This is a genomic window from Marinicella sediminis (genome assembly GCF_002000055.1).
Taxonomy (GTDB): Bacteria; Pseudomonadota; Gammaproteobacteria; order Xanthomonadales; family Marinicellaceae; genus Marinicella; species Marinicella sediminis.
Genome location: NZ_MVBD01000005.1, coordinates 1 through 57,671, shown reverse-complemented (window position 1 = coordinate 57,671; position 57,671 = coordinate 1). Strand labels below are relative to the sequence as shown.

Below are 57,671 nucleotides of genomic sequence, written 5' to 3'. Positions count from 1 at the left end.
AACGGGCATTTTCATCCATCATCCGGGCCATCAGTTTCTGGTCGAGGCTGCCCCAATTGCCGCCGATCCTCACCGGCTTATTCAGGTCTTTGGCCACCTGAATGATGGATTCAAATTGTTGATCACGCTTTTTTCCAAATCCCACATTGCCCGGGTTGATACGGTATTTGGCCAACTTTTCAGCACACTCGGGAAAGTCCTGAAGCAAACGGTGACCGTTGTAATGAAAGTCACCTATTACCGGCACATCACAACGGGCAGCGCGCAGTCGGTCAATGATTTCCGGTACAGCTGCGGCTGATTCTTCATTGTTCACTGTAATCCGCACCAGCTCTGAACCGGCTTGGTGTAATTCATAGATTTGTTGAGCCGTTGCTTTGGCATTGGCTGTGTCGGTGTTGGTCATTGATTGCACCACCACCCGGCCGCTACCTACTTCGGTGTTACCGACTTTTACCGGAATTCTGTTTGTCATGATGTCTGTTGTCCTGCTGTAATCCAATCACCAATGATGAAAATTGAGCCGCTCCCAGCTGTCTGCGTAATATGTAACGATGATGTTGCCGGCCCTGCTGGTCCGCCCATTTTAACAGCACCACATGTGGCCACAACCAATGATCAAGCAATGTCAGTTCCTGGACATCTGTACCATCGACCTGATGCCACAGTAAGGATTGACTGCGGACCACCTGAAATGATTTATTGGCCTTGATTGAACGACCATTGACCAAGCATCCGGCCAGCAGGGGGATGACAGCCAAAACCGCCAGTCCACCTGTCCACAGCACCATGGGTATGGTTGCAATCAACACCCACTGAAGCAACCAGCGGCTGTCAGTCATTTCACTGGCTTTGATGGTAACCGGCCGCACAGATTTGTTTCACCAGACCAGAAAACAGCTGATGCTCATCAGCTGGCTGCCGTTTGCCACTGAGCCAATACCACAACAACATGTCCTGTTCTTCGAGTAATTGATTAAAAATGGTTTTGTCCACCTCACTCATGCTGCCATAACAAGCATCCAGATACCTGTTAAGAATGAAATCCAGTTCTTTCATGCCACGTCTGCAACGCCACCTGAAAAAACCCTCAGTTAACACAACAGCATCGTCCTGGCTCATTTACAAAGCATGCCTCTGGGCAATCATTTTCTTGATTTCACCAATCGCTTTTCCTGGGTTTAGCCCTTTGGGGCAGGTGTTGGCACAATTCATGATGGTATGACAGCGATACACCTTAAAAGGATCTTCCAACTCTTCCAGACGCTCTCCGGTATATTCATCCCGGGAATCTGCCAGCCAACGATATGACTGTAACAACACAGCAGGTCCTAAATAGCGATCACCGTTCCACCAATAACTGGGACATGAAGTCTGACAACAGGCACACAAAATGCATTCATACAATCCATCCAGTTTTTCACGATCTTCAATCGATTGCAGGCGCTCTTTATCAGGTAACGGTACTGAGTCAGTCTGCATCCATGGTTTGATGGAAGCATATTGCGCGTAAAAGTGACTCAGGTCAGGCACCAGGTCCTTGATCACCTCCATATGAGGCAACGGATAGATGGCAATTTCCTTACCTTTGAATTGTTTGATGGATGTCGTACAGGCCAGTGTATTGGTGCCATTGATGTTCATCGCACATGATCCACAGATACCTTCCCGGCAAGATCGGCGAAAGGTCAATGTGGCATCCATTTCGTCTTTGATTTTGATCAAACCATCCAACACCATAGGACCACAATTATCCAGGTCCACCTCATAGGTGTCTGTTCTCGGATTTTCATTGTCATCCGGTGACCAGCGATAGACTTTGAAGGTGGTTGTCTTGCCAGCATTGGTGGCTTTGTGATGATTGCCTTTTTTGACTTTTGAATTTTTGGGTAATCTGAATTCTGCCATGATAATCCTCTAGTAAACTCGTTGCTTGGGTGGAATCACTTCGCACTCATCGGTCAGTGTATTCATGTGCACCGGTCGGTAATCAAATTCAACCTTACCCTGTTCATTCAAATATGCCAGGGTGTGTTTCATCCACTCGTCATCGTTTCGATCAGGGTAATCTTCGCGGGCATGTGCACCACGGGACTCTTTGCGGTTTTCTGCTGAAAACATGGTGACTTTGGCCTGATCCATCAGGTTTCTTAACTCCAGTGCTTCGACCAAATCAGTGTTCCACACCATGGATTGATCACTGACTTTGAGGTCTGCCATTTTTGCTGCGGTGGCGGTGATTTTCTCACAGCCTTCCTGCAGTACTTCACCGGTTCTGAAGACCGCTGCGTTGTTCTGCATGACCTTTTGCATTTCCAGACGCAACTCCGCCGTTGGTATGGAACCATTGGCATATCTTGCAGCGTCCAAGTCGCTCAATGAACGATCCAGAATGCCTTCGGGCAATTCCCGCTGATTAGCACCTGGCTTGATGATTTCAGCACATCGGTTGGCCACGGCCCGGCCAAACACAATCAAATCCAGCAATGAGTTTGAGCCCAATCGGTTGGCCCCGTGTACAGAGACACATGCCGCTTCACCAATGGCAAATAATCCAGGTACAACCTGATCCGGGTTATCACCCACTTTATTGACCACTTCACCGTGGTAATTGGTTGGGATACCACCCATGTTGTAATGTACCGTTGGCAACACTGGTATGGGTTCTTTGGCCACATCCACTCCCGCAAAAATCTCCGCTGATTCTGCAATACCGGGCAGGCGTTTGTTGATCACATCGGCACCCAGGTGTTCCAGATGCAAATGAATATGGTCTGCCTCATTGCCCACCCCACGACCTTCACGGATTTCGATGGTCATTGAGCGGGAAACCACATCACGAGAAGCCAGATCTTTGGCGTTGGGCGCGTAACGTTCCATGAATCGCTCACCCTTTGAATTGGTCAAAAACCCGCCTTCACCACGCACTCCTTCGGTGATCAGACAACCGGCACCATATATACCGGTCGGATGAAACTGGACAAATTCCATATCTTGCAAAGGCAAGCCAGCACGCAGAACCATGGCATTACCATCACCGGTGCAGGTGTGTGCTGAAGTACAGGAAAAATAAGCCCTGCCATAACCACCTGTCGCCAGAATCACAGCCTGACCTCTGAACAGGTGCAACGTTCCGTCAGCCAGGTTCCAGGCCAGCACCCCTTTGCATTCACCATTTTCCATCACCAGATCAATGGCAAAGTATTCAATAAAGAATGAAGCGTCATGTTTCAGTGATTGCTGATAAAGGGTGTGTAAAATGGCATGCCCGGTCCGGTCCGCAGCTGCACATGTGCGCTGAGCAGTACCTTCACCAAAATTGGTGGTCATTCCGCCAAAAGGACGCTGGTAGATTTTGCCGTCTTCGGTGCGCGAAAACGGCACGCCGTAATGCTCGAGCTCAATCACCGAAGGGACAGCTTCTCTGCACATGTATTCGATGGCATCCTGATCACCCAGCCAGTCAGACCCTTTGATGGTGTCGTACATATGCCAACGCCAATCATCTTCACCCATGTTGCCCAGTGAAGCAGACATACCACCCTGTGCCGCCACGGTATGAGACCGGGTTGGAAAAACCTTGGTGATACAGGCAGTTGACAAGCCTTTGGTGGCCAGCCCCATGGTGGCCCTGAGACCGGCACCGCCGGCGCCCACCACGATGGCGTCAAATTTATGTTCGGTAATGTTGTATGCTTTAGTCATGATTTATCCAAATAATACGGTAGAAACAGCGTAAATATTGACCATCATCAAAATGATCATACTGAGTTTAATCAGGTACTGCAGAATCAATTGCCAGCTGTGACTGCCGACATAATCCTCGACAACCACCTGCAAGCCCAGCGCTCCGTGGTAACTGGCGGTAAGGGTGAATAACAACAACACAATGGCATTGAGGGGTTGCGCCATCCAGCCGAGCATTTGAGCTGCTGTGACACCATCCATGCGCAGCAGACTGATCAGCACAAACAATCCGGTTGGAATCAGCAATACCGCTGTCATGCGCTGCATCCACCAGTGTTTAAAACCATGTTTGGCCGTACCCAGGCCTTTCACTTTACCCAAATCAGATCGGTAACTCATGATACATACCCCCAATAGATTTCACCCGCAGTCAACAACACAGCGACAATGATCACCAGTGTACCGGTTTTATAAACTGTAGGAATGTCATAACCCTTACCCGCGTCCCAGAACAGATGCCTGATGCCATTACACAAATGGTAATTGAAGGTAAACAGCCAGGCAAACAACAGCACGGCACCCAGGCCCTGGGCAAAAAACGCAGCCAACTGATCAGCAGCGGCTGCCTGCGTGGTGACCAAGTAAAGCCAAATGGTAAAAACCACCACACCTGCGGCCAGCACCATGCCAGTGAGCCGATGTGCTATCGACAACATGGATGTCAGCTGGGGTTTATAGACCTGCAAATGTGGAGACAGCGGGCGGTTCGGATTGCTCATGAGTACTCCGTTAAAAATGGTTTAAAAGTCAATGCAACGACCGTTTTTTTCCCAATCACCATAACGGGTGGGGTCCAGCCCGCCTTTTCTGCCACCGACTTCTTTAGGCCGGCTGGAAGTCGCATCAGAGGCATTCTCGCCCTGGTTCTTTGGTGGGTTGTCTGGTTGTTGCTTTGAATTGTTATCAGTCATGTTTTTGTGTGGGTTTTTATGGTTGGCTACATTGTGCTGTTAAGACCATCAAAATACCGTGATTTTCCAGTATAACAAACATCATTTCACCTGATTAAAAGCCAGTGCACAGCAGTGAGTTTCTCTGGCTTTTAACCGCCACAAATTATATCATTGAACGATCATTAGTTAAAGAATCATTAATTTCAGAATGACACAAAATTTTGACTGCGTTTCTGTGCTCTCACTCAGCGGTGAAGACTGCGCACAATTCCTCAACAACCAGCTGGTCTCAGAAGTCAGTAAAATCACTCAATTCAGTTACTCAGCCATCTGCAATCCAAAAGGCCGGATCATTTACAGCTTATGGATCCAGCCCACAGCATCAGGCTTTCTGCTGGGTGTGGATGAAGGCTTGAGTGAATCCTTGCAACAATACATCAACATGCGTAAATTTCGCATGGATGTACAGATCACCAGCACTGACCAACAATTGCAAGTGACCGATGGCCACACCGAACATTATGACTTAGGGCATTTCAGCTTTGCACAACCAAAAGACAAACCGGCCAGTGCGGATGCATTCTGGCGAATCATGTTCTCCCTGAATCTCCCCTGGATCACTCAATTGACCACAGAAATGTTCATTCCTCAACATGTGAATCTCGACCAGGCTCACGTCATCGCTTTTGACAAAGGCTGCTACCCCGGTCAGGAGATTGTGGCGCGACTGCATTTTATCGGCCAGGTCAAAAAGCGGTTGCAGATGATCACCTACCAAAACCCGCACAGCCATCCAGTTGGAACAGTCGTTGAAGTCAATGACATGCCAAATCCAGTGGAAATTTGCGCCCCTTCAATCAAAATTGGAGCAAAGTGGCAAACCCAGGCAATTGTGCCCTTATAGGTCATTTTCCGTTTTTTTGAATCCCATCAAAGAAAATTAAACAATTTTACTGTCTAAAACCTTGACAAATATAGAATGACGGCATTTATTTACGTTTAATAATCTTAAATATCATGCTAGTATAGATAAGTATTACAGTTAAACATTAATGGTGGGACATTCAATGAAAAAAACTCAAATCTGCATATTGGCCGCTCTTTTCCTGTTTGCTCAACACGCCCTGGCACAGACTGTGACCCTGGCTGTAGAAGCGGTGTACCCCAAAGATCAGGCGGAATACGTTTATGAACCGCTGAAAAACTGGCTGGAGAAAAAAACGGGTCTTGATGTACAGATTGAGAGCGCTGACAACTACTATTTTTATTGGCGGGCCGCCAAAAACAATGAGCCTGAGTTCACCCTGGATGCATCCCACATTGCAGCTTACCGCATGCAGGAAAAAAACTACATCCCACTGGCCAGGGTACAGGAGGACATCTCTTATCACCTGATATCCAACTTTGAGCCAGCCGAAGGTCAGACCGTGGCCGAATTTCTGGTGGGTAACCGAGTGGTGACTTTACCCAATCCCAACATGGGCTCAATGCTGTTCGATGAGTGGTTCACAGATTTGTTCTTACAACCCCAAAAGATTGTCACCGCCTTATCCTGGGAAGACGTGATTGAACAAGTGTTTGCTCAGTCTGCTGATGCCGCCATCATCCCCAGCTCATTGTTTGACCTGTATCCCAACTTTGCCACACTGCAGGAAAGTAAAAAAATACCGGGTCTGACGTTTCTGGCCTCTCCCAACACCAGTCCCCAATTACGTGAATCATTTAAAAATGCCATTCTGTCAATTGGAGAGGATGATGAGTCATACGACATCCTCGCCGAACTCAACAGTGACGGCTTTATCGAGGTTGATACAGAAGCCTATCAGGGATTAGCAGAATACCTGACTGATTTACTGTACTGAGTTCACATTTTTCAATCAATGATCGGTCTATAATGGAATAATATTCTGATGTTTAGGTTGCACAGATGAACAATACAGATACAATTCAAAACATGAGCACAGACAACCAAGTTGATCGAAGAAGATTCACCCGCATTCCCGTCAGAAAGGAAGTGACTTTGTATACGGGCATGCAGTGCTGGACTTCGCACATTCATGATTTATCTTTGAAAGGCGCTTTGCTGAGTTGCCCCAAAGAACACGTGCTTAAATCAGGCGACTTATTACGCCTCAGTATACCTGTGGACAATTCTCCAGCCATCATCATGAACATTGAGGTGATTCACTCCAATGGCGAGACATTTGGTGCAGAATGGACTCAAATCGATATGGACAGCTTTGCCATATTAAAGCGCACCATTGAATTGAACATCAAAGAGAAAGAAAACCTCAGAAAAGACATCAAAACCTTATCCGAATAAGACCACAAACAATCCGCCACCTATTTTTCAGCAACCAAATAGCATACCCAGGCTGCATCAGCCGTGCCTTCACGTGAAGAGGTATAAACCCCATCTCCCTCGCCGGTCTCATCATCGGTTCCTTCCCAGTAAACTTCCGCAGTGGTAAAACCAGCCTCAAGCAGCATACCCGTGATTTCAGGCAAGGTCCACAACCGCCAGTAATATGAAAATGCCCGGTCCATCTTTATCCCTTCATCAGTGACAAAATGAATGTAACATTGCATCTGCGAATTGATTGGGTTGAAACTGGCTTGCTCCCAAATATAGGTGAAACCATCACACTCACGCTCTTCCCTCACTTCTTTGGCCGCTTCATACCCGCCAAAAGCATCCAGAAAGAACACCCCGTCATCTTTGAGTGATTCCCTGACACTGGCGAAATAACGAATCATTGTTGGCCTGTCCATAAAAATAAAGTAGCTGAAATTCATGGCCAGAACTGCATCCACGGCTGGTGCAGAAACCGCCATGACATTCTCATTGAGCAACACAATTCGCTGTTGTTGGCTTTCATCCAGCGATGAAACATTATGATCCATACCCCACTGTAAAACCAGCGGGTCCAGATCAACCGCCCAAGCCTGGTTGGCCTTATTGCGGCCAATCCACTCACAAGCGGTTTGTGCGGTACCACAAAAATCTTCACGCAAAGTCCGGGCTGGTCTGCCTTTCAACTCCTGAAAGGTTGCTTCAACAAAATCAATTTCTGCCTCAACACACTGTACCGCATGCTGATAAAAATAATGTTTATCCAAGCTCACCTCAGGGACTCATTCAACGAATCCAGCACCCCAGAACCAGGACACAATGTTTGCTGTGACAATTCATTCAGTGGCTGCCTGACTGTATTGATCAGCCCATGTGTGTCAGCTGCCGACTCATTGTGATAAATCAATCCAGTGAGGATGTGTTGTTGTTCCCTGACTGCTTCGATGCGGTTCATCGCAGCTTTGCGGCTGCTCAGATCGTAATCTTCAGCATTCTTTTGCAGCACCAATTCACTGCCATCATGCAATTCGACCTGACGGCTGGTGCCTGGCGGGTAATCGATGGTAATTTCTGATTTTGCCGGAATAAAATCAATGGTACCGGTGGCCTCCAAATGATCCCTGACCCATTCATAGCCTTTGGTAGATGCCGGCGTATTGTTGAAGGTCACACATGGGGAAACCACATCAATGAAGGCAAATCCAGGATGTCTGATGGCCGCCTTGATCAATGGAATCAACTGATGTTTGTCGCCGGAAAAACTTCTGGCCACCATGCCAGCTCCCAGCTGCAATGCCAACTGGCACAAATCAATGGAATCAAACACACTGGGAACGCCTTTTTTACTGGCAGAACCCTTGTCCGCAGTGGCTGAGTCCTGACCCTTGGTCAAGCCATAACAACCATTGTTCATGACGATATAGACCATATTGAGGTTTCTTCTGACCACATGCGCAAACTGGCCCATACCAATTGATGCGGTGTCCCCATCCCCCGAAACCCCTATATAGAGCAAATCACGGTTAGCCATATTGGCTCCGGTGGTCACCGATGGCATGCGCCCGTGAACCGAGTTGAAACCATGGGCTTTGCCCAGAAAGTATGTTGGGGTTTTCGAAGAACAGCCGATGCCTGAAATTTTGGCGATTTTATGCGGTTGCAAATTGAGGTCAAAACAAGATTTAATGATTGCTGCACTGATGGAATCATGGCCACAGCCGGCACACAAAGTAGACAATGCGCCTTCATAGCTTTTGATGGATTGACCGATGGCATTGGTGCTCAGTTCCGGATGTCTGAAATTGGGTCGGATAAAAGTCATGTCAGGCCTCCCTGGGCACGGTGGATTGAACGTCTGCCAATTGCCGGTTGATGGATTCAACCAGGTAGCTGGCAGTGATGGGCATTCCATCTATATTGAGCACTTCAACAAACTGATTGGGGTCAACAGAAAGTTCGTTGACCAACAAAGTTTTCATTTGCGCGTCACGGTTTTGCTCAATCACAAACAAGGTATCATGTGCTTCAATGAACTCCCTGACTTCTACACCAAACGGGAAGGCTTTGATGCGCATGGCATCAATGTCATGGGTTGTTCTGAGTGTTTCCAATGCTTCATCAGCAGACCAGGCACTGGTGCCATAATAAATCACTCCAACAGAAGCCGATTGACCTGAGACATCTGCCTTTGGAACCAGGGTCTTGGCAGTGTCCCATTTGACCAGCAGACGCTCCATACCGCGGGCATAAACGGTGCCATCTTCTGTGTATGCAGCGTATTCATCATGGGATGATCCACGGGTGAAAAAGGCGCCCTTTTCAGGGTGTGTTCCAGGAATTGTACGATATGGAATACCGTCCCCATCCACATCCAGATAACGACCCCAGCGCTCGCCGAGATGCTCCAGTTGCTCTTCAGTAAGCACCTTGCCCCGATCATAGGTGTAATCATCGTCCCAGTTGATGGGATCACACTGGTGAACATTCATCCCCAAATCCAGATCGCTCATCAGAATAACCGGGGTTTGTAAGCGTTCAGCCAGATCAAAGCCAATCACTGTATGGGCAAAACATTCGGTTGGATCCGCTGGAAACAACAACACATTTTTGGTATCTCCATGTGAGGCATAGGCAGCAGCCAGCAAATCAGATTGCTGAGTCCTGGTAGGCATGCCCGTACTCGGCCCGGTACGTTGAATATCCATCAACATCACCGGAATCTCAGAAAAATAAGCCAATCCCAAAAATTCGCTCATCAACGAAACCCCCGGACCTGACGTGGCAGTAAATGCCCGGGCCCCATTCCAACTGGCACCAATCACGATACCGATCGCGGCCAATTCATCTTCAGCCTGCAGGATGGCAAATTTGTTCTGCCCGCTTTGTTCGTCAACCCGGTAGGCTTTGCAATACTTTTCAAACGCCTCTACCACTGATGTGGATGGGGTGATAGGGTACCAGCCAGCCACCGTTGCTCCGGCAAAAACCGCACCCAGACCAGCTGCTGCATTGCCCTCCATCATGATTTGGTCGCCATTCAGGTCTCTGCGGTGAATGTTCAGCCCACAACAAGCCTTGTGGTGTTCTTCTGCATAATCAAAACCCAGCCTCAATGCTTTGATGTTCGGCTCTATTAATTTGGCTTTTTTGGCAAACTGTGATTTGATCGAGTCCTCGAAGACAGTGAAGTCCATTTCAAAAAGGTAGGCCAATGCGCCCACATAAATGATGTTTTTGAATATTTGCCGCAAGCGGGGTTCGGTATAATGAGCATTACAGATGTCTGTCAATGGGATTCCGATCAGGGTGATGTCTTCCCGGGTAAAAGTATCTGGCAATCGTTTTGAGGAGTCATAAAAAAAATACCCTCCTGGCAATAACTCCTGGTAATCCCTGACCATGGTTTGTCCATTGACTGCCACCACAAAATCATACCCGCCTCGTCTTCCAAGGTAGCCCTGCTCACTGATGCGAACTTCAAACCAGGTAGGCAGGCCCTGTATATTGGATGGAAATATGTTTTTCGCGGCAACCGGCACACCCAGCCTAAACACCGCTTTACTGAATAGATTGTTGGCCGATGCAGAGCCAGACCCGTTGACATTGGCAAAACGGATCACGAAATCATTGGTTGCTGTTATGTTGTTCATCATTTACCCGCTGTGGCTTCGTGTAATAAGAATTTCTGCATATCCCAGGCTCCTGTCGGGCACCGTTCGGCACACAGGCCACAATGCAGGCACACATTTTCATCTTTGACCATCACCCGTTTGGTTTTGAGCGCATCAGAAACATACAGATCCTGATCTTTGTTGGTGGCTTTGACTTTCAGTTTATCCCGCAACAAATCCTCTTCATCGTTGTCTGTGAAGTTGATACAGTCTACGGGACAAATGTCTTCACAAGCATCACATTCAATGCACCGGTCTTTATCAAACACCGTTTGTACATCACAATTCAGACAACGCATGGCCTCATCATACCCCTGTAACGGGTCAAAACCTTTTTCCACTTCGAGTTTACGGTCTGAAAGGGCTTTTTGCTTGTCAATTAATGCCACCACATGACGGTCATCATCAGAGATGTGGGCATCATACAGCCAGTCATGAAATCCCATTTTCTGACTCATCAGATTGACCTCTGGTCCCGGTCGGTCAGTCGTTGACTTGCCTTCACACAAGTGATGTATTGATATGGCCGCCTGATGACCATGCGCCACTGCGGTGATGACATTTTCCGGGCCCCAGGCTGCATCACCACCCACAAAAACTTCAGGCACTGAAGTCTGGAATGTGGTTTTATCCACTTCAGGCATGTCCCAGTCATTGAATTCAATCCCGATGTCCCGTTCGATCCAGGGGAATGAATTCAACTGACCGATGGCCATTAAGACATCATCACATGCCATGAACACCTCTTCACCCGTGGGTTCCAGGGTGCGCTTGCCGCGGTCATCAAACACCGGTTCAACCCGTTCAAAGAGCATACCAGTCAGCCGGCCATTTTCAGTGACAAAGGCTTTGGGATTATGGTTTTCATACATTGGAATGTCTTCGTGTTCGGCGTCTTCAATTTCCCATGGAGATGCCTTCATCTCAGCTTTGGGACTTCTGACCACCACCCGAACATCTTCTCCGCCCAGCCTCTTGGCTGTCCGGCAACAGTCCATCGCCGTGTTTCCACCACCCAGTACCAACACCTTCTTGCCAATCCGGCTGATGTGCTCAAACGCCACATTGGCCAACCAGTCAATACCGATGTGGATGTTGGCATCACCTTCTTCACGCCCAGGCAAGTTTGGCAAATCACGCCCCCTTGGTGCTCCGGTACCCACAAAGATGGCATCATAACCTTTGCCAAGCATGTCTTTCATGCTGGTAACAGTCTGGTTAAAATGGGTAACCACCCCCATATCGAGGATGTAATTAACTTCTTCGTCTAACACCGATTCAGGCAAGCGGAATGAAGGTATCTGACTGCGCATGAAGCCACCGCCTTTGCGCTGATCATCATATAAATCGATTGCATATCCCAACGGCATCAAATCCCGGGCCACAGTCAGTGAAGCCGGACCGGCCCCAATCAAAGCCACTTTTTTGCCATTCTTCTCAGTCGGGATATCTGGAAGGCGGTCACTGATGTCGGTTTTATTGTCAGCAGCCACCCGCTTTAAGCGACAGATGGCCACCGGCTCTTCTTCAATGCGGCCACGGCGGCAGGCCGGTTCACAAGGCCGGTCACAGGTTCTGCCCAGGACACCCGGAAAAACATTGGATTGCCAGTTGATCATATAAGCATCGTTGTACCTGCCGGCCGCAATGAGGCGGATGTATTCAGGTACTGGCGTGTGTGCCGGACAAGCATATTGGCAATCGACCACTTTATGGAAATAATCTGGATCGGAAATATCAGTTGGTTTCATGGTGAGGTTTTCCAATAATCAAGGCGTCAGATCTGGCTGCACAACCGGCGATTGCCAATTGCTTTTGCCGTGACCTTTTTCCAGTAAAAATATCAACCATTTGTTGAGAAAACAGTTTTGACTGTAGCGAAGACTGGCCTGATTGGCCGCATCAACACGACCACCGAGCGCCCGGTATTGTCGTTCAAATTCATTGGCATGAGTCAACTCAGCCAGTCCGGCATCGTGATAAACACGGATAACCAATTCATCTGACTGACTGTAGGGAAAAAGCAGCTGCATAGACACTTCCGTGGTGTACTTAAACCGCTCGGTACACAGCATCTTTAACACCGGCTTATCCGGTAGGAGCGAATGCAGGATTTGCCCCTGATACAGTGATTGCGGAAGCAATTGATCCATCAACCGGTGATTGAACTCGTGCAATTGCATCAAACTGATGTTGTGTCTGCGTACATATTGCCTGTGGGACAAGTATTGTTCGGTCAAAATCATTTAATACAGTTTCTTGTTTAAATCCAATGCAATCATTATCTTACCTGAAATTTCTTCAATTGAGGTAAGAGTTGTGTTCAAAAAAGGGATTTGGTTGCGGTGATAAATCATTTCAGCGTCACTCACTTCTGCCTGACATTTACGCAGCTCAGCATACCTGGAATTGGGGCGACGCTCACTCCTGATTTGTGACAAACGAAACGGGTCGATGGTCAGGCCAAACAGTTTATTTTTGTGAGCCATTACATCAGCTGGCAAACGCATGCGCTCAAGGTCATCATCGGTGATGGGGTAATTGGCCGCCTTTAAGCCATAATGCAGCGCCAGATACAGACAAGTGGGTGTTTTGCCCGAACGGGAAACACCCAATAAAACCAAATCAGCCTGATGCAAATTCAGATTGACACCATCATCATGAGATAAGGCGAAATTGGTGGCTTCAATGCGATCATTGTAAGAGGTACTGTCCGACATGCCGTGAGTCCGCCCCACACCGGGATCACGCTTCAACCCAAGGTTGTTTTCAATCCGCCTGAGCAGGCGGTTGAATGGATCCAGTTTAAGACCACCTGCGGAGTGAATGATTTTCCGCAATTCAAGGTCGACCACTGTATTGATCACCAGCTGCTGAAAATCGGACGGGGTGTTTCTGATGATGGCCGCTGCTGCCTGAGCGGTCTCCACATCATTAATGAATGGCAATCGCTTTTCAATAAAGTCTATGCCGGTAAACTGGGTGATTAAACTTCTGCCAACGGTTTCGGCAGTGATGGCCGTGCCGTCTGACACATAAAATATAGCGCAACGTTTGTTTTCGCTCATTGATCCCTCTGTTGATATGGGTAACCATGTTTAACGGTTTTTTTTCAATAGATTGTTTATGACAATCCCATGAACATATAGAATATAACACTTTTCTTAACCACAGGGAAATTCATGCCTGAATACATCATCAAACTTGACCAATTGAACATGTCTCACCTGGAGCAGGTCGGTGGCAAAAATGCCTCGCTTGGCGAAATGATTACCCACCTCAACGCATTGGGTGTCAAGGTACCAGGCGGCTTTGCCACCACAGCAGATGCCTTCAAAGAGTTTTTACAAACCTCTGGCCTGAATGAAAGAATCAGCCAACAACTCAAAGACCTCGACACTGACAACATAGAACAGTTGCGCCAAACCGGAGAATTGATCAGAGGGTGGATTCTTGACACTCCATTTCAGGCACCCCTGGAACAAGCGATTCGTGATGCCTATGAGACCATGAAACAGGATTTGGGCACTGACTTCACCGTGGCTGTTCGGTCATCTGCCACTGCAGAGGATTTACCCGACGCATCTTTTGCCGGCCAGCAGGAAACATTCCTCAACGTTCACGGCGCCGATGAAATCCTGCGCAAAGCCCATGAGGTGTTTGCTTCGTTATACAATGACCGCGCCATTTCTTATCGGGTTCATCATGGCTTTGAACATGATGATGTATATCTGTCAGCAGGTATCCAGCAAATGGTTCGCTCAGACATCGCTGCCAGTGGCGTGATGTTTACCATGGACACTGAATCGGGCTTCAATGATGTGGTGTTCATCACCAGTTCCTATGGTTTGGGTGAAATGGTGGTTCAGGGAGCGGTTAACCCCGATGAATTCTACGTCTACAAGCCTGGCATCAAAGCCAATCAGCCAGCGGTATTGCGCCGCAATCTGGGCTCAAAGGCCATTGAAATGGTTTATGGTGATGAGGGTGTCATGACGCAGAACATTGAACCTCAACGCAGCCAACAGTTCTCCATCACTGATGATGAAGTCACACAATTGGCCAGACAAGCTCTGATCATTGAACAACACTATGGCCGACCCATGGACATTGAATGGGCCAAAGATGGTGTGACCGGCGAGTTATACATCGTTCAGGCCAGACCGGAAACCGTGAAATCCAGAGAAGCCGTTGGCCAGAAAATTGAACGTTACTCATTGCAACAGCGCGGTCAGGTGATTTGCGAAGGTCGCAGCATCGGTCAAAAAGTTGGCCAGGGTGTGGCCAAAGTCATCAAGAGCATTCAACAAATGGACCAGATCAACGCTGGTGATGTATTGGTGACAGACATGACCGACCCTGACTGGGAACCAATCATGAAAAAAGCCGCTGCGATTGTCACCAACCGAGGTGGCAGAACCTGCCATGCGGCCATCATTGCCCGTGAATTGGGTATACCTGCCATCGTTGGCTGTGGTGATGCCACCAGCCAGATCAATCACAACAATGAAGTAACCGTGTCATGTTGTGAAGGCGATACCGGTTATGTGTATGATGGGCTGATGGGTTTTGACATCAAGACCACAGATTTGGAAAACATGCCGGATGCGCCATTAAAAATCATGATGAACGTGGGCAATCCTGACCGAGCTTTTGACTTTCAAAATCTACCTAATTTTGGCATTGGTCTGGCCCGGCTGGAATTCATCATCAACCGCATGATCGGAATTCACCCCAAAGTTCTGCTGGATTATGATCAACAACCTGAGTCAATAAGGAACATCACCGATCCGATGGTAGCAGCCTATGCCTCACCCCGGGACTACTTTGTTAAGCGGTTGGCTGAGGGCATTTCCACCCTGGCTGCTGCATTCAATCCCAGCCCGGTGATCGTTCGGTTATCAGATTTCAAATCCAATGAATACGCCAATTTGATTGGCGGACAAGCATTCGAGCCTCATGAAGAAAATCCAATGCTGGGTTTTAGGGGTGCGTCCCGTTACCTGGATGACTCTTTTGTGGATTGTTTCCAAATGGAATGTGAGGCCCTGAAGTTCATCCGAGACGAAATGGGACTGACCAATGTATGGGCCATGGTACCATTTGTTCGCACCCTTGAGGAAGGCCAGGGCGTGATTGATCTGATGGCCAGGTTTGGTTTGAAGCAAGGCGAAAACGGCCTGAAAATCATCATGATGTGCGAACTGCCATCGAACGCATTGATGGCTGATGAGTTTCTGGATATATTTGACGGCTTTTCCATTGGCTCCAATGACATGACACAATTGACCCTCGGACTTGACCGGGATTCAGGCCTGATCGCCGACCTGTTTGATGAGCGCGACCCGGCCGTGAAAAAAATGTTGGCCATGGCCATTTCAGCCTGTAAAAAACGTGGCAAATACATTGGCATTTGCGGACAAGGCCCTTCAGACCATCCAGACTTGGCCGAATGGCTCATGGATCAGGGTATCGAAAGTGTCTCGCTAAACCCGGATACGGTGGTTGAAACCTGGCTCAAACTGGCTAATCACTGAGCAATTGATCTACTCCGGCTGCCGAAGCTGACAGTCGCCTGACGACTTCGGCAGCCATCATTTTTAAACAACACTCACCAGACAGAAGCAGCAGCGCCGCCCATCAATCCAGGCAATCGCTTGACGCCTCTTCAGGGGCTGAAAATGACTTGCTGATCCCTGAACACTTCATCCAAAACATGGAAGGAACCAAACACCACCACCCGATCATCTGGCTGAGAGACTTCCACTGCCCGCTGATAAGCCTCGGGTCCAGACTTCCACTGAGAGATCAATGTCACTTGTGTGGTGAGTTGATCCTTCAGTTCCGTCAGTGACAAAGCCCTGGGTGTTGACAACTCAAAAATGAACCAATGATCTACCACCTCAGCAAAAGCCTCAATCCATTGAGCCATTTGTTTGTCATGCAGTACAGAAAACACCGCCCGGGTGTGTCCGGCAACCGGATTGTTGTTGAGCCATTCGGCCAACTTCGTTGCAGATTGCCTGTTATGAGCCACGTCTGCCAGCACCAGTGGTGCTTGCTGTATGGTTTGCAAACGACCGGGGACTGACATGCGCTTAAGAGCCTGATTCAGCTGTTCAGCGGAAAACAACCAGCCCAATGACAGCAAAGCCGTCAAAGCTGCAGCAAAATTATCTATCTGCCAGTCTCCTGAAAGCGCTGGTCTGGGTAAATTGTGGAAATTGTGTTGCTCACTGAGGTAGGAAAAACCTGATGGGTCAGATTGAATGTCAAACCCCCGGCCAGGACTGAAGAAATGAGCACCCGTCTCGGCCACTTTGGCAAGGATATTATGCGGCACATCCTGACCTCCATACACCACCTGTTGGTCAGGTCTGATGATGCCGGCTTTTTCCGCAGCAATTTGCTCTATGTCATCACCCAACCAATCCATGTGATCCAGATCAACGGTGGTTATGATGGCTGCATCGGCATCAAGCACGTTGGTGGCATCAAGTCGCCCGCCCAAACCCACCTCAAGAATAATGACTTCAAGTCCATGCCGGACAAAAACCAACAATGCAGCCAGCAAAGCATACTCAAAGTATGACAAGTGGATGTCATGACGCACCTGATCAATGCGATCGAAAGCACTGAGGATGTCTTCATCAGTGGCAGACTGGCCATTGACACTGATTCGTTCATTGAAGCGATGAATGTGTGGTGAAGTAAAGGCCCCGAATGAAGTACCAGTCGAACTGACCAGAGCGGATAAGGCCGCAACCACTGAACCTTTCCCGTTGGTACCACCTACGGTAATGATGGTTTCTGGTAAGCTCAGCGCCAGTCGCTCCAGCACTTCGTTCAAACGATCCAGACCGAGATCGATTTTTTCCTGATTCAGTGACTGAAGACGGGCTTCAAGTTTGCTCATCGGCAACGATCACTTCATCCGGTTCAATCAACTGACCACCAGCCGGATACAGCAAGTCGAGCAAGGCAAAAATCTCGTCACTGAGCTGATGACGGCTGACAATCATGTCAATCGCACCATGTTCGAGTAGAAATTCACTGCGCTGAAAACCTTCAGGCAAGGTTTCTCGCACGGTTTGCTCGATGACCCGCGGACCGGCAAAACAAATCAGTGCATTGGGTTCAGCAATGTTGATATCGCCAAGCATAGCCAGTGAAGCTGAAACACCACCTGTTGTGGGGTTAGTCAACACAGAAACATAAGGTAATCCCGCCATTTTCATGCGTTTAAGAGCGGCAGAAGTTTTGGACATTTGCATCAATGAAAACAATGATTCCTGCATCCGAGCACCGCCTGAGGCGGAAAAATTTATCAGCGGTAATTTTTCTTCCAAAGCCAAGTGTGCTGCGCGAACAAATTTTTCTCCAACCACAGAGCCCATCGAGCCACCCATGTACTTAAAATCAAAAGCAGTGACCACCACTGTCCGACCTTTGAGCTGACCTTTGACTGCCACCAGGGCATCGTTTTCACCAGTGGCTTTTTGGGTCGCCACAATGCGGTCTTTGTATTTCTTGGTGTCTTTGAACTTCAAAGGATCTTCAGGCCTGACCGCCGCACCAATTTCTTCCAACGGCGAATCGTCGAGAAAATATTCAATGCGGTCTCGTCCAGAGAGTGATTCATGATGACCACACTTGGGACATACCTTTCCTTGCTTGAGTGATTCAGGTTGATACAGAACAGCTTCGCAGGATTTACATTTGCCCCACAAACCTTCCGGAATGTTTTTCTTTTTGTTACCACCTTCGGTACGGATACGAGATGACATGATTTTCTGAAACCAGCTCATGGAAGCTCCCAATTATGATTCAACGACCGTCCATTATAGCGAATTCAAGGCTTCACGGATAGGCTTGATAAAATCTTCTGTGGCTCGTTTTGCCGATGACAAATCCGAACATTCATTCAACAAACTGACAAGCGCACTACCAATCACCACCGCATCGGCGGCACCGGCTACTGCCACAGCTGATTGTGCATCTTTTACACCAAACCCAACAGCCACCGGCAAATCGGTGTGTTGGCGGATACTGGCCACATCATTGGCCACCGCAGCGGTGTCCAGGTCTGCTGAACCGGTGACACCTTTAAGAGCCACGTAATACACAAAACCAGATGCGTGTTCACAAATCATGTGTTTGCGTTTTTCAGTGGTGGTCGGAGCTATCAGAAAAATTTGTTCCAAATCATTGGATCTCAGGTGCTGTAACAAATCATCGGACTCCTCCGGTGGACTGTCAACCAGCAGCAGTGCATCAACACCGGCAGTTTTGGCTTGGCTGACAAATACCTGATGACCCATGCATTCAACCGGATTCAGGTAACCCATCAACACCACCGGAGTGTGTTGATTGTCAGCCCTGAACGCTTTGACCATGTCAATGGTTTGTTCAATCCCCACGCCATTGGCAATGGCTTGTTCAGAAGATTGCTGGATCACAGGCCCATCTGCCATGGGATCTGAAAAAGGCATACCTAATTCAATGATATCGGCACCCTGAGCAACCAACTCATGCATCAGGGGCACTGTGAATTCGGGCTTAGGGTGACCTGCTGTGATGAATGGGACCAAAGCTTTGCGGCCATTCAATTCGGCCAATCTGTTCTTGATCAGACTCATACGTCAACCCCTTCAATGGCGGCAATGGTGTGCACGTCTTTGTCTCCACGACCTGATAAATTGACCACAATGTTTTGTTCTTTGCTCATACTGGCGGCCAGTTTAACCGCGTATGCCACGGCATGAGCGCTTTCCAGAGCAGGCAAGATGCCCTCAACCCGGGTGAGTTGATGAAAAGCAGCCAATGCTTCATCATCATTGATAGAAACATAATTGGCCCGCCCGGTTTGATTCAGGAATGCATGCTCAGGGCCGACCCCGGGATAATCCAAACCAGCCGAGATCGAATGGGTTTCGATGATTTGCCCTTGCTTATCAGACATGACATAGGTCCTGTTACCATGCAACACACCTACTTTTCCAGCAGAGATCGATGCGGCATGTTCACCGGTTGAAACACCATGACCACCGGCTTCAACTCCATAAATGGCGACTTCCTGGTCATCCAGAAATGGGTGGAACAAGCCAATGGCATTTGATCCGCCACCCACACAAGCCACCAATGCATCGGGTAACCCGCCAACTTTTTCAGCAAACTGTTTTTTGGTTTCACGACCAATGACCGAGTTAAAATCCCTGACCATCTGCGGATAAGGGTCAGGACCAGCAACCGTTCCGATGATGTAAAAGGTATCATCCACATGAGTCACCCAATCACGCATGGCCTCATTCAATGCATCCTTGAGGGTTTTAGAACCCGAATCCACACTGCGCACTTCAGCACCCATCAATTTCATCCGATAGACATTGATGGCCTGTCTGGCAATGTCAACTTCGCCCATATAAACCACACATTCCAAACCCAGTCTGGCAGCCACCGTGGCCGTGGCCACACCATGCTGACCCGCTCCGGTTTCTGCAATGATGCGTTTTTTGCCCATGGCTTTGGCCAATAATATCTGGCCGACGGTGTTGTTGATTTTATGAGCACCGGTGTGATTGAGGTCTTCTCTTTTCAGCCAGATTCTGGCCCCTCCTGCTTGGTCTGTCAGTCGTTCAGCGAAGTACAAGGGAGATGGCCTGCCGACGTAATCAGCCAGGTCATGGTTAAACTGCGTCAGGAAAGCTTCGTCATGTTTCAGGCGATGATACGCCTCTTTCAGCTCTTCAAGACAGTGCATCAGCGTTTCGCTGGCAAACACACCTCCAAAGGTACCGAAGTGTCCTCTGGAGTCGGGGAATTCAGAATATGTAATTGTCATGATTTTTTCAGGTTGGTTAATGGGTAATGGTTATTCAGGCTCCCGGCTGACAGATCTGATCTGCGTCACCATGGCCTGCATTTTTTCTTTGGATTTTACGCCAGGTGAAGACTCAATTCCACTACTGGTATCAATAAAAGTCACACCGGTCTCAGCGATTGCCTGACAAACGTTACTGGCATCAATACCACCTGCCAGAATCACTTTATTGCGGTAAATGGATGGTATTTCGAACCAGACAAATTTTGTCCCTGATCCGCCAATTTGACTGCCACCAAATGAGTCCAGTAACCAGGCATCAGCTGAGGCATACTGTTTGGCATATGCCAACCAGTCATTGGTAGACAACATGGGTATGGCTTTCCAGTAAGGCCGATCAAACTGCTCACAGAATATGACCGATTCGTCTCCATGAAACTGTAACACTTCAGGCTCAATCCGGGCGACCACTTCACAAACTTCCTCGGCTGATTGATTAGCGAACAAAGCGACAGTCAGCAGATCATGCTTTTTAGCCAAATTGACCAGCTCCACGGCTTGTTCGGTTGTGAGGTATCTGCGGCTTTGGCTGACAAACACAAACCCCACAGCATCGGCACCGCTGTCTGCAGCCGCCAGCACATCAGCGGAATTTGTGAGACCGCAGAATTTAATCCTGATTACTTGATTTGATGGTTGGTATGTCATATTTTTCCGGATAAATCACTTGTTCAAAGGCCAATCCATTAGGCGGAGCGGTCATGCCTGCCTGACGCCGGTCCAGACTGGCAAGCACCTCTGCCATCCAACTGACTGGTTTGTGGCCTTTGCCGATGGGCAACAAAGTACCCACTATGTTCCTGATCATGTGATGCAAAAAACCGTTGGCTGTAACCCTCAGACTGATCAGATCACCTGATCTGATCACAGCAGCGTGATGAATGGTTTTGACTGATACATGAGACTGACATTGTGATGACCTCAAAGCATTAAAGTCATGTGTTCCTATCAGTGTTTGTACAGCCTGATGCATGTCATTATGATTCAGCGGGTGTGCAATCCATGTCAAATGATGGCGATTGATGGCCGGCCTGACAGAACGGTTAAGTATGCGGTATTCATAACTCCGGCTGATGGCAGAAAACCTGGCATGGAAGTCATCAGGAACCTCTTTAACCCACAGGATACTGATACCCTTATGAAGGTTTTTATTGATGCCCATGGTCCATTGCCAGTCAGTTCTGTGTGAATCTGTTTCAAAATGGATGACCTGGTGACGTGCACTGACTCCCGTATCAGTGCGGCCCGAACAATGCACAATCACATCATGATTGGCCACCACCGCTATGGCTTTTTGCAGACAAGACTGAACAGTTGGCTCCTGAGCCTGAATCTGGAAACCGAAAAAAGGTTCTCCGTCGTACTCTACCCCACAGGCAATACGCATAAAAAAAGCCGAATCTAAGATCCGGCTTATTATATGTTATGCAGAAAATGATTTACATATCATCCAGCAATTTCCTGGCAGCTTCGACCTGTGAATCATTACCTTCTGAGGCCACTTCTTCAAGCAGGTTTTTCGCGCCTTCATTATCACCCATATCCAGATAGGCTTTTGCCAGATCCAGTTTGGTGTCAATGGCATCGCCTTCATCCAGCAGACCTTCAAGGCCTAAATCCAACTCATCATCCATCGTGTCATCACCTTCATCAATGTTAAAATCATCGCTGTCATCATCAGACAAATCCAGAATATCATCGAATTCCTCATCGTCCGCGGCTTCATCTACAGCGACTTCAACCGGAGTTTCTTCATCAGCAGCATCATCTGCAACCATGTCATCCAATTCATCGTCAAGATCGAAGTCGAAATCTTCGTCAAAATCAATCTCATCAGCATCTGATTCAGAGGCATCATCGACTTCAACTGCTGTTTCCGCATCATCACTGTCATCGTCATCCAAATCCAGCTCTGCAAATTCATCTTCCAAATTTAAATCGAAATCATCATCAGACTCATCCATTGTTTCATCTGAATCTTCGCTACCCAGTGCTGCTTTCTGAGACTCGCTCAGATCGCGCTCCAGGGTTTTGGTAGAATCGCCATCATCTTCCAGGTCATCCAGATCAAAATTAAAATCATCATCACTGAGATCATCAGCGACTAAAGATTCTTCGGCTTCAGGTTCAACCCCACTTTCAGTCAAATCGTCCTCAACATCACCTTCGGCTTCATCATCGTTGTCATCATCAAGGAAGCCATCAAGATCAAAACCACCATCATCTGTGGAAACCGGATCAGATTGCTCAGCTTCATCCAATAATTGACTGATGTCATCATCCTGTTCTTCCTGGTCGCCAAACATAATGGACTTATCAAGCTCTGCCAGGACATCACCATCTTCATCAGAATCAACCTCTTCAGCCTCATCTTCAGTAGCGGAATCTGCATCATCGGGCAATGGGGCATTGAGTTTGGTATCCGCCATTTCAGTCGGGTCATCCAGCTCATCTGCTTCTTTATTGCGTTGCTTGATGTCATCCAGGAAACTGGTTTCTTCCTCGTCTCCTGCTCCTCGATTGCTCAGGAATCTGGGCACAAAAATCACCAGAATCAAGCCAACCAAACCAATCAGTACCCACTGCAGGTTGTCCATCACCCAATTAATGGTTTTATCGACCATTGATTCAGTTTGTGCAGGAACAGCGGTGAATTTAGGAGGCGATTTGTCGGCACTTTCTTCTGCAGGCTGAACAGCACCATCAAGTTCTTCACTCTCTGTATCACTGCCAGTGCCTGAAATGCCGGACATGTCATCATCTGTGGCTGTTGTGTCCACATCAGTCAGTTGCAGATCAAGACCACCATCTGTGGTTGCATCATCCACAGGAGTGTCCCATACATCATCCACCAGGTTGTCATCCACAGCAACACCTTCTTCCATGCCATCATCGGTCATGGCCACAGAATCACCTTCGTTGGCTTCTGCCAGTTGATTTTCCAGGTTCGAAAGCCCGCCATCCTGAATTTCAATGACAGACTGTTGTTGTTCAACAATGTCTTCGAGTTCTGAAATCCGGTCTTGCATGTCTGCCTGCTGACTTTCCTGGTTAAAGGCTTCTTCTGCAGTTAAAGAGGTGCTGTCATCATCACCGGCATCTGCGTTGGTTTGGCCGTTGTCGGAACCATCACTGTCACCACCAGACAACTGCACACCATAATCAAGTGACGCGCTGTCATACTCATCGGTCAGGTCATCGTCAGTGGTGGTTTGAAAGCTGCTGTAATCGGTGGCTGCTGAACCAGACCAGTTCTGATTATGAGATTCAACTTCAGCCAGTGCTTCACTGTAACTGATGGCTTCTGCTTCTGCCATTGTTGGCATGGTCAGGCGGCTCCCTTTGATCAGCTTATTGATGTTATTATCAATGAATGCCGAACTGTTGTTGTTAAATATCGCGATCATCATCTGGTTGGTTGACAACCCACCCAGTTTGTTGCGATTGGCAATACCCCATAATGTATCACCGGCATTGACAAATACTTCGCTGTCATAAGAATCACGACTCAATTCTGTGGCCGCTGAATCTGCCTGCACATCTTCATTGGTGTATGTGGTCACGGTTTGTTCAGCCGGAGCCGTGCGTTCCTGCAATTGTGGCTGTTCATCATTGGTGTCTTCAACCACAGCCTCACCAACCTGGTCCACCACCACATTATTGACTTGCACGTCAGCTGAACTGACTTCGTAAGCAGGTGGATCGAGTAAAACTGTGAATTCACGCAAGATTCGACCATTGTTCCAATTCACATCCAACAGCAAACTGACAATGGGTTCGGAAACCGGTCCGTTGGAAGTGACATTGACTATCGTGGGATTGTTCTCATCCAGTGCCACAGAAATATTACCTGGCACAAATGACCTGTCCAGTCCCACCCGCTGATAATCAGCAGAGGATGCCAGGGTCACCGTCAGGTTTTGCAAATCTTCATCGGGGCTGACGATTAACTCGATGTTGGCACGCAACGGTTCATCCAGAGAAGAATAGACCTGTATATTTCCCATTCCCAGGGAGAATGTTGATTGCGAAACAATGGTTAAACTCATAACCAAGGTCAATAAAATCAATTTTTTCTTCATAATTTACCCAATGCTTTTACGTTTGTAATGGTGAGATTTTTATCATTCGATATTGATGGTAACTAATTCTACAATAAAAAGCCAAGAATTTATCTAAAAAAAATGAGCTAACTTACTCTTTATCCAGTATTTTTATCAGATTTTCAGCGATTTGCACACTGTTTAACGCCGCGCCTTTACGGATATTATCAGAGACAATCCACAAGTTTAATCCCTTCTCATGGCTGATGTCTTCACGAATCCGACCAACAAATACCGGGTCATTCCCTGCTGCATGCACTGCCGGAGAAGGATATTCCAGTTGACCTGGCTGATCCATCAATTGCACGCCTGGTGATTGACTGAGAATCTGACTGGCTTCAGCTGCTGTGATCTTGTCTCTCGTTTCGATGTGTACCGCTTCTGCATGACCATAAAACACAGGCACCCTGACACAGGTTGGGTTCACCCGTATGGAGGAATCTGCCAGAATTTTATGGGTTTCCCAAACCATTTTCATTTCTTCCCTGGTGTAGCCGTTGTCCTGGAACTGGTCAATCTGAGGAATCACGTTAAAAGCAATTTGTTGAGAAAAAGCGCTGGTTTTCAGTGGTTTGAAATTCAACAATGAACGGGTCTGTTCTGACAGTTCATCAATGCCTTTGTTACCGGCGCCTGAAACCGATTGATATGTGGCCACATTGATCCTGGTGATTCCCACCGCCCTGTGAATCGGTGCCAAAGCCACCAGCATTTGAATGGTTGAACAATTAGGATTGGCAATGATGTAACTGTTGGTGTATTCACCAATGGCCTGGGGGTTAACCTCAGGCACCACCAACGGGATGTCCTGCTCATTTCTGAAATAGGATGTGTTGTCTATCACCACACAGCGGGCCGAGGCTGCTTTGGGGGCATATTCAGCTGAAACACCACCGCCTGCGGAGAACAAGGCAATGTCAGCCTGGCTGAAATCAAAGTCTGCCAGATTGCCAACCATGACTTCCTGTTTATTGAAATCAATGGTTTCTCCTGCACTGCGCTCACTGGCCAGTGGAAAAATTTTTGCCACAGGAAATTGTCTTTCCTGCAGGATGTCCAGCATGGTTTTACCCACTGCTCCGGTGGCTCCTACCACCGCCACATTGTATTTTTGAGTCATGTTTTTATGAGATCCGAGAAATGAATGTTTTGGTTATGTTTGTTATCTTTGGTGTGATTGGGTTTGCGCCTGGTGACGCATCAAATGATCCATGATCACCAGCGCCATCATGGCTTCCACAATGGGGGTTGCCCTGATTCCGACACAAGGATCATGCCGGCCTTTGGTCACCACTTCAATGGGCTGACCATCCACATCAATGCTTTTAGCCGGCAAACGCAGTGAAGATGTCGGCTTAAACGCCACACTGAGGGTGATGTCCTGACCAGTGGAAACCCCTGCCAGAATTCCGCCTGCATGATTGCTGTCAAATTCACCGTCGATGATTTCATCGCGGTGTACTGATCCATGTTGACTCACTGAATCAAAACCAGCTCCGATTTCCACCCCTTTGGTGGCATTGATGCTCATCATGGCCAGGGCCAACTCCGCATCGAGCTTACCATACACTGGTTCACCCAGCCCGGCCGGTACGCCAACGGCTTTGGCATTGATCCTGGCGCCCACTGAATCACCAGATTTGCGCAATGCATCCATGTATTGGTCAAGTTCAGCTACCCGATCAATTTCACCAGTGAAAAAAGGGCTTTCGTCAATCCGGGTTAAGTCACCCGGAGACAGGTCGATTTCTCCCAGTTGGGACAACCAGGCAATGATTTCAATGTCATGGTGAATTTTCAACCATTTTCTGGCCAGGGCGCCGGCTGCCACCCGCATGGCGGTTTCCCTGGCGGAAGACCGACCTCCACCACGGTAATCGCGAACACCGTATTTTTTCCAGTAACTGAAATCAGCATGACCAGGCCTGATTTGTTTGGCAATATTGGTGTAATCTTTGCTTCGGGCATCGGTGTTTTCAATCAACAATGCGATTGGGTGACCTGTGGTAACACCTTCAAACACCCCGGATATGATGTTCACATCATCGGCCTCTTTTCGTTGAGAGGTATGACGTGACTGGCCGGTGGCCCGTCGCTTTAGTTCGACTTTGATTTCTTCTTCAGTGATGGGCATGCCCGGCGGAAACCCATCAAGCACGCAGCCAATGGTGGCTCCATGGGACTCACCGAATGATGTGAAACGCAAAACTTTTCCAAATGTATTATGTGACATGGGCTTTTAAAAATGCTGAAAATTGCGGCTGGTACTTTAACAAATCCCGCCGGCTAAAGACACATATTCCATGCCCTCCGGCGGTTAAATCAACCCAGGTGATGGGCACATCCGGCAAACAACGATTCAATACGTCGTCATTGTAGCCGACTTCAAGGAACAGGCAACCCGATTCACTCAGGTATCCCGCGGCTGCAGCCAGAATCCTGACCGGCAGTTGCATGCCTTGCCAGTCACTGACCAGTGCCATTTCCGGCTCGTGCCGGTATTCATCGGGTAAAGTGCGGTATTCATCTTCATCCACATAAGGAGGATTGGCAATGATCAGGTCGTACCTTTCTTCTTCCAAAGAATCGAACAGATCGGAATGAATACAACGTGTGCGATCTGTCAGTTGCAGTCTGTCCTGATTCAACCGGGCCAGGTCAAGGGCCGGCTCACTGAGGTCGACCAAATCCACCTGGGTATCTGGAAAGTAATGTGCCACAGCCAAACCAATGCAACCCGAACCGGTACACATATCAAGTACGCGGCTCACACTGGACATGTCCACCCACGGAGCAAAACCCTCGTCGATTAAACTGACGAATGGTGAGCGGGGAATCAGGACACGTTCATCTACCCGAAAAATCAATCCGGCAAACACCGACATGCCGATCAGATAAGCCATGGGTTTTCTGGAGGACACCCGTTCAGTCAATAGCCTGGCAATTTGCTGCTGCTGCTCATCAGTCACCAACGCCTGTTGCATTTGATTGAGGGATTCAAAATCCACCTGCATGACATGCATCAGCAAAAGTATGACTTCATCTTCTGCATCAGCCACTCCATGCCCATAAAACAGGTCATGTGCTTTTAGCTGCGCCACTGATTGATCAAAAATATGCTGCAACTCCATGGACACTTATTTCGCCTGTGATCAAAAAGGTATACAATGCCTGTTTTTACTGTAGAGGTCAACTCTTAAAAGAGGCTTATGAGGAATCTTTCTGTACTGAAATCAATCGCATCCATGCTGTTCATTTTTGCACTGGCCGGGTGCGGCAAACAAGACACTTCGTCCACTGATTTTCAGGCCCTGAAGTTGTTCCCTCAGGGCAAGCCTTTCTCAGGCTTTCAACTCACCAGCCACTTGTCCGAATCCTGGCAAGCCGAGCAATTTAAAGGTGAATATTCAGTGGTGTTTTTCGGATTCGCCAATTGTCCGGATATTTGTCCAACCACCTTGCTGGATCTGCAAATAGTAGAGCAAAAAATAAAAGCGACCGGGACCCAGCCACCACGCATCATTTTTGTCTCTGTTGACCCGGACCGCGACACCCCGGCTTTGCTGAAAGATTACATTGAATATTTTAATCCGGATTTTTACGCCCTGACCGGTGATGAAGCCAATATCCTGTCAATCGCCTCACAGCTGGGCGTGGCTTACCGGGTTGAAGATCATGAAATCGGCGACCAGGTCTATGATGTTGACCATGCCTCTGCCCTGTTTGTGATCAATCCACAGGGGGAACGCATTGGCTTGTTTACTGCGCCTCACCAAGCCGATGCCATTGCCGCAGACCTCATCCAACTCATCAACCAATCCTGATTACCATGGCCCTGATCTTTCAATATATTTTACCCCATCGCTTGCTGTCAAAAATCATGCACAAGCTGATGCGAATTCGTTTCAAACCGGTGAAAAACTTCACCATGAAGCGCATGATTAAAAAATTCAATATCAATCTGGATGAAGCTGCTTCCAAAGATTTTGCTGATTACCCACATTTCAATGCTTTTTTCACCAGGGCGCTCAAACCAGGCAGTCGCCCTGTTGACCAGTCATCCGACAGTGTGGTTTCACCGGTTGACGGGGTTATTTCTCAGATAGGCCAAATCAACAAAGACGAAATCCTGCAAGCCAAAGGTCACCATTACACCATCAAAGATTTGTTGGCCAGCTCGCTGGACTCAGATTACCTCAACGGACAGTTTGTCACCATTTACCTGTCACCCAAAGATTATCACCGCTTACATGCACCAGTGAAATGTGAAATCAAAGCCATGCGACATGTACCTGGCCGACTGTTCAGTGTAGCAGACTGGACCACCCAAAAAATCCCACGTCTGTTTGCCCGCAATGAACGACTGGTCAATACCCTGCATACGCCGTTCGGCAAAATGGCGTACATTTATGTCGGCGCCATTCTGGTTTCAAGCATCGAAACCATCAGTAATGGGGTGATCACCCCACCATATGCCAGCCAGGTAACCGACCTGATCCCTGAAGGCAAAACACAATACCAAAAAGGCGATGAAATGGGCCGTTTTAACATGGGTTCAACTGTGATCATGCTGTTCCCTGAAGGTCGCATTGGATTTGAACCTCATTTGAAAGCTGGCAGCCCACTGAAACTGGGTGAAAGAATTGCCACAATTCTTTGAATCTTTTGCAACCTAAATGGTCCATAGCCACATGAAAACCAAGACCTTAAACATACTCATCTGCAGCTTTCTGGCCATGTTTCTGAATGAAGTCACAGCGCAGCCAGAACCATCTAACCTGTTGCCTGAAGCCAATCGGGATTATGCCTTTGATTACACACCGCTGGAACCAGTTAAATTTGCCTCATTTGCGGAGGCTGCCGCCTGGGCCGATGTGGTGGCTATTGCTCAGGTCATTAACATCGATTACCTCCAAACCCGTGAGCTGAATGCCAGCGGCCAGGGATTTCTGACTGTCCGGGTGCCTTACAAAGGTGTCAAGAAAGACGATCTACTGATTATCAGCAGCAAAGGGTTTGAGGAGCATGTGTGCTACTACCCTGATCGGGTTGAGGAAGGCCAGCGTTATTTGGTGTTTCTCAAAGAGTCAGCTAACCAGGGAGAATATCATGGCTTTAAACCATTTTGTCAGTTACAGGTTTTACTGACAGATACCGGGGAATATGCCCTCAGGTACCCTCAGGAGTTGGGTTTTGAACTGGATCCTGAATTGGTGCGTGAGCTCAACTTCAATGACCCCCATTCAGAAATTGATGCCACCGAATGGACCCACATCGCCCGTGAACAGCATCAACAGGAATATGACACCACGCTGCGCGAAGACAGTGACATGTTTCAAAAATATTTTTATCTGCAATACACCCGGGGCATCATGATTTACGAGATCAGAAAATTGCTGCAATTAACCACCCAACCCAGGATACATTCAGACCAAATTTAACCCACCATTGCTGTATCACCTCTGTTCGCTGGTCGTTTCATCTGACCTTTCGGGCACCGGTACTGGTGGGAAAATGCAAAACAAACTGTTTTGCTGGCTGCGCGCAGCAGAACTAATTTCATTGACTTATCAATATTTTTGCGCTATTTTAAATTCAACGTCAACCCCTCAACAGTTATTGATTGTGTGCAATAACTACAAAAAAAACAGGGGAAAATCATGAACAAATTTCTTTCATTTATCATCTGCTTACTGATGATACCAACCTGGTGTGCAGCAGATAACCACGAAAAGCCACCGACTTTAATTGCTGATGGCTGGACCATGGTACCCAAAGAAGGGCATGGGGCAGAATTTGAAGCTGCCTTGAAAGCCCATCTGAAAATGCGCATGGAAAAAGGGGACCCAAGACACTGGGACACCTACGTGCCTGTCACCGGCGACAAGTTGAACAACTATGTGGTGCGAAGCTGTTGTTTTGAATGGGCCGATCAGGATAAGTATGCCAAATGGTCCAACGAGCACATGGGTGAACACTTCAACGAAACCGTTCATCCGCATGTACAAAAGTACATGCACAACTTCACCGAGATCGACACCAGAAACAGTAACTGGGGGGAAAACACCAAAGCCAATTTTGTGGGTGTAACTCATTTTGAAGTGAAGTCAGGCAAAGGCAGCGACATGTCCGCCTCAATCAAGTCGATGAGCACATTGGCCAAAGACAATGGCTGGCCCAGAAACTGGTCCTGGTCATACCCGGTTGGTGGTGACGGCGGTGTTACCCTGGCCACGCCCTATGCCAACTATGCAGATATGGCACCAATGGAAGAAAGCTTTTATGATTTTGTGGTGAAACATAAAAAATCGAAGAAAAAAGCCGAAAAAATGTTTGATCAGTTCAATGGCGCGATCAAGTCGACCCACTACACCATTTATCGTCATCGGGTTGATTTATCCATGCACGAGGACGAAGACTGAAGAACAGCGATTCACATCATAACAAAGGAGGCCAAGCCTCCTTTTTTTGTGCCCGCTCATTTTCGCCACCCTGTTCACAATCTGTTAAGCCGCATTTAGGTAACCTGTCAGCGAACCCATAAATGAGTGAGTATGATGAAGAAAACAACAATCTTAACCGTGATGGCCATGACTGTATTGGGCGGCTGTACCACCACCGATCCATATACCGGCGATGAGAAAGTCCGCAAAAGTGTTACATACGGTGCCGCAGGAGCCATCGTATGCGGCTTGATTGGTGCCACCCGGAACTCGAAAAGTGCCCGCAATGCAGCAGCAGGTTGCGCTGCCATCGGTGCCGGGGTTGGCGCCTATATGGATCACCAGGAAGCTGAATTACGCAGGGAATTACAAGGTTCTGGCGTTCAGGTTCGCCGGGATGGTGACCAGATTCAACTGATCATGCCAAGCAACATCACTTTTGCAACCGATGAATACAACATCAAAAGCAGCTTTTATTCCAGCCTGAATGCAGTGGCCAAAGTGCTTTACAAATACAAGGACACCAACCTGGACGTCATTGGTCATACCGATTCAACCGGCAAAGACGAATACAACCGAAACCTGTCCTATCAACGGGCTTACAGTGTGGCTGACTACTTACAGGCACAGGGCATCCCAGCCAATCGATTGGCCCCTTACGGACTGGGAGAATCACAACCCATTGCAGATAACAACACAGAATATGGTCGCAGTCAAAATCGTCGGGTTGAATTATTCATCACGGCCATTGAACCCTGAGTAGAAAAAACTCATCGCAAATCAAACTCCCTGAAGCCATCCCCGAGATGGCTTTTTTTTACCGGTAATTGGCTGTTACCCAATTGAACACCGAAGGCTAAAAATGCTGCATGAATCGTCTGCTGGTGCTGCTTTTTTCATAAACAACTGGGATAAACCATGATCTTTGTGCTATTTTGTCAACTCTTCAACACATCTATTAACACATGTTTGCCAAAAAAACCTGCTGGCTGTTGCTGCTTTCTACCGGAATAAGTGCCCACCCATTCACTGAATGTGAAAATGGAATGGCTGATTTTTATGCTTGCAATAACACCGATTTATTGCACCGCATTCACCTGGAAGACCTGGGCGATGGTACCGGCTCCGGCAATGACATCTGGGGTTGGACAGACCCCCTTGATGGCAAAGAATATGCTTTGATGGGTTTATCCAATGGCACCGCTTTCGTAGACATTTCAACACCCAAAACCCCAGTTTACCTGGGATACCTGCCAACCGCCAGCAGCAACAGCTTATGGCGCGACATCAAAACTTATGCCAATCACGCTTTCATCGTTTCAGAAGCCAGTGGCCATGGCATGCAAGTCTTTGATTTGACCCAATTACGCAATGTGCCTGCTCCACCTGTAACCTTCACAGCCACTGCCAATTACAATGAATTTGGGAATGCCCACAATATTGTCATCAATGAAGACAGCGGGTATGCCTATGCCGTGGGTGCCAATTGCAGCGGTGGTCTGCATATGGTTGACATCTCCATACCGACCACACCAGTCAACATGGGTTGTTTCAGCGCCGATGGATATACCCACGATGCCCAATGCGTCATATACACAGGCCCGGATGTTGAACACAACGGACAAGAACTGTGTTTTAATTCCAATGAAGACACCCTGACCATTGTTGATGTGACTGACAAGACTTCACCTGTTCAAATTTCCAGAACCCCATACAATGATTCCAGGTATACCCACCAGGGATGGCTGACAGAAGACCAGCGTTATTACCTGATGAATGATGAATTGGATGAACAAAACCTGGGGCACAACACCAAAACTTACATCTGGGACTTACAGGATCTCGACAATCCAGTCATCATAGGCACTTACCTGGGCCCACAGCCTTCGGTTGACCATAACCTCTACATCAAAGGCAATTTTGCTTACCTGTCTAATTACACCAGTGGACTGAGCGTGGTTGACATCACAGATGTGGCTGCAGGTCAGTTGGCTGAAGTGGCTGGTTTCGATACCTACCCGGACAGCAACACCAATCAGTTCGATGGCGCCTGGAGCAATTATCCTTTCTTTGACAGCGGCAATGTCATCCTCAGCGACATATCTGGTGGTCTGTTCATTCTTGACCCACTGCTGTGTCCACAAACTTCTGCCCCCAATAACTTACAGGCTGAAGCCGCAGGTGACAATGCCATTGCCCTGACCTGGAATGACAGCCTGGCTGCCGGAGAACACTACCGTGTCTTTCGTTCAGAAGGCGGCTGTGCGGTCAATAATTTCATTGAACTGACCGACCAGCTCACCGCTGAATCATTCACTGACTCCACTGCCAGCGGGCTGGTCAACGTCGGCTACCAGGTGGCCAAAGTCAATGCCGAAGGGGTGTGCGAATCAACGCGCAGTACCTGTGTGGAAGCCCAGACCACTGGTCTCTGTACCGCAGCTCCTCAGTTTTCCGGGGTCAATTCGGTGTCCACCTCATACAACAACACCTGCAGTCTTGATGTGACCTGGCCCAGTGCCTCTTCCTATTGTCAGTCAAGCACCACATACAACATTTACCGGTCCACAGATCCGGCCTTTGAACCAGGTCCAGCAAACCAGGTGGCAAGCCAGCTCAACAGCCTGAGTTTTACGGACTTTGGGGTTTTGCATGATCAGCTTTATCATTACATTGTGCGCGCTGTAGACGCTTCCAATGGCAATGAAGAAAATAATCAACTGGTCCTGTTTGCCAAACCTCTTGGCGCAAACAGCGATGGTACCTGGACGGCGGGTGCTGAAGTGGGCGATTCAGGCATTGATCAATCTTCCAGACACCTGGGATGGGAGATGGTTACTGATGTGGTTTTCGATGGTGACCGCAGCTATTGGTCACAAGATGGCAATAACACCTGCAATCGACTGACCACTCAACCTTTTGATTTAACCCCGGGAGAAGCTTCAGAATTAAGCTTTTTCACACAATACGACATTGAAGACCGCTATGATGGCGGCGTGGTTGAAATCAGCGTTGATGGTGGTCCCTGGCAATCACCGGATTTATCACCCTCTTACCCAAACACCTTCAGATCAGCTGCAGACGAATGTGGCTATGATGAGAACACCCCGGCTTTCTCAGGCGAGCAAAACAGTTGGCAGCAACACACCATGGACCTGTCTCCTTTTCAGGCGCAGCAAGTGGCGATCAGGTTCAGCTATTCCACCGATGGATCAGTCCGCGGCAATGGTTGGTTCCTGGATAATCTGGCAGTCACTCATACCCAAATCCCGGGCATATGTCAGTCAATGGTTGATGTGATTTTCGCCGATGGATTTCAACAACCAGCTGTTCGTTGATTGATTGTTAACAACAGCGAAAAAAAAGCCGGTCACATATCAATGACCGGCTTTTTTTTTGAGTACAGCGCGCTTTTATTGAAAAATTTCATCAATGGGTTTTATCACCACATCCGCATCCTTCAGGTTCAGCGGATAGTCCTGAATCACCTCGTCTTCAGCCAACAAAGTTGCTGGTTTTTCAGAGTTGTATGTCATGGCTGAAGTGGTGTCATTGACCAATCTTGACTTCATGTCTTCACCGTCTTTGGTGATGAATACAAAGTGTATATTCTCCAGTTGCAGGTGCTTACGAATCACTTGATTGACCTGCTCCAGAGTCAGTGAATCCAGCCCCTTACTGACCAGCTCAACAAATCCGGGAGTACCATAATAGTCACTGTCCATTTGATAACCCAGCACACGGTCCTGACCTTTGAGCAACAGCCCAGCATATTTACTCAGAAATGAACGCGTGGCCTCAAATTGTTCTTCGGTCAGGCCATTCTCAATCAGTTTTTCCATTTCATACATGGCCGTTCTGGTCGCAAAATGAGCATCGGCGTTGGACCGCAAAGGTCTGAGCCACACCTGAAAGATTTGTTCTGAGCGCCCCAAATTAGCTTCAGGTTGGGTGCGGAACATACCGCGTGGAAAGTACTCAATGTATGCATAATCACCATAATTCATGCCGCGGGCTTCACGGATGCGTTGGTACAGAAATGAATTGGAGTTTCGGTGCTCTCCGAGGTATGAACGCACCAGCCACAAAGCCACCCAATCCGGGTGAGATCGGTTGACTTCAATCGGGAACCCGTATGAAACAGCTGTGGGCATGGTTTGCTTTTCAACGATGGTCACCTGACGGCCTTCCAGAACAGGCGCTTCATCAATTTTGACTGGTTTTACGCCCGCTGCATTCAACTCATCAGTGATGCGTTTCAACATGGCTTGTTTCTGAGCTTCAGGCAGGTTGCCGGTGATGCCGAGATTCAGGCGATCCTGAGTCAACTGTTGCTGATAAAAAGCTTTGACATCATCCAGGGTAATGCTTTCCAGATCAGCGACCGCTCCCAGGTTCAATGACCCATAAGGGTGACCTTTGTACAATTGCTGATACAACACTTCTTTGCCCAGCTCTTCATCGTTGTTTTGTTTCAGATCAGTCTGAATGTTATTAATCTGCTGAGTTTTGAGCCGTTTAAAATCATCTTCCCTGAAACCAGGATTAAGCACACTGTCTAGCACCAGCTCCAGATATTCAGCGGCTTTTTCACGATGAACCCGGCCAGACAATGACATCATCTCTTTATCAACCTGAGAAGAAAAATAAGCGGCCATTGGCAGCATGGCTTGTTGGATTTCTTTGATTGACTTACTTGCTGAACCCCCTTCAGTGATCATCGCCGCGGTCAATGCGGCCAGGCCTTTCTTACCTTCAGGATCCTGTGCCGCCCCGGTGTTAAACAGGAAGTTCAGGTCTACGATGTCACTGGTATTACTCATGTCGGTGACCTGGTACATGGCTTTTTTAGGTTGACTTGCTTCAGCCACCATGTCACTCAACATAAAATCTTTATTGATGCTGGATACCTGCTCATCTGATGACAGAGTCACCATGATGCGGCCATCATCAACCAGGTATTTGTTGGCCGCCCATTTGACATCACTGGCAGTGATGGCTTCAAGCTGTTCATATTGTTGATTGATGAATTCCGGATCCCGGTTGAACTGTACCACCGATGCCAGCATGTCGCCAATGGCTTCTGAATTATCCAGGGAATTGGCAAAACCATATCGTGCCGCTGATTTAATGTCAGTGAGTTTTTGACTGTCAGGCTCAGCTGTTCTGGCCTCAACCAGGGTATTCAGCAAGGCCTCTTGTACCGCTGGGTAATGTTCAGCAGAAGTCATTCTGGCCAGCACATAAATCAACCCTGGGTCTTTGCGGTCTGGCGAATAAAAGAACAAAGCATCGGCCAATTGGCGGTTCACAACCAGGTCCTGGTAGACAGCAGAGTTTTGACCGAAGTAGACTTGACCAAGCATGTCGATGGCCATCTTATCTTTTTGACCCGGATCCGCAGCAGGGCCTCTGAAGACCAAGCCAAACATAGGAAGGGTTTGGGAGTCCCAGGCGATGTGGTGATATTGACTGCCCTTGGCTGGTGGTTCGACAGGAATGTCGACCACGTAATTACCACGTTCCCAGTCACCAAAGTACTTTTCAATTAATTGGTGGGTGTTTTCCACATCCACATCACCCACCACAATCAATGCGGCTTTCTCAGGGCGATACCAACGGTCAAAAAAGACCTTGGAGTATTCCATTTGGTTGGGCATGTCTTCAATGTCTTCCAGAAAGCCCATGGTGGTGTGCCGGTAAGTGTGCTCCTGATAAGCATTTTTACGAACCGTTTCAAACAATTGACTGAATGGACTGGCGCTGTTTTTCAGGTATTCTCCTTTCACCGCCAACGCCTCTGTTCTGAACTGGGCTTCTGAATATTTGAGGTTTTTAAACCGATCAGCTTCCAGCATCAACATGAGTTCCAGGTCTTCGTTGATGAAGGTTACATGGTAATTGGTGTAGTCATCAGTGGTGTAGGCATTCTGATCAGCGCCCACCTCTTTGAGCATGGCACCATACTCCTCCTGAGTGTAATTTTCAGTTCCACGAAACATCATGTGTTCAAAGAAGTGAGCAAAACCAGATTTTCCGGGCTCAACTTCATTTCTGGAGCCGGTTTGAATTGGCATCTGCAGCGATACCACGCCAGGGTAGTCTGTTTTAACCACAATGACTTTAAGACCGTTATCCAACTCCCGCATGTCATAGGGTTGGCTGAAGACCTTTGACGTCTGGTTGGCTGACAGGCTTTCGGCTTCAGGCCGGGTGTTTTGAGTCGGAGTGCAACCCAGCACCGAGATCAGAACAATGAGCAATGATAAATGTTTCATGTATGAATTCCTGTTAATAGTAAGTGAATGCAATAGTCCGGTGCATCAGGCGAAAACGCTGGAGCCCGGAAAAAATCAGCGTAGAATTTTACCCCATTCAAAGATCACTGGCTGTGAATTTATTGGGTTTCCACCACCTACAACGAATTTATCGGTTTAAAGTTACTGTTCTTCATTCTGCTTTTTCAGTGATCGGTTATAATGACCGGCTCACACAACAAGCAATGAATCCCACAATGTCAGAAATAAAACTCAGCAAAGTCGTGGTCTATGGACTGGGAGCCATGGGGCGGCCAATGGCCAGGAACCTGCACGATCACGGAATATTGATTGGCGTAAAAAACCGCACAGAAGGTAAACGCCAGGCCATGATCAATGAGCTGAACCTGGAAGAGTTTGAAGATGATGAGAGCATGTTGTCTCAGGCTGATTGTGTTCTTACCTGCGTATCAGCTGATGATGACCTGAAAGCCGTAATTGCTGACATCCTGGATCTCATGTCACCCGGATCTGTGGTGATTGATTGTTCAACAGTCAGCCCCAACACCGCACGATCAGTGGCCGATGACCTGGCTTCCAAGGGCATCAGTTTCATTGACGCACCAGTCTCAGGTGGAGTTGAAGGCGCCAAAAAGGGCTCTTTGTCCATTATGGTCGGCGCCGATCGTGAACAATACAAAAGGGCAGCCAATGTGTTTGCTGCGATTGGCAGTCAGATCACCCATATGGGCCGGGTTGGTCAGGGCCAGGCCACCAAAGCCGTTAATCAGGTCATGGTGGCGGGTGTTGCCCAGGCGGTTTGCTCTGCACTGGCGATGGCCGAAAAATGCAATCTGGACCTGAAAAAAGCCATTGAAGTATTCTCAGCCGGTGCGGCTGGCAATTGGTTTCTGGATAACCGTGGATCGACCATGGTAAATGATGAGTTCAATGTGGGTTTCAAATTAAATTTGCTGCACAAAGACCTGAAAATCTGCCAGGAAACCGTAGCAGAACTGGGCGGTCAATTACCCCTCATAGATGACAGCATCATGGAATATGCCAAGCTGATGGAAATGGATCATGGTGACGAAGACATTTCTGCTTTGATCCGCCTGAAACGTCACTTATTATCCCCCGAACTGGATGATTGATATGCAAGATAAAACCACACATTTTGGCTTCAAGGAAGTACCTGCTGCTGACAAAGAAAAGCTGGTGGGCAAGGTTTTCACTTCTGTGGCCGGTAAATACGACCTCATGAATGACCTGATGTCCGGAGGCGTACATCGATTATGGAAACGACATTTTGTCGCAGCCAGTGGCATTCGTGAAGGCCAACGGGTGCTTGATCTGGCAGGTGGCACCGGTGACATCGCTCAACTACTGATGCCCAGACTGGGTGAAAGTGGTCACGTCATCATTGGTGACATCAACCAGGCAATGCTGGAAGTAGGTCAGGACCGGATGATAGATGCAGGCTTTTTTGGTCGTTTTGAAATTCAGCAAATGAATGCCGAAGCCTTGCCACTGGAGGATAATTCCATCGATGCTGTGACCATGGCGTTCGGCTTGCGAAACGTGACTGACAAACAACAGGCGCTGAACGAAATGTACCGTGTCCTCAAGCCAGGTGGTAAAGCGCTGGTACTGGAGTTCTCTCAGGTTAACAACAGTCTGCTTAAACAGCTGTATCAGTTTTATTCCTTCAAAATCTTACCGGAAATTGGCCACTGGGTGACCAATGACCGGGACTCTTATCAATATTTGGTTGAGTCCATTGAACAGCACCCGAACCAGGAAACACTGCAACAAATGTTTGAACAGGCTGGTCTGGAGATGTGTGGCTATGAAAACCTGTCTGCCGGCATTGTCGCCATCCACACCGGATACAAGCTGTGAGTACAAAGAATGAGAACTGGCTGGAACGGATGATGAACTCAGCCATCAAAAAACTGATCAGCTATGATCCGGAAGCGACCAAAAGGCTGAAAAAACTTGCCGGCAAAAAGGTCAGGGTCGAAGTTCAGCCAACACAGCTGTCCTTTGTCATGACAATCTCAGCGGACACCCTTGAAGTCAACTCAGACAAACAAGCCGATGTAGACACAACCATCAGCGGAAAACCCTCCGCCTTGTTTGCCATGAGTACCAATCAACACATACCTGGCCTGGACGGCGTACAAATACAAGGCGACGCCACAACCGGACAATTCATTGCTGATTTCCTCAAGCAACTTAAACCTGACTGGGAAGATGCCTGGTGCGATCTGCTGGGTGAAGGACCAGGATATCAGGTATCCCAGTTGATGGAAAAACTCAAAAACACAGGTCAGTCGCTGGCTGAATCATTGCGACGCAACAGCCGTGAGTATTTACTGGAAGAAAACCGCGAACTGATCTCTGTCGAAGAGATGGAGCATTTTTTTGATGAGGTTGATGACCTGAGGGCAGACCTGATTCGCGTAGAACGAAAAATCAATCAACACAAAAAAACAACATGAAACTGTTTCGGTTACTGAAAATCGCTCACACTCTGGCGGCTTACAGGATCACTAATCTGGCTCCTGCACGCGGCATTCATTTTTTTAGCATGATTAACCTGCTGGCTCCTATCGGTAAAAAAGGCTGGCGGCAAATGACCCCTGGTCAGCGGGTTCGTGGCGCCCTGGAAGATCTCGGCCCTATTTTCATCAAATTGGGGCAGACACTTTCTACCCGTCCAGATCTGATTCCAGTAGAAGTGGCCCAGGCTTTGGAGAAACTACAGGACGACGTGGATCCGATCTCATGGGAAGAAGCCAAAAAGGTGGTCCAGTCACAACTGAGCAGGGATTTGCTTGATGATTTTGCCACGGTTGATGAACAGGCACTGGCCTCAGCCTCCATCGCCCAGGTACATGCGGCCACGCTGAACAATGGCGATGAAGTGGTCATCAAAGTATTGCGTCCCGGTATTGAAAAGAAAATCAAACGTGATGTCAAACTGATGCAGGCACTGGCCGCGCTGGCTAAAAAACACCTCAACCCAGGCGTTCAGGTAGACCCCACTGAAGTGGTATCCGAATTCGAAAAGACCATTTATGATGAACTTGATTTACAACGAGAAGCGGCCAATGCATCAGTCTTGAAAAAGAATTTTACCGATTCAACCGACTTGTATGTGCCCAACATTTACTGGGATTACACCAAAGAAAAAGTCATGGTTCAGGAACGCATCCATGGCATATCGATCAAAGACTTTGCCGGTCTCAAAGCGGCCAATATCAATTTACAGGTCCTGGCTGAAAAAGGCATTAAAATATTTTACACCCAGGTGTTCAGGGATAATTTTTTTCATGCTGACATGCACCCGGGGAATATATTCATCAACCCTGAGCAACCAGAGGACCCCAAAATCATCCTGTTGGACTTTGGTATTTGTGGCTCGTTGCCCAAAGGTCACCGGGTAGACCTGGCCAATAATTTCATGGCTTTTTTCAAACAGGACTACCGCCGGGTCGCTGAACTGCACATTGAGTCTGGCTGGGTCCCTGCGGACACCAATCTGGAAGACCTCGAATCAGCAACCCGAACCATTTGTGAGCCTTACATGTCACGACCCATTGAGGAAATTTCATTTGGCGAAGTGATGCTGAAAACTTTTCAAATGGCCAAACGTTTTAAACTCATCGTCCAGCCCGAACTGATCTTGCTGCAAAAGACCTTATTGAACATAGAAGGTCTTGGCCGACAGTTGTATCCACAGCTCGATATCTGGCAATTGTCAGAACCCATCCTCCGTGACATCATGCGGGACCATTATGGCCCACAGGAATCAATCAGCAAATTCAAAGAGAACCTTCCCAAATGGATTGAACAAGCTGCTGAAACACCCATGCTGTTGCACCAATTGCTCAGTCAACAAGTCAAACCCCTGCCAAGGCATTTGAAACTTGATCGGCAAAAACAGGAAAACGATCAACAACAGGAAATCCGCCGCAACCGTTTCGCTGTCCTGACCAGCGGCGGTCTGGTTGCCACAGCCCTGCTCTATGCCATTGATCCGCAATACAATTGGCTGACCTGGTTACCTGATTCAGCGCTTGTTTCTGCCGGACTTACCCTGGTTCTGGCCTGGAAATCATTCCGATGAATGGTTTTCCATGGCGCTTATTTTGATAAAAATCAATGTCCTGATGCCTGCCAGATGTTATGCTGATCACATGATCTTTTTACGAATCAAGCAGCTATGAGCATCTATCAAAAAACCCTGGTCGCCATTGACCCTTGTGTGGACTCCAATGATTTAATTGAGAAGGCCATTGCCATCACCCATGACAAAGCCAACATCAAATTGATTCATGTGATGGAAATCATGTGCGCCCTGCCAACTGCACCTTATGCACCGGTGGTTATTGACTCCAGTCAGATTGAGCGTCAGGTCAAAGAATCCGCAAGTAATCACCTCAGGGATTTGTCGAAAAAACACGGCCTGGATGAATCACAAGCCTGGCAAATCCTGTCTGGCAGCACGGCCGCTGAAATCAAGTTGTATGCCGAGGAACATCAGTATGATGCCATTGTCATTGGTTCCCATGGCCGTCATGGCCTGGGCTTATTGCTTGGCTCCACATCCAGCGGAGTGATTCATGGCTGTCATTGTGATGTACTGGTGATCAGGCTCAAAGAGTGAACACTGAATCAGGTTTTCATTCACTGGCCAATGCGATAAAATAATGGTTCACCGAACAGTCATTCCGAATCATTGAAAACCATCAAAGTTGTCAGCTACAACATCCACCGTGCCATTGGCATTGACCGGAAGTTCGCCCCTGAGCGGATCATTGAGATCCTCCAGACCATCAATGCTGACGTGGTCATGTTACAAGAAGTCGACGAAGGCGTGCCCAGGTCCAATGAATTGAACCTGGCTCAGGTTCTGGCAGATGCCTGTGGATATAACCACCACGCCCTCAGCCACAATGTCAGCCTCAAAAAAGGCCGCTATGGTAACGCCACGCTCAGCCGTTTTCCCATTGTCAAACAGAACAACATCGATCTGACCATTGAAGACAAAAAAAGACGTGGCTGCCAGCATACGACTTTGCAAATCAGTGATTCCATCACCGATTTTCAATTCCTTGAAGTGTTCAATCTTCACCTGGGACTGTCAGCCAAAGAACGTCAGAAACAAGCCGGCAAATTGTTTAAATCCAATGAGTTCATCGAACTGGCGATGGCTCAGCCTTGCATCATTGGCGGAGATTTCAATGATTGGCGTTCACTGCTCAGGGCTTTGTTCATCATCGGCAAGGATTTTTCCTGTGCCACCGACCGAACTTCATTCAGAGGCAATGAAGTGGCGATGAAAACGTTTCCCTCATTTGCCCCCAGAGGAGGGCTGGATCGCATTTACTATCGTGGCAATATGGTTTGCGAACAAGTTTCAACAAGTAAAATGCGTATTGCCAAAGTGGCAAGTGATCACTTGCCGGTGATTGCCAGGTTTCGCATTGATGATGACGTGTAACATCGGGCCTACGGTCATCCAACCTCGTCTACCAGCATGTTGAACCTTTGATACCATGGGATGTTGCTTCAGCGGGTCAAGTACAGCCGGTGTTGATTTTGGATCGCTGCCATGAAGCCCGGCTCCACCCCGGCCTGTGCGGCATAATCAGGCCATGAACTCACCACATCTGTCACTTCTTCAATGATTGATCCCGCTTCCCTGAAGTGATTGATCTGCTTACCCACTGCCAATAAATCAGCCCGCTCAAAACCATCTCTTTTGCCATTGATACTTAACTGATGAGACGACACCCACGGAGAGTCTGCCCGATAGCTGTAGGCGACATCAAAAGCAGGAGACAATTGCCATGAAGCGTTCAAATCCGCCTTCAAAAAGCCAAAATTTTTACTGTGGTCATCATGGTTTCTCGCCACCACATTAAAAACCATGCGACGATACAACTCAATGGCCTCAGCCCTTGATAACCGCAACTGTCTGGCCACACCAAACAACGCTTCATAACTGTATGCCCCAGGCTTTTTATAGTCAGCGTGGGCCATACCACACAAAGAAAGGTAATGAAGTTTTTGGTTACCTGCCCGGTCAAAACGCCGGGTCATGAAGTGTGCCCTGCCCCCTTCTTCAAGCAATTCACAATGAGCCATATGGATACCGGCCGCTTTGGCCATCAGATAATAAGCATATTCCATGCGGCCATACCCTTTGGGGTCGCCGAAGGTTTCCTTATGCGTCAATTGTTCTTCAACACCATCGAATTTCAGTAAATAATGCTCAAAACCTGCCGGTGCGGGCACCTGACCTGACCTGATTTCCGTTCGTGACCGATTGATGGCAATCACCGCTTTGGCTCGGGCACCACCTGCACTGGTGCCCACCTGCAATATGGCTTGCATGGCATCCAGCTCAGCACCGGCATTTACAGACTCAGACAAACCTGCCCGCTGATCCAGAATGTGTTGTGCCATGTTCACCAGTTGAGCCATTTCCAATGACTCATCGACTGGAAGTTGGCGCGCTATTCCAGGCATAAACTCCAGTGCCCCCATACCCCTTGTACCGGTGTACAGTAAACGCTCCACTGCAGTAAATGTGGTCACGTCGCGACCCTGTCTGGCCAGCCAGGCATCTATCACAGCATGACCAAAGTCATCTGGCAATGCATCTGCAAACACCCCAGGCAAGCCTCGAAAAGTATCCTTGTTCAGGTGTGGAAAACTGTATTTTGTCAGTATGCCCGCTTGTTGAGGTAATGGCAGGGTTAAGGGTGCAATAGACATTCCCAGGGTGATCCATTCAGGCGCATATTCAAAGACACAGATTCCGGTGCGCTGATCATATGCCAGTGCTCCGACCTGCTCACCCCATAACCGGACTTCTGCAACCACATGTTTCACCAGTCCAGCTCCTCTTTACCGTCCTTTTTCCGGCCTTTATCAGTCAATGACTGATGCTTTTGGCGTTTACCAGACGCCCGCTGTCTCTGATGTCCTTGTAATTTTAACTGTTCCATTGGGCTGAACGCCACCACCGGAAAAGCCTGATCCAATATGGCCAACTGTCCAAACAGCCGCAACACAGCAATGACATTCGTTAATTTAGCCTGTCCTGACTCAAGGCGGGCATAACTCACCCTGGACAAGCCCACTTCATCAGCCACTTGTTGCTGGGTCAGATTTCGCTCCAAACGCATTTGCTCAATGCGATTACCCAGTTCATTGGCAACGGCTTGATCACTCATGGTTGTAAAATTCATGAATCCCCCATTAATTAGTGCAAACATTCATTATCATTAATTAGATATATCAGGCTTATGTATACTTATATTAACACAGAATAATCAAGTACATAACTATTTAATGATTAATTATTTATACACAATGACATTCAGTGGCGCTTATGATTCCTTTTCTTAACATTAACGCGACTAATGGAAGTTAAGCCATCTGATCAAGCCATAATTTTTACTTTAATTACACCAGGCAGATCCTATAATAAAGCCATTATTAACGGCAGAGAATCTAACAATGACAATTGAACGCGCTGTACTTGCAGGAGGCTGCTTCTGGGGCATGCAAGACCTCATCCGCAAAAAAGAAGGGGTGATCAATACCCGTGTTGGATATACCGGAGGTGATGTCCCAAACGCCACCTACCGAAACCATGGAAGCCATGCTGAAGCGATTGAAATCGAGTTTGACCCCACAGTCATCAGCTACCGGGAAATCCTCTCCTATTTCTTCCAGATTCATGATCCCACAACCATAGACCGCCAGGGAAATGATTTAGGAGCCTCATACCGCTCGGAAATTTTTTATACCAGTTCTGCACAACTGGAAACGGCAAACAAAACCATCAAAGACGTAGACGCATCGGGCTTATGGCCAGGTAAGGTAGTTACCAAAATCAGCCCGGCCAGTGACTTCTGGGAAGCCGAGCCTGAACATCAGGATTACCTTGAACGCATTCCTGATGGCTACACTTGTCATTTCCCAAGACCTGACTGGGTGTTGCCAGAATCATAAAAAACCAGAAAACGCAGACTGGTCAGGAGCTTAACCACCAGTCTCATGCTGCTGTGGTGGCAAAGATCACCAGAAATAACCCAGCGCATGATGATGCAACAGACAACTGCTTCAGATCAAAAAGCAACCCGGCAATGTCATCTGTGCTGCCAGCCGGGATAATCAGCTGGCCAACTTATAGCCAACGCCACGAACTGTTTGTATCCATTTGTCCTTGCGATGTGCCTTCAGGGCTTTGCGTAACCTCAAAATATGTACATCAACGGTGCGGTCTTCAACAAAAGTATTTCGCCCCCAGATGTGATTCAAAATGTGCTCACGAGCCAGCAGTTTATTGGGGTTTTGCAAGAACAACTTCAACAATTTAAATTCAGTCAGACTGAGGTTGAGCGCCTCTCCATCGATCATCACCTCATGAGCTCCTGCATCCATTACGATGCCTTGAAATTCAAGCTTATGATTCAACTCAAACCCTTTGGAGCGACGTAAATGAGCCCTGATCCGGGCCATCAACTCAAGCATGGAAGCTGGCTTGGTCAAATAATCATCTGCGCCACGTTCCAGGCCTTTGACTTTATCATTTTCTTCAGCACGGGCAGTCAACATGATGATTGGCACTTCTTTGATCACATCATCGCGACGAATCATATCGATCAAGTCGATACCGCTCATGTCCGGCAAGCCCCAATCAACAACAATTAAATCAGGATGAACTTGATTCAATTGTTCGAGGGCTTCATGCCCTGAGGCGGCCTTGAAGGTATCGAACCCCTCCCTGCGTAATGAGAAAGCCATCATTTCTCTGATGGCCATATCGTCTTCAACAATCAAAATGTTGTTTTGCATGGCTGCTGGTTTTTCAGTTAAAGACGTCATAGTAGTAGAACATTATGACATCTTGGTGACAGTTTTGTCACAAATTACTCAGGCAAAACAACGCTGGTCATGAGATAAAAAAAAGCGTGATGGCAGAATTACCAACACGCCCGGATCCCAATCCATCAGGCAGCAGCGTCAACCCTCACAGGCATAGACCCGTTTGAGGGTATCATACAGGGTGTCTCTGAATGATTGTTTGCCAACCAGACTGGCATCCAGCTGATGAATCAGCTCCTCAACAATGGCCTTTCGACTCTGGTCTTCAGGTAAACAAAACTTGGCATAATAGGTGGCAGGCACCTGATTCCTGGTCAGTCCGACACGGGTTTTGTATGCCCTTTTAAAAAAACTGGAAAACTCTTCTTTTTCTTTGGTGATGTTTTCTATGATCGCACTGTCCGTTAAAATCGCCCCATCAATGAAACCATTGATGTATTCATAACAGACACTGTCTTCAGGAATGACTTGACTGGTGATGTAAGCTGAGCAAGAGTCAACCACAGCTTCCTCTGCACTGGCGGCGTGACTGTTGTTAAACACAGCAAATAAAGCAGTAAACACTGCAATCTTTAAAAAGACCTGTTTCATGACAGAACTGTCTCCGATTAATAAAATAATAAGATACCCAAAATCATGTAAAATAAATGTCAATTTCAGGCAATAATTTCCGGCTTATCAAAAGCGAAAATTCATCTGCTCACGAACAACATCAAACCCATCAAACTGACATGCACAACCGACTTTTCAATTTGCAGTTTCCCACTTTAAACAAACCACTGGGTAATGGCCAGATCAAGCGCTCAGCTGCAGACTTTCAGGTTATCGAACACAATGCAGCTGATTGGTCTGGTTGCGGAGAACACTGGTGGCTTAAAATAGAAAAAACCAGCAGCAACACTGCATGGGCAGCTACTCAACTGGCCAGCGCCTGCCGGGTGCCGGCCAGACAAGTTGGTTACGCAGGATTGAAAGACCGTCATGCCATCACCCAACAGTGGTTCAGTATACAGCTACCCAAAGTCAAAACCCTGCCTGAAGTGACGATGCGTTTGCCGGATGAACTGCGTGTGATTGATGATAAGTGGCATAAAAACAAACTGAAAACCGGCTACCTGACGCACAATGAATTCATTGTCAGGGTGTATGGACTTGATTGTTCAGACTTGGCCATCAAAGAGCGATTACAAACCATAATCCGCCAGGGTGTCCCCAACTATTTTGGACCACAACGTTTTGGTCACCAGATGCATAACATCGACCAGGCAAGCAAATGGTTCAAACAGGAAATAAGAGTCAACAATCGCAACAAACGCAGTCTCTATTTATCAGCAGCCCGGAGCTATTTATTCAATCTGATGGTGGCAGAGCGCATACGCAGCAATCATTGGTTACACCCCATGGGCGGTGATGTGCTGCAATTGGCAGGCAGTCATTCCTGGTTTGCAGATACATCAGTAAGCCAGGAAGACATGATTCATAGGCTGAATAAATTTGACATCCACCTGACCGCAGCAATGTGGGGCGATGGCCCTCCTCAGAGCCACAGTGACTGTGCTGAATTGGAAAATCAGATCGCAACCCAACATCCTGAATTAACCGCCGGCCTGATACAACACCGCTTATCACCTGCCCGGAGAGCCATGAGAATGGTTGTCTCTGACCTGCAACACAAATGGCTTGAAGACGTCCTTGAATTACACTTCAGCTTGCCTCCGGGAGGGTTCGCCACCTGTGTTTTACGGGAGCTGTTCAACATTGAGGACTGTTCGGCAGTCAACAATGATTAGTCTGAAGTGATTCAGCCTTTACCTTTAGTTCTGGTGCGATGGGGTTTGGCATTTTTCTCAATGAACTGAATGATCATATCTGCGACATTTTTACCGGTCGACTTTTCAATGCCCTCCAAACCAGGAGAAGAATTCACTTCCATGACCACGGGTCCTCGTTTGGATTGTAAAATGTCTACACCAGCGACATTCAGACCCATGATTTGCGCAGCTTTCACTGCTGTCCGCCTTTCTTCAGGCGTCAATTTTATCAACTGTGCCGAGCCACCACGGTGAAGATTAGAACGGAATTCACCTTCGGCACCTTGCCGTTTCATTGCTGCAACCACTTTCCCCCCAACCACAAAACACCTGATATCAGCACCTCCTGCTTCTTTGATGTACTCCTGTACCATGATATTGGCATTCAATCCGAGGAAGGCTTCAATGACACTTTCAGCCGCTTTTTTGGTTTCTGCCAGCACCACACCAATGCCCTGAGTACCTTCCAGTAATTTGATAACCAATGGTGCACCTCCAACCATTTTGATTAAATCAGGAATGTCATCAGGCGAATTAGCAAACCCAGTGACCGGCATACCTATGCCCTTGCGTGAGAGCAATTGTAATGACCTCAGTTTATCTCTGGAACGGGTTACTGCAACAGACTCATTGACCGGATAAACACCCATCATTTCCAATTGTCTCAATACCGCAGTCCCATAAAAAGTAATCGATGCACCAATTCGGGGAATCACCGCATCATAGGTTGGCAGGTCCTCTCCCCGGTAATGCAACATGGGTTTGTTTGAGGAAATGTTCATGTAACAGCGCAAGGCATCAAGCACCCGCACTTCGTGACCTCTGGCCTCAGCAGCTTCAACCAATCGACGGGTTGAATATAGCTTGGGATTTCTTGATAAAATGGCGATTTTCATGGTTGTTTATTTCCTGCGTTTTGGTTGAGTGGTCAGGTGCGAGCGATCCGGGTGGACGGCCATATTTTTCATTGCTTGTCTGCCCAATAACATCCTGAATTTCATTTTACGGCGACACACCAGTGTGACCTCGATTTTGCGTTCAATGTGACCCATGATCATTTGGGTTTCAATCACAATGCGTTCACTTTTATGACCGTTGGAACTGGTCACCGTGCGTTGGTCTTTGACCGGACATTCACACTCAATGGTGGTGTCATCATCATCCTGGTAGGGAGCCAGTACAAACCTGACCCACTGTTGGCCATCCCGGCTGAATACTTTGTGTTTTGAGGAGTGAATGGCACTGGTTTTGGCACCAGTGTCTATCTTAACATGTATCCGATCAACACCCAATTCAGGCAATACGGCATACTCTTTCCATCCAACTTGTAGCTCTTTTTTTTTCTCACTCATTGTTAGTCCAATCTTGTAGAAACACACAAATGCTGCCACACCAGGGCTGGCAGGTGGTTCGGCAATACATGCCCGCCCACGAAATCATCAAACCAAAGTGTTCGATCGTTGACCCAACCAGCTTGATAAAATGCCTGAAGATCATTCAAGGCGGGTTGAAAATGGGTATCTGACTGACCCACTGAAATCACCAGCGGCAGCTGCCGGACGGCCCCTGATGGAAAGATCCCGAGCTGGCTGGCAATCCCCAGATGAGCACCACTGACAGCATAAGCCGCAAAATAATCAGCACTGTTCAGAGCAATGGCATGCATCACAAATCTACCAGCTGAAAATCCCCATACATAACGTCGCGTTCTTTCGATGTTATAACTGGCCTCCATGTCATTGAAAATAGCGGCCAGAATTTGTGAATCATTTCCAGGAACCCAACCACCCTGTGCCCCGGTTGAAGCTTGAGCCACTACAATAAACCCCTCAGCCTCTGCCAGGCTTTGCCAATACAGGCGCATGTCCTGCGCTGCTGCTGCAGATGCCCCTGCACCGGCAGCACCATGCCAAACCGCGATGATTGGCATGGCCTCGGATGGCTGATAACTGGTGGGCACATAGATGTAGTAATCATGCGTGCTGAGCACCGTGCGTACCTGCTGTCCCGGAAAAACTCCACCCATGCCATTGGAAGGTTCTGAATCATCTTGCAAGCCATTCACAAACAGCATGTCATCACAATGATTCAAACTGGACACAGTGGCTGTGGCCAACGCCGACAAGGCATGGCTCAGTAAACAACAACAAAACAACAGTTTAAGCTTTCTCAATTTCAACCCGGTCTACGTTTCTGAACCCTTGGGGTAACACCGTACCACGTTTGGCCCGGGTACCCAAATAGTTCACCAGATCTTTCCACTTAAAGCGGATATAACGTGCTCCTGCATGAACCAAAAAGGAGTCATCCGGAGTGATCACCAGGGTAGCAGCCAGTTTTTCTTCACCAGCTTTCAGGCGCTTGGCTGGAATGTTAATCAATTTATTGCCCTTGCCCTTGGTCAGTTCCGGCAATTCCTCCAGTGGGAATACCAGCATATACCCAGACGTGGTCACACAAACCACATGGGCATCCGGCAATTTTTCAATCCAGGTGGGTTTCATGGCATGGAACCCTTTGGGCACGCTAAGCACGTGTTTACCGGCTTTCATCTTGCTGTAAAGGTGTTCCATCACGCCATGGTATCCGTAGCCGGCGTCGGAACACATCAATAAACGGGCGTTGGGTAACTGACAGGTCACCGAAATGGGTAACACATTGTTTTTAAAATTAAACTTGGTCGACAGCGGTTCACCCTGCCCACGCGCTGATGGCAGTGTATGAGTGGCCAGACTGAAAGCCCTGCCATCCGGTGTCAGAAAAACCGAGATCAGATTAGACCTGCCCAAGGCATGATCCTGATATTCATCACCAGCTTTGTAACTCAGTGATGTGGCGTCAATTTCATGCCCCTTGGCCGCCCGCACCCAACCAGCTGTTGAAAGCACAACGGTGGCAGGTTCACTGGGCACCAGTTTATTCTCATCAAACACCTGTGCCGCTTCACGCTCAGCCAGGCGTGTTTTTCGCCGGTCTCCATATTGCTCCATATCGGCTTTTATTTCGTTACGGATCAAGGTTTTCATCCGCGCTCTGGATTTCAAAATCCCTTCGATGTCTTCTTTTTCCGCTTGTAATTCAAGTTGCTCAGTACGGATCTTCATCTCTTCAAGGCGCGCCAGATTCCGCAAGCGGGTATCCAGGATTGCATCAGCCTGTATCTCTGATAATTTAAAGGCTTTGATCAATTCTTCTTTGGGATGTTCTTCATAACGAATGATGCGAATCACTTCATCCAAATTCAGAAAAGCAATCAACAAGCCTTCCAGGATGTGCAGTCGGGCATCCACTTTGTCAAGCCGGAACTGTAAACGACGACGCACTGTCTCGGTACGAAAACGCAACCACTCCTGCAGAATCATCAACAAATTTTTCACCTGCGGTCGGCGATCAAGGCCAATGACATTGAAATTGGCTTTGTAGGTTTTTTCCAGATCTGTGGTGGCAAACAGGTGTAACATCAAAGCATCAAAATCAATCCGGTTGGAACGGGCTGTTATCACCAGTCTGACTGGATTTTCATGATCTGATTCATCCCGCAAATCACTGACCATGGGTAATTTTTTAGCCCGCATTTGAGTGGCAATCTGATCCAAAATTTTACTGCCGGATGCCTGGTGGGGCAAGGCTGTCACAATGATGTCATTCCCCTCCCGTTCATAGACCGCACGCATTCGAATACCGCCATGACCGGTTTCATACATTTTAATCAGGTCTTCTTTGGGGGTAATGATTTCCGCTTCTGTGGGGTAATCAGGCGCTTTGACAATTTCACATAATTCACTGATTTCAGCTCTGGGATTATCCAACAAATGTAAAGTTGCCTGTGCCACTTCGGTTAAATTATGCGGTGGTACATCAGTGGCCATACCTACAGCAATGCCTGACGCTCCATTGAGCAATACATTCGGCAACCTGGCCGGCAACCAAATCGGTTCCTCCATGGTGCCGTCAAAATTCGGGCCCCAGTCAACCGTGCCTTGTGGCAATTCACTCAGCAGGGTTTTGGCATAAGGGGTCAGGCGGGATTCAGTGTACCGCATGGCAGCAAAAGATTTGGGGTCATCCGGAGAGCCAAAATTACCTTGACCGTCCACCAAAGGATAACGGTAAGAAAATGACTGTGCCATCAGCACCATGGCCTCGTAGCAGGCTGAATCCCCATGCGGATGGAATTTACCAATCACATCACCAATGGTACGGGCAGATTTTTTGTGCTTCGATTGGGCAGACAAGCCCAGTTCACTCATGGCATAAACGATCCTTCGCTGTACTGGCTTTAAGCCATCACCAACAAAAGGCAATGCCCGGTCAAGAACCACATACATTGAATAATCCAGGTACGAACGCTCTGCGTACTCTCCCATGGAAAGGGTTTCAAAATCCATTGATTGCGCCATAAATAATTTTTTGCATGAAAGGCGAAGATTTTACCATTGCATGGCCAAAAATGTCAGTCAATTAGATTCCTGACAGCCTCCTGTTCAATTGAAAATACGAAACACATCGTTTATCATGATATGGTTTTGACCCCGGAGCCGATGATGAAATTCTTATGCCTTTTGGCATCCACTTGCCTGTTCAGCACCTGTCTGGCTGTGCATTACGATGACCATGAAATCAGCCAACTGACACTGGATAAAGAATTACGACAACTGTCAGAAAATTACCACAGCAAATATTTCACCGCAGCAGACCCTGCTCAAGTTGTTGATCAGATCATCGCAGCAGACCTCATTCCCTTGCACAAAGAAGCCATTCTGTTCAATCTGTTAACAGCGATCTCCCAGCAACCTCCTCAAAAAGCCCACCAATACCTCGTGGACACCATGAAAAGTTACCCGACTACAGCCACCATGATCCATGATGAAGGACGCTTACCAGTGGCCGTATTCAATCTCAATAGCAAAGCTTACGGCATTGAAAACATTTGGCTTGCATACCGCAGTGAACAGGAATACAGCCAACTACTCAGGGATCATCCGGATCAGGCCCTGAAGGCATTTAAACAGGTGCTGACTGAGCAAAGCAGACCCAAATGGCTGGCCGTTAAAAACAGCCTGGCAGCTGCTGACAAAAAATCCAAATCCAGAATCATCAACTCTTTTTTGTTTGAAATACAAGCCAATCAGGGTTTCGACCGCCTGATCAGCCACCTGGGCCTGACCACCGGCAACCCGGAATTGATCGCAAAGGCATTGCGCTCAACTGACCGCACTGTCAGAGAATACACCTTGCGCTCTGTTGGCCGGCACTTCTCTGTGGATTTCACCCGCCAGTTATTGATGCAACAGGCTACTGTCGGACAAGACCAGGTCTTCACCACCACCCTGCTGGCGGGATACAGTTCATCGACCGCTGTCGAAAAGCTGCTGCTCAATCAGTTAAAACAAGCGAATACTGCGACTGCGGCGGCCTTTGCCTTATCACAAAGCACAGCACCGGGCTTACCTGACAGGCTCTACCAAACTTACCGCCAGACCACCCATAAAACCCAACAAAACCACTTGCTGATGGCCCTTAAATTACACCCTTCAGCCATTGCACAATCATTGTCTGGAAAACTGGAAGCAGAATATGTCAAACGATCATTGGGAGATCGCTCATGATTCGACGAATAAAAAAAATACAGATTGCTGGCATTTTGTTGATTTCCATCGCAGCCAACAGCCAGACCATCGTTCCCTGGACTGAACAGAATAGCACCCTGGGACTGGGCTATCCGGTACCCATTCCGGTCAATACACCCGAACCATTTGATGGCTTCAGAACCTATGAAGGCTTGTTCGCCAAACACCAGTCTATGGCCATGAGCAATGAGATGATCACCGGTCATGTGGTGGGTCAAACCCATTATGAACGTGATGTATGGGCCTATGTACTCAGTGATCCTGATAACACCACCCGCTATGGAGTCAAAGAAGGTGCCATGATGGTCAATGGTGGCATCCATGCCCGGGAATGGCAGTCTCCTGAAACGCTGACCCAAATCATCACTGATTTTCATGACCACAGTGATGATGCTTCGTTTTATCAGTACCTGCTGGAAAACGCCACCATCATCACCATCCCGGTGAACAACATTGATGGCTTTCTGCAAACCCAAAGGTATCCGAGCCAAAACTGGTACTCCAACACCCAAGGTCCAAGGGATGGCCGAATGCGTCGCAAAAACCTCTTGAACACCGATGAGGACCTGTTTAGCCAAGGTGACCACTTGAACGGTGTAGACCTGAACCGCAACAACCGTCCCTACTGGGCTACCAGCGGCTCATCTTCAGGAGATCCCACTTCGATTGTTTATCATGGACCCTTTGTACAAACCGAACCGGAAACCCAGGCCAGATTGAATGCCGCGGAGCTGATCGATGCAGACCAATTAAGGATTTATACGGATGTGCATTCTTTTTCTATGGTGCATTTTGCCAATCGCACATTCAATGCCAATCTGAACACCCTGCAGTCGAGGGTTTTGGGGGACTTCAGCAGTCATCACAGATCATTTCCGGCAGCTAAAAATTACGTCGATCGCAGTGGATTCACCACTGCTGGATTTGGCATCGGCACCACTGATGAGTATTTCCAGACCACATATCAGATACCTTCATGGACACTGGAAATCGAACCTTCAGGCACTTTGAACCCTGATGCCCATCCACATTTACCCGGTGTAGGGGCAGATTATGGTGGATTTGCCAACAATGGTCACGATGGGTTTATCTTACCCGAATCTGAAATTAAACGGGTCAGAGAGCAGCTGGCTCAGTCATTCATGGTCATCTGGTATGGCCAGGCCGGACCACCGAGCATCAGTCAAATGCGCATCATCGATCTGGTCAACAATAACATCGTTTATGACGCCGAATGGGACATCACTGAAACGGGTGAGCGCGCATTGCATGAGCAATATTTCGATGAAATCACTGCAGGCAAAGACTATGCACTGTTACTGCGCTTTGACAAGCCCATGCGATGGCGCGATGACAATGACAACATCGCCTGGTTACAAGGACAGTCCACTGCATTGAATCCGGCCATTCAGGGCTTGCACAACAATGAACCCATTGAGCTGAGTCTCAGCAATGGCCGCTGGATCAACACCCGTGACACCGGATGGGCATCTTATGGATTCTACAAGGATGACACCTATGTTACTGATTTCAACATAGATCCGGCGATCAATGCCGCTGATGATGCCAACTTAACATGGAAAATCATCACCACGGACATGATCGGACAAAACATCGATGCCAATCCACAAACCGTAGCAACCTGGGCAGAAGGCCAATGGCAAAACTATGAAAACAGTGATGGCGCACCATCCATCAATGGCGGCTTTGACACCACCTTACGTATGCTTGTCAGCAATCAGGATGATGAGTTTTCAGCAGCTTTTGCAGGTACTGGCTTATACTATGACCCGGCACGGGACGGCGAAGGGTTTAATCTGGAGGCCATTTCTGACAACGAAGGGGTGTTGCTACAATGGTTTACTTATGACGACGAAGGCCAGCAACAATGGTATGTTGATGCACAACTCAGATCTGCCAATAATGCCTTACATGCAACCGACATCACCACTGCTTCCGGTGGCGTATTTGGTCCGGGATTTGATCCAGATGCAGTGACTCGATCCACCCACGGTGACATTGAAATCATATTCAATGAAACCCTGACCAATCGTTTTGGATCAGCCTGGTTCAAATACACAGCACCCAATGGTGACAAATTCCGTTCAGAACTCTTTCAACTGACAGAACCAGCCGGTAAAGTTTTTGCTGATCCGGATCCAGATCCCGTACCAACTGCCCTCACTGCAGAAACCATCACCGGCTCCTGGTATGACCCGGAACGTGACGGCGAAGGATTCCACATTGAATACCTCAACAATGGAACGGCATTATTCCTGTGGTATACCTTCGGACCGGATGGCAGCAAAAAATGGTTCCAGGGCAGTGGTGGCGTGGTCACTGAAAGTGATGACAACATCAATGTGGTCTTTGATACAGTGGTGCGAACTGAGGGCCCGGTATTCGGTCCTGATTTCAATCCTGAAGCAGTGATCTTTACCATCTGGGGTGAAGTGGAATTCAACTTACAATGCCTCACCGGATCTGTCAGCTTCACTTCCAATGATGACACCTATGGGGCCGGTAGTTACCAACTGATCCCAATCACCAAACCTTCAGACATCATTAATCGATGCGACTGAACAAAAAGAGCCGCAAAAGCGGCTCTTTGTTCATCTAAACTGATTCAATTACCCTGACAAATTGTTGGTTCAAATCCATCAACATAAATGTAGTCATGTACTTTGATGACCAGATTGCGACTCACCGAAGTATCTAAACCGCCATTATCTGTACCACCATCGTCTTGCATCTGTAACTCAATCACGGCCTCACCTGAATTTCCGGTAAATGTATAACTGAGCAGACCATCATTGGCCACATCCACCGCAGACAATATATTGTCATCGTCACTGGCAACATTGACCAGGAAGTCCTCAACAGACTGGACAAGGTCTTCATTGTCAGGACCAAAGTCAAACTGACAGGCAACCAGTTGTGGCGCCAGGCCAACTGCCTGATCCACCATCACATGGATCACATTGTTCAATGCAAAATCTGGTTGATCATTCACACATGTTACGGTGACATTTACTGCCACTGTGTTGCCGCCACTGATGGTGTATGTAAAATCATCATTGCCACAGTAATCTGCATCTGGGGTATAGTCAATCACCGTTCCATTGATCTGAGCCAGCCCATGACTTGCACTTCCTACTGAACCAATGACCAAAGGATCGCCATCAACATCATCATCGTTATCCAACACGGTTAATCCAGTGGTCACTGCATCTTCCAAAATTGCATAACTGTCAGGCAATGCCACCGGGGCATCATCTTCACAGGTCACCGTCACAGCCACTGTGGCCGATGAGCCACCATTGACGGTATAACTGAAATCATCGGTCGGACTGCCGTCATTACAGTAATCAGCATCCGGCGTGTACGTCACACCACCGGCGGTGAAGGCCGCGGTGCCATTGCCTGGCTGGGTCACACCCGTCACTTCAAGCAAACCACCATCGGCATTGGCATCATTACCCAACACCAGGATGCTGTTGTTCACTGAATCCTCAATCACCGTGGCATTGTCGTCATTGGCCGTTGGGGCATCGTCCACACAGGTCACCGTCACCGCCACTGTGGCCGATGAGCCACCATTGACGGTATAACTGAAATCATCGGTCGGACTGCCGTCATTACAGTAATCAGCATCCGGCGTGTACGTCACACCACCGGCGGTGAAGGCCGCGGTGCCATTGCCTGGCTGGGTCACACCCGTCACTTCAAGCAAACCACCATCGGCATTGGCATCATTACCCAACACCAGGATGCTGTTGTTCACTGAATCCTCAATCACCGTGGCATTGTCGTCATTGGCCGTTGGGGCATCATCCACACAGGTCACCGTTACCGCCACTGTGGCACTGGAGCCACCGTTGATGGTGTAAGTGAAGTCATCGGTCGGACTGCCGTCATTACAGTAATCAGCATCCGGCGTGTACGTCACACCACCGGCGGTGAAGGCCGC

The 57,671-nt window shown here is 48.0% G+C and carries 54 protein-coding genes (1 of these 54 running past the window's edge); 20 read left to right on the top strand and 34 right to left on the bottom strand.

Going from position 1 to position 57,671, the window contains the following annotated elements; genetic code table 11:
- The 8 genes in view from ispG to B0475_RS08245 are tightly spaced (at most 21 nt apart) and all read right to left on the bottom strand, a layout consistent with a single transcriptional unit that may run on beyond the window.
- Positions 1 to 475 carry the beginning of a flavodoxin-dependent (E)-4-hydroxy-3-methylbut-2-enyl-diphosphate synthase gene (gene ispG / locus B0475_RS08280; RefSeq protein ID WP_077411347.1) on the bottom strand. Its footprint begins 719 nt before the window's first position, so 475 of the gene's 1,194 nt are visible here — the first part of the coding sequence; it begins with the start codon at positions 473 to 475; its stop codon lies off the left edge, out of view.
- The gene (locus B0475_RS08275) at positions 444 to 842 is read right to left on the bottom strand and encodes a hypothetical protein (RefSeq protein ID WP_157892805.1); all 399 of its coding nucleotides are present in this window, start codon (positions 840 to 842) and stop codon (positions 444 to 446) included. Before B0475_RS08275 ends, ispG begins: the two co-directional genes overlap by 32 nt.
- Before the next feature lies 1 nt (position 843).
- Positions 844 to 1,122 (bottom strand): FAD assembly factor SdhE, encoded by a 279-nt coding sequence (locus B0475_RS08270; RefSeq protein WP_077411345.1) that lies wholly within the window; start codon positions 1,120 to 1,122, stop codon positions 844 to 846.
- A complete protein-coding gene (locus tag B0475_RS08265; RefSeq protein ID WP_077411344.1) occupies positions 1,123 to 1,908 on the bottom strand; it encodes a succinate dehydrogenase iron-sulfur subunit in 786 nt (261 codons plus the stop codon). It abuts the gene before it with no gap.
- A 9-nt stretch (positions 1,909 to 1,917) separates the two neighbouring features.
- Positions 1,918 to 3,705, bottom strand: a complete 1,788-nt coding sequence (sdhA, locus tag B0475_RS08260; protein ID WP_077411343.1) for a succinate dehydrogenase flavoprotein subunit — start codon at positions 3,703 to 3,705, stop codon at positions 1,918 to 1,920.
- 3 nt (positions 3,706 to 3,708) lie between these two features.
- Positions 3,709 to 4,086: a succinate dehydrogenase, hydrophobic membrane anchor protein gene (gene sdhD, locus B0475_RS08255; protein ID WP_077411342.1), complete on the bottom strand. Its 378-nt coding sequence runs from the start codon at positions 4,084 to 4,086 to the stop codon at positions 3,709 to 3,711.
- A complete protein-coding gene (sdhC, locus tag B0475_RS08250) occupies positions 4,083 to 4,466 on the bottom strand; it encodes a succinate dehydrogenase, cytochrome b556 subunit (protein WP_077411341.1) in 384 nt (127 codons plus the stop codon). Before sdhC ends, sdhD begins: the two co-directional genes overlap by 4 nt.
- Before the next feature lie 21 nt (positions 4,467 to 4,487).
- Complete coding sequence (locus tag B0475_RS08245; RefSeq protein ID WP_077411340.1) at positions 4,488 to 4,658, bottom strand: DUF1674 domain-containing protein; 171 nt, start codon at positions 4,656 to 4,658, stop codon at positions 4,488 to 4,490.
- A 190-nt stretch (positions 4,659 to 4,848) separates the two neighbouring features.
- On the opposite strand from B0475_RS08245, the gene ygfZ reads away from it, so the two are divergent.
- The 3 genes from ygfZ (at position 4,849) to B0475_RS08230 (ending at position 6,963) form a co-directional block, all read left to right on the top strand.
- Positions 4,849 to 5,544: a CAF17-like 4Fe-4S cluster assembly/insertion protein YgfZ gene (ygfZ, locus tag B0475_RS08240; RefSeq protein ID WP_077411339.1), complete on the top strand. Its 696-nt coding sequence runs from the start codon at positions 4,849 to 4,851 to the stop codon at positions 5,542 to 5,544.
- Between the two features lie 163 nt (positions 5,545 to 5,707).
- A complete protein-coding gene (locus B0475_RS08235; RefSeq protein WP_157892803.1) occupies positions 5,708 to 6,502 on the top strand; it encodes a phosphate/phosphite/phosphonate ABC transporter substrate-binding protein in 795 nt (264 codons plus the stop codon).
- 92 nt (positions 6,503 to 6,594) lie between these two features.
- Positions 6,595 to 6,963, top strand: a complete 369-nt coding sequence (locus tag B0475_RS08230) for a PilZ domain-containing protein (RefSeq protein ID WP_157892802.1) — start codon at positions 6,595 to 6,597, stop codon at positions 6,961 to 6,963.
- A gap of 20 nt (positions 6,964 to 6,983) precedes the next feature.
- Here B0475_RS08230 and B0475_RS08225 read toward each other — a convergent pair whose 3' ends face one another.
- The 6 genes from B0475_RS08225 to ppsR are packed head-to-tail and all read right to left on the bottom strand — an operon-like array spanning position 6,984 to position 13,732.
- Positions 6,984 to 7,760: a class I SAM-dependent methyltransferase gene (locus B0475_RS08225; protein ID WP_198538168.1), complete on the bottom strand. Its 777-nt coding sequence runs from the start codon at positions 7,758 to 7,760 to the stop codon at positions 6,984 to 6,986.
- 2 nt (positions 7,761 to 7,762) lie between these two features.
- Positions 7,763 to 8,815 (bottom strand): 2-oxoacid:ferredoxin oxidoreductase subunit beta, encoded by a 1,053-nt coding sequence (locus B0475_RS08220; protein WP_077411335.1) that lies wholly within the window; start codon positions 8,813 to 8,815, stop codon positions 7,763 to 7,765.
- 1 nt (position 8,816) lies between these two features.
- Entirely contained in the window at positions 8,817 to 10,646 is a 1,830-nt protein-coding gene (locus tag B0475_RS08215; protein ID WP_109862365.1) for a 2-oxoacid:acceptor oxidoreductase subunit alpha, read from the bottom strand.
- The gene (locus B0475_RS08210; RefSeq protein ID WP_077411333.1) at positions 10,643 to 12,415 is read right to left on the bottom strand and encodes an FAD-dependent oxidoreductase; all 1,773 of its coding nucleotides are present in this window, start codon (positions 12,413 to 12,415) and stop codon (positions 10,643 to 10,645) included. The genes B0475_RS08215 and B0475_RS08210 overlap by 4 nt, the downstream gene beginning before the upstream one ends.
- An 18-nt stretch (positions 12,416 to 12,433) precedes the next feature.
- Positions 12,434 to 12,910: a DUF1249 domain-containing protein gene (locus B0475_RS08205; RefSeq protein WP_077411332.1), complete on the bottom strand. Its 477-nt coding sequence runs from the start codon at positions 12,908 to 12,910 to the stop codon at positions 12,434 to 12,436.
- Positions 12,911 to 13,732 carry a posphoenolpyruvate synthetase regulatory kinase/phosphorylase PpsR gene (gene ppsR, locus B0475_RS08200; protein WP_077411331.1) on the bottom strand — a complete coding sequence of 274 codons (822 nt, stop codon included), beginning with the start codon at positions 13,730 to 13,732 and terminating at the stop codon, positions 12,911 to 12,913.
- A 114-nt stretch (positions 13,733 to 13,846) separates the two neighbouring features.
- On the opposite strand from ppsR, the gene ppsA reads away from it, so the two are divergent.
- On the top strand, positions 13,847 to 16,201 hold the full coding sequence (gene ppsA, locus B0475_RS08195; protein WP_077411330.1) for a phosphoenolpyruvate synthase: 2,355 nt from the start codon (positions 13,847 to 13,849) through the stop codon (positions 16,199 to 16,201).
- Positions 16,202 to 16,332: 131 nt separating this feature from the next.
- Here the strand turns inward: ppsA and B0475_RS08190 are convergent, their stop codons facing one another.
- The 10 genes from B0475_RS08190 to prmB all read right to left on the bottom strand — a co-directional run bounded on the left by B0475_RS08190 (position 16,333) and on the right by prmB (position 27,778).
- Positions 16,333 to 17,580 carry a bifunctional folylpolyglutamate synthase/dihydrofolate synthase gene (locus B0475_RS08190; RefSeq protein ID WP_077411329.1) on the bottom strand — a complete coding sequence of 416 codons (1,248 nt, stop codon included), beginning with the start codon at positions 17,578 to 17,580 and terminating at the stop codon, positions 16,333 to 16,335.
- Positions 17,567 to 18,472 carry an acetyl-CoA carboxylase, carboxyltransferase subunit beta gene (accD, locus tag B0475_RS08185; protein WP_077411328.1) on the bottom strand — a complete coding sequence of 302 codons (906 nt, stop codon included), beginning with the start codon at positions 18,470 to 18,472 and terminating at the stop codon, positions 17,567 to 17,569. Before accD ends, B0475_RS08190 begins: the two co-directional genes overlap by 14 nt.
- Before the next feature lie 33 nt (positions 18,473 to 18,505).
- A complete protein-coding gene (gene trpA, locus B0475_RS08180; protein WP_077411327.1) occupies positions 18,506 to 19,303 on the bottom strand; it encodes a tryptophan synthase subunit alpha in 798 nt (265 codons plus the stop codon).
- The gene (gene trpB / locus B0475_RS08175) at positions 19,300 to 20,505 is read right to left on the bottom strand and encodes a tryptophan synthase subunit beta (protein WP_077411326.1); all 1,206 of its coding nucleotides are present in this window, start codon (positions 20,503 to 20,505) and stop codon (positions 19,300 to 19,302) included. Before trpB ends, trpA begins: the two co-directional genes overlap by 4 nt.
- 30 nt (positions 20,506 to 20,535) lie before the next feature.
- The gene (locus B0475_RS08170) at positions 20,536 to 21,192 is read right to left on the bottom strand and encodes a phosphoribosylanthranilate isomerase (RefSeq protein ID WP_077411325.1); all 657 of its coding nucleotides are present in this window, start codon (positions 21,190 to 21,192) and stop codon (positions 20,536 to 20,538) included.
- Positions 21,155 to 21,931: a tRNA pseudouridine(38-40) synthase TruA gene (gene truA, locus B0475_RS08165; RefSeq protein ID WP_077411324.1), complete on the bottom strand. Its 777-nt coding sequence runs from the start codon at positions 21,929 to 21,931 to the stop codon at positions 21,155 to 21,157. The genes B0475_RS08170 and truA overlap by 38 nt, the downstream gene beginning before the upstream one ends.
- A gap of 52 nt (positions 21,932 to 21,983) precedes the next feature.
- Positions 21,984 to 24,593 carry a FimV/HubP family polar landmark protein gene (locus tag B0475_RS08160; RefSeq protein ID WP_198538167.1) on the bottom strand — a complete coding sequence of 870 codons (2,610 nt, stop codon included), beginning with the start codon at positions 24,591 to 24,593 and terminating at the stop codon, positions 21,984 to 21,986.
- Positions 24,594 to 24,738: 145 nt separating this feature from the next.
- Positions 24,739 to 25,767 (bottom strand): aspartate-semialdehyde dehydrogenase, encoded by a 1,029-nt coding sequence (locus tag B0475_RS08155; protein ID WP_077411322.1) that lies wholly within the window; start codon positions 25,765 to 25,767, stop codon positions 24,739 to 24,741.
- A 42-nt stretch (positions 25,768 to 25,809) separates the two neighbouring features.
- Entirely contained in the window at positions 25,810 to 26,880 is a 1,071-nt protein-coding gene (gene aroC, locus B0475_RS08150) for a chorismate synthase (RefSeq protein ID WP_077411321.1), read from the bottom strand.
- Positions 26,870 to 27,778, bottom strand: a complete 909-nt coding sequence (prmB, locus tag B0475_RS08145) for a 50S ribosomal protein L3 N(5)-glutamine methyltransferase (RefSeq protein ID WP_077411320.1) — start codon at positions 27,776 to 27,778, stop codon at positions 26,870 to 26,872. Before prmB ends, aroC begins: the two co-directional genes overlap by 11 nt.
- Before the next feature lie 78 nt (positions 27,779 to 27,856).
- On the opposite strand from prmB, the gene B0475_RS08140 reads away from it, so the two are divergent.
- From B0475_RS08140 to B0475_RS08115, 6 genes are all read left to right on the top strand, one after another.
- Positions 27,857 to 28,471 (top strand): SCO family protein, encoded by a 615-nt coding sequence (locus tag B0475_RS08140; protein WP_077411319.1) that lies wholly within the window; start codon positions 27,857 to 27,859, stop codon positions 28,469 to 28,471.
- Between the two features lie 5 nt (positions 28,472 to 28,476).
- A complete protein-coding gene (asd, locus tag B0475_RS08135) occupies positions 28,477 to 29,307 on the top strand; it encodes an archaetidylserine decarboxylase (RefSeq protein ID WP_077411318.1) in 831 nt (276 codons plus the stop codon).
- A 31-nt stretch (positions 29,308 to 29,338) separates the two neighbouring features.
- Positions 29,339 to 30,088: a hypothetical protein gene (locus tag B0475_RS08130; RefSeq protein ID WP_077411317.1), complete on the top strand. Its 750-nt coding sequence runs from the start codon at positions 29,339 to 29,341 to the stop codon at positions 30,086 to 30,088.
- Positions 30,089 to 30,307: 219 nt separating this feature from the next.
- Positions 30,308 to 31,069, top strand: a complete 762-nt coding sequence (locus tag B0475_RS08125) for a hypothetical protein (protein ID WP_077411316.1) — start codon at positions 30,308 to 30,310, stop codon at positions 31,067 to 31,069.
- A gap of 132 nt (positions 31,070 to 31,201) precedes the next feature.
- On the top strand, positions 31,202 to 31,849 hold the full coding sequence (locus tag B0475_RS08120) for an OmpA family protein (protein WP_332835500.1): 648 nt from the start codon (positions 31,202 to 31,204) through the stop codon (positions 31,847 to 31,849).
- 206 nt (positions 31,850 to 32,055) lie between these two features.
- Positions 32,056 to 34,428 (top strand): choice-of-anchor B family protein, encoded by a 2,373-nt coding sequence (locus B0475_RS08115; RefSeq protein ID WP_077411315.1) that lies wholly within the window; start codon positions 32,056 to 32,058, stop codon positions 34,426 to 34,428.
- A gap of 75 nt (positions 34,429 to 34,503) precedes the next feature.
- Here B0475_RS08115 and B0475_RS08110 read toward each other — a convergent pair whose 3' ends face one another.
- Positions 34,504 to 37,368: a M16 family metallopeptidase gene (locus tag B0475_RS08110; protein ID WP_077411314.1), complete on the bottom strand. Its 2,865-nt coding sequence runs from the start codon at positions 37,366 to 37,368 to the stop codon at positions 34,504 to 34,506.
- 224 nt (positions 37,369 to 37,592) lie between these two features.
- Here B0475_RS08110 and B0475_RS08105 point away from each other — a divergent pair, with 224 nt between their 5' ends.
- The 6 genes from B0475_RS08105 (at position 37,593) to B0475_RS08080 (ending at position 42,859) form a co-directional block, all read left to right on the top strand.
- Positions 37,593 to 38,501, top strand: coding sequence for an NAD(P)-dependent oxidoreductase (locus B0475_RS08105; protein ID WP_077411546.1), 909 nt, complete (start codon positions 37,593 to 37,595; stop codon positions 38,499 to 38,501).
- A gap of 1 nt (position 38,502) precedes the next feature.
- Positions 38,503 to 39,249, top strand: coding sequence for a bifunctional demethylmenaquinone methyltransferase/2-methoxy-6-polyprenyl-1,4-benzoquinol methylase UbiE (gene ubiE / locus B0475_RS08100; protein ID WP_077411545.1), 747 nt, complete (start codon positions 38,503 to 38,505; stop codon positions 39,247 to 39,249).
- Complete coding sequence (locus B0475_RS08095) at positions 39,246 to 39,851, top strand: ubiquinone biosynthesis accessory factor UbiJ (RefSeq protein WP_157892799.1); 606 nt, start codon at positions 39,246 to 39,248, stop codon at positions 39,849 to 39,851. The genes ubiE and B0475_RS08095 overlap by 4 nt, the downstream gene beginning before the upstream one ends.
- Positions 39,848 to 41,482: a 2-polyprenylphenol 6-hydroxylase gene (gene ubiB, locus B0475_RS08090; protein ID WP_077411312.1), complete on the top strand. Its 1,635-nt coding sequence runs from the start codon at positions 39,848 to 39,850 to the stop codon at positions 41,480 to 41,482. The genes B0475_RS08095 and ubiB overlap by 4 nt, the downstream gene beginning before the upstream one ends.
- Before the next feature lie 96 nt (positions 41,483 to 41,578).
- Complete coding sequence (locus tag B0475_RS08085; RefSeq protein ID WP_077411311.1) at positions 41,579 to 42,022, top strand: universal stress protein; 444 nt, start codon at positions 41,579 to 41,581, stop codon at positions 42,020 to 42,022.
- A 72-nt stretch (positions 42,023 to 42,094) separates the two neighbouring features.
- A complete protein-coding gene (locus B0475_RS08080; protein WP_232781861.1) occupies positions 42,095 to 42,859 on the top strand; it encodes an endonuclease/exonuclease/phosphatase family protein in 765 nt (254 codons plus the stop codon).
- Between the two features lie 68 nt (positions 42,860 to 42,927).
- On the opposite strand, the gene B0475_RS08075 is transcribed toward B0475_RS08080, so the two are convergent.
- Together B0475_RS08075 and B0475_RS08070 are read right to left on the bottom strand one after the other, a co-directional pair.
- Entirely contained in the window at positions 42,928 to 44,256 is a 1,329-nt protein-coding gene (locus B0475_RS08075) for a type II toxin-antitoxin system HipA family toxin (protein WP_232781860.1), read from the bottom strand.
- The gene (locus tag B0475_RS08070; protein ID WP_077411309.1) at positions 44,253 to 44,615 is read right to left on the bottom strand and encodes a helix-turn-helix transcriptional regulator; all 363 of its coding nucleotides are present in this window, start codon (positions 44,613 to 44,615) and stop codon (positions 44,253 to 44,255) included. The genes B0475_RS08075 and B0475_RS08070 overlap by 4 nt, the downstream gene beginning before the upstream one ends.
- 271 nt (positions 44,616 to 44,886) lie before the next feature.
- On the opposite strand from B0475_RS08070, the gene msrA reads away from it, so the two are divergent.
- Positions 44,887 to 45,384, top strand: a complete 498-nt coding sequence (msrA, locus tag B0475_RS08065; RefSeq protein WP_077411308.1) for a peptide-methionine (S)-S-oxide reductase MsrA — start codon at positions 44,887 to 44,889, stop codon at positions 45,382 to 45,384.
- A gap of 162 nt (positions 45,385 to 45,546) precedes the next feature.
- Here msrA and B0475_RS08060 read toward each other — a convergent pair whose 3' ends face one another.
- Together B0475_RS08060 and B0475_RS08055 are read right to left on the bottom strand one after the other, a co-directional pair.
- Positions 45,547 to 46,230: a response regulator gene (locus B0475_RS08060; RefSeq protein WP_077411543.1), complete on the bottom strand. Its 684-nt coding sequence runs from the start codon at positions 46,228 to 46,230 to the stop codon at positions 45,547 to 45,549.
- Between the two features lie 168 nt (positions 46,231 to 46,398).
- The gene (locus tag B0475_RS08055; RefSeq protein WP_077411307.1) at positions 46,399 to 46,851 is read right to left on the bottom strand and encodes a Rap1a/Tai family immunity protein; all 453 of its coding nucleotides are present in this window, start codon (positions 46,849 to 46,851) and stop codon (positions 46,399 to 46,401) included.
- A gap of 140 nt (positions 46,852 to 46,991) precedes the next feature.
- Between B0475_RS08055 and truD the strand changes: the two genes are divergently transcribed.
- Positions 46,992 to 48,050, top strand: coding sequence for a tRNA pseudouridine(13) synthase TruD (truD, locus tag B0475_RS08050; protein ID WP_198538165.1), 1,059 nt, complete (start codon positions 46,992 to 46,994; stop codon positions 48,048 to 48,050).
- Between the two features lie 11 nt (positions 48,051 to 48,061).
- Here the strand turns inward: truD and rimK are convergent, their stop codons facing one another.
- From rimK to parC, 4 genes are read right to left on the bottom strand one after another with little or no spacing between them, the layout of a single operon-like run.
- Positions 48,062 to 48,967 (bottom strand): 30S ribosomal protein S6--L-glutamate ligase, encoded by a 906-nt coding sequence (rimK, locus tag B0475_RS08045; protein ID WP_077411305.1) that lies wholly within the window; start codon positions 48,965 to 48,967, stop codon positions 48,062 to 48,064.
- A 6-nt stretch (positions 48,968 to 48,973) separates the two neighbouring features.
- Positions 48,974 to 49,423 carry an ATP-dependent zinc protease family protein gene (locus tag B0475_RS08040; protein ID WP_077411304.1) on the bottom strand — a complete coding sequence of 150 codons (450 nt, stop codon included), beginning with the start codon at positions 49,421 to 49,423 and terminating at the stop codon, positions 48,974 to 48,976.
- Between the two features lie 2 nt (positions 49,424 to 49,425).
- Positions 49,426 to 50,244, bottom strand: a complete 819-nt coding sequence (locus tag B0475_RS08035) for a hypothetical protein (protein WP_157892798.1) — start codon at positions 50,242 to 50,244, stop codon at positions 49,426 to 49,428.
- Positions 50,231 to 52,471: a DNA topoisomerase IV subunit A gene (gene parC / locus B0475_RS08030; RefSeq protein WP_077411302.1), complete on the bottom strand. Its 2,241-nt coding sequence runs from the start codon at positions 52,469 to 52,471 to the stop codon at positions 50,231 to 50,233. Before parC ends, B0475_RS08035 begins: the two co-directional genes overlap by 14 nt.
- 141 nt (positions 52,472 to 52,612) lie before the next feature.
- Here parC and B0475_RS08025 point away from each other — a divergent pair, with 141 nt between their 5' ends.
- Both B0475_RS08025 and B0475_RS08020 read left to right on the top strand, forming a co-directional pair.
- On the top strand, positions 52,613 to 53,680 hold the full coding sequence (locus tag B0475_RS08025; RefSeq protein WP_157892797.1) for a hypothetical protein: 1,068 nt from the start codon (positions 52,613 to 52,615) through the stop codon (positions 53,678 to 53,680).
- Complete coding sequence (locus B0475_RS08020) at positions 53,677 to 56,283, top strand: M14 family zinc carboxypeptidase (protein WP_077411300.1); 2,607 nt, start codon at positions 53,677 to 53,679, stop codon at positions 56,281 to 56,283. The genes B0475_RS08025 and B0475_RS08020 overlap by 4 nt, the downstream gene beginning before the upstream one ends.
- Before the next feature lie 44 nt (positions 56,284 to 56,327).
- On the opposite strand, the gene B0475_RS08015 is transcribed toward B0475_RS08020, so the two are convergent.
- Positions 56,328 to 57,671 (bottom strand): Ig-like domain-containing protein (locus tag B0475_RS08015; protein WP_157892796.1); only part of this gene is annotated, 1,344 nt, incomplete at its 5' end.

Coding starts and splice junctions, on each gene's coding strand:
- B0475_RS08275 (WP_157892805.1), bottom strand. CDS start 842: ATGACTGACAGCCGCTGGTTGCTTCAGTGGGTGTTGATTGCAACCATA.
- B0475_RS08270 (WP_077411345.1), bottom strand. CDS start 1,122: ATGAGCCAGGACGATGCTGTTGTGTTAACTGAGGGTTTTTTCAGGTGG.
- B0475_RS08265 (WP_077411344.1), bottom strand. CDS start 1,908: ATGGCAGAATTCAGATTACCCAAAAATTCAAAAGTCAAAAAAGGCAAT.
- sdhA (WP_077411343.1), bottom strand. CDS start 3,705: ATGACTAAAGCATACAACATTACCGAACATAAATTTGACGCCATCGTG.
- sdhD (WP_077411342.1), bottom strand. CDS start 4,086: ATGAGTTACCGATCTGATTTGGGTAAAGTGAAAGGCCTGGGTACGGCC.
- sdhC (WP_077411341.1), bottom strand. CDS start 4,466: ATGAGCAATCCGAACCGCCCGCTGTCTCCACATTTGCAGGTCTATAAA.
- B0475_RS08245 (WP_077411340.1), bottom strand. CDS start 4,658: ATGACTGATAACAATTCAAAGCAACAACCAGACAACCCACCAAAGAAC.
- ygfZ (WP_077411339.1), top strand. CDS start 4,849: ATGACACAAAATTTTGACTGCGTTTCTGTGCTCTCACTCAGCGGTGAA.
- B0475_RS08235 (WP_157892803.1), top strand. CDS start 5,708: ATGAAAAAAACTCAAATCTGCATATTGGCCGCTCTTTTCCTGTTTGCT.
- B0475_RS08230 (WP_157892802.1), top strand. CDS start 6,595: ATGAGCACAGACAACCAAGTTGATCGAAGAAGATTCACCCGCATTCCC.
- B0475_RS08220 (WP_077411335.1), bottom strand. CDS start 8,815: ATGACTTTTATCCGACCCAATTTCAGACATCCGGAACTGAGCACCAAT.
- B0475_RS08215 (WP_109862365.1), bottom strand. CDS start 10,646: ATGATGAACAACATAACAGCAACCAATGATTTCGTGATCCGTTTTGCC.
- B0475_RS08210 (WP_077411333.1), bottom strand. CDS start 12,415: ATGAAACCAACTGATATTTCCGATCCAGATTATTTCCATAAAGTGGTC.
- B0475_RS08205 (WP_077411332.1), bottom strand. CDS start 12,910: ATGATTTTGACCGAACAATACTTGTCCCACAGGCAATATGTACGCAGA.
- ppsR (WP_077411331.1), bottom strand. CDS start 13,732: ATGAGCGAAAACAAACGTTGCGCTATATTTTATGTGTCAGACGGCACG.
- ppsA (WP_077411330.1), top strand. CDS start 13,847: ATGCCTGAATACATCATCAAACTTGACCAATTGAACATGTCTCACCTG.
- B0475_RS08190 (WP_077411329.1), bottom strand. CDS start 17,580: ATGAGCAAACTTGAAGCCCGTCTTCAGTCACTGAATCAGGAAAAAATC.
- accD (WP_077411328.1), bottom strand. CDS start 18,472: ATGAGCTGGTTTCAGAAAATCATGTCATCTCGTATCCGTACCGAAGGT.
- trpA (WP_077411327.1), bottom strand. CDS start 19,303: ATGAGTCTGATCAAGAACAGATTGGCCGAATTGAATGGCCGCAAAGCT.
- trpB (WP_077411326.1), bottom strand. CDS start 20,505: ATGACAATTACATATTCTGAATTCCCCGACTCCAGAGGACACTTCGGT.
- B0475_RS08170 (WP_077411325.1), bottom strand. CDS start 21,192: ATGACATACCAACCATCAAATCAAGTAATCAGGATTAAATTCTGCGGT.
- truA (WP_077411324.1), bottom strand. CDS start 21,931: ATGCGTATTGCCTGTGGGGTAGAGTACGACGGAGAACCTTTTTTCGGT.
- B0475_RS08160 (WP_198538167.1), bottom strand. CDS start 24,593: ATGAGTTTAACCATTGTTTCGCAATCAACATTCTCCCTGGGAATGGGA.
- B0475_RS08155 (WP_077411322.1), bottom strand. CDS start 25,767: ATGACTCAAAAATACAATGTGGCGGTGGTAGGAGCCACCGGAGCAGTG.
- aroC (WP_077411321.1), bottom strand. CDS start 26,880: ATGTCACATAATACATTTGGAAAAGTTTTGCGTTTCACATCATTCGGT.
- prmB (WP_077411320.1), bottom strand. CDS start 27,778: ATGGAGTTGCAGCATATTTTTGATCAATCAGTGGCGCAGCTAAAAGCA.
- B0475_RS08140 (WP_077411319.1), top strand. CDS start 27,857: ATGAGGAATCTTTCTGTACTGAAATCAATCGCATCCATGCTGTTCATT.
- asd (WP_077411318.1), top strand. CDS start 28,477: ATGGCCCTGATCTTTCAATATATTTTACCCCATCGCTTGCTGTCAAAA.
- B0475_RS08130 (WP_077411317.1), top strand. CDS start 29,339: ATGAAAACCAAGACCTTAAACATACTCATCTGCAGCTTTCTGGCCATG.
- B0475_RS08125 (WP_077411316.1), top strand. CDS start 30,308: ATGAACAAATTTCTTTCATTTATCATCTGCTTACTGATGATACCAACC.
- B0475_RS08120 (WP_332835500.1), top strand. CDS start 31,202: ATGATGAAGAAAACAACAATCTTAACCGTGATGGCCATGACTGTATTG.
- B0475_RS08115 (WP_077411315.1), top strand. CDS start 32,056: ATGTTTGCCAAAAAAACCTGCTGGCTGTTGCTGCTTTCTACCGGAATA.
- B0475_RS08110 (WP_077411314.1), bottom strand. CDS start 37,368: ATGAAACATTTATCATTGCTCATTGTTCTGATCTCGGTGCTGGGTTGC.
- B0475_RS08105 (WP_077411546.1), top strand. CDS start 37,593: ATGAATCCCACAATGTCAGAAATAAAACTCAGCAAAGTCGTGGTCTAT.
- ubiE (WP_077411545.1), top strand. CDS start 38,503: ATGCAAGATAAAACCACACATTTTGGCTTCAAGGAAGTACCTGCTGCT.
- ubiB (WP_077411312.1), top strand. CDS start 39,848: ATGAAACTGTTTCGGTTACTGAAAATCGCTCACACTCTGGCGGCTTAC.
- B0475_RS08085 (WP_077411311.1), top strand. CDS start 41,579: ATGAGCATCTATCAAAAAACCCTGGTCGCCATTGACCCTTGTGTGGAC.
- B0475_RS08070 (WP_077411309.1), bottom strand. CDS start 44,615: ATGAATTTTACAACCATGAGTGATCAAGCCGTTGCCAATGAACTGGGT.
- msrA (WP_077411308.1), top strand. CDS start 44,887: ATGACAATTGAACGCGCTGTACTTGCAGGAGGCTGCTTCTGGGGCATG.
- B0475_RS08060 (WP_077411543.1), bottom strand. CDS start 46,230: ATGCAAAACAACATTTTGATTGTTGAAGACGATATGGCCATCAGAGAA.
- B0475_RS08055 (WP_077411307.1), bottom strand. CDS start 46,851: ATGAAACAGGTCTTTTTAAAGATTGCAGTGTTTACTGCTTTATTTGCT.
- truD (WP_198538165.1), top strand. CDS start 46,992: ATGCACAACCGACTTTTCAATTTGCAGTTTCCCACTTTAAACAAACCA.
- rimK (WP_077411305.1), bottom strand. CDS start 48,967: ATGAAAATCGCCATTTTATCAAGAAATCCCAAGCTATATTCAACCCGT.
- B0475_RS08040 (WP_077411304.1), bottom strand. CDS start 49,423: ATGAGTGAGAAAAAAAAAGAGCTACAAGTTGGATGGAAAGAGTATGCC.
- parC (WP_077411302.1), bottom strand. CDS start 52,471: ATGGCGCAATCAATGGATTTTGAAACCCTTTCCATGGGAGAGTACGCA.
- B0475_RS08025 (WP_157892797.1), top strand. CDS start 52,613: ATGATGAAATTCTTATGCCTTTTGGCATCCACTTGCCTGTTCAGCACC.
- B0475_RS08020 (WP_077411300.1), top strand. CDS start 53,677: ATGATTCGACGAATAAAAAAAATACAGATTGCTGGCATTTTGTTGATT.